The following is a 57,502-nucleotide window of genomic DNA, read 5'->3' on the forward strand; positions in this document are numbered from 1 at the left end:
ACAAGGTTTGATGAGTCGGGCTGTGGTGGTTGTGAATGAAGAGGGGAATGTGATTTATACAGAACAGGTTCCCGAAATCGTAAATGAACCAAATTATGGAGAAGCTTTGGCTAGTTTGAAATAATACAACCATGGTTTAAAAATAAGTTCCCGTTTTGAAAGAAACGGGAATTTTTAGTAAAGAAAAAGGCGGGAATTCCCGCCTTTTTTTGTTCTATAAAGTTGATTAATATCTTTCTAATACAACTACGCGTCGGTTACAAGCTCTGCCTTCCGGAGTCTCGTTTGGACATTTTGGATACTGTTCTCCAAATCCTCTTACTTCCAATCGATTTCCGTCTACACCTTCTTTTACCAAAGCATCTTTAACAGCTTGCGCACGGTTTTTAGATAAATTCATGTTATAAGATTCTGCACCAGTACTGTCTGCAAATCCATCTACGAAATAGTTTCCTTCTTGGCTATTGATGATCGTTGCAGCTTCTTTAACTTTTACGGCACCATCTGTAGTTAATGTATAACTGTCGAATTCAAATAATACATCTTCAAAAGAGATTTCCTTGATTGGTTCAGGTTGAACTATCTCAACAGGTTCCTCTTCTACTTTTTCTTTCATGACCTTACAACCGTTTACACAATCGTATTCGTCTGTACTTTCACCATTTGGACAAGGTTCCAAAGGACATTCGTCTTGACGATCCTCGATTTTATCACCGTCGGTATCAGGACAACCGTTGTATTCCTTCAGCCCCGGAACATCTGGACATTCGTCTTCCTCATCCACGATTCCATCTTTATCTCTGTCGTTTTTACCAAATCTAAATGCAATTCCGGCTTTGGCTTGAAAGAAATCGATGTAATCAGATTTTACAGCAGGAACTGCTACATATTGGGCTTCCAAATTTAAACCTACTTTTGGCCAAATCCAGAAGTTCATGCCCAATCCACCTGACAATGCAAAATGATCGTTCTCTACAATGGCGCCATTTTCCAAAACATCGCCGTCATTGTCAACGATTCCTGAAATCATGTTTCCATCTCCGTCGTAAACGGCAGGTGCAAATTCGAGACCGCGATAAGGCATACGATGGTAATTGGCTCCAAATCTTAAGTACGGATCAAACCAAGAAGTTTCTTTTAAAATGTATCCGTTTGCAAAACGGTAACGAAGTCCCATTCCAACTAAAACCATAAATTCATTATCAATCATCAATCGTTGATTGTCAATTTCGCCAATTGAAGCTTGTAAATCCACAGCAAATGATCGATTTAAGGTTCTGGCGACTGAAATTTGAGAAAGAGGTGGTACAAATGACCAATTGTCTCCCTCAAAAAGACCTTCTCCAAATCCTCTAGCACTTGGATGATTCACTGCATGAACACCGCCACTTATGTACCATTTTTTTAAAGTGTTTTGGGCAAATGAGTCTGTAGATAAAAGGAAAAGGAAGAGAGTGAAAAGGATAGAAATTTTTTTCATATAGAATGACTTAGTAAAATTTGACTCACTAATATATAAACAATTTTATTAAATCTTAAAATTATTAACAATATTATCCTTTATTGGAAACTTGCCGATACTTTTTCAGCTTTTTTAGAAGCGGAATAATCATAAAATCCTTCGCCTGACTTTATTCCTAATTTCCCTGCTGCAACCATATTGACAAGCAATGGACAAGGAGCGTATTTAGGATTTTTAAATCCTTCGTACATTACATTGAGGATGGATAAACAAACATCCAAACCGATAAAATCAGCCAATTGCAATGGTCCCATAGGATGGGCCATACCCAATTTCATTACTTGGTCGATTTCCTGAACACCTGCTTCACCATTGTAAAGGGTTTCGATGGACTCATTGATCATCGGCATCAAGATACGGTTGGCAACAAATCCGGGATAATCATTTACTTCAACTGGAATTTTCCCTAAAGTTTCAGATAAATCCATAATGGTTTTGGTCACTTCAATAGAAGTACTGTATCCGCGTATGATTTCTACCAATTTCATGATGGGAACCGGATTCATAAAATGCATACCGATGACTTTGTCAGCACGGTTGGTAGCGGCAGCAATTTTTGTGATGGAAATAGAAGAGGTATTGGTTGCCAAAATGGTTTCTGGCGCAGTCAATTCGTCCAATTCCTTGAAAATTTTGAGTTTTAAATCGATGTTTTCTGTTGCAGCTTCCACGACCAATTCTACATTTTTCACACCTTCAGCAGTTGCTGTAAATGTTGAAATATTGGATAGTGTTTTGGATTTATCTTCTTCCGCGATACTTCCTTTTGTGACCATTCGATCCAAATTGGAAGCGATAGTACCCATTCCTTTTTCCAATGATTTTTCGGAAATATCAATTAAGTTGACTTGAAATCCTGACTGTGCAAAAACATGAGCAATTCCATTTCCCATCGTTCCTGCGCCTATTACAGCAATATTTTTCATTTTATTTATTTGTTTGTTTTTTGATTTATTTTGAAAATGCTTCGATGATCTGATAGGCAATTCGAAGGGCATTTGTACCGTCTTCTAGTGTTACAAGAGTTTCCGTGTCGTTTTCAATTGCTTCGGCAAAGCTTTCCAATTCGTCTAAAATTGCATTATTGGTTTTCACATCTGGATTGTCAAAATAGATTTGTTTTTTGACGCCCTCCGCATTTTGTAAGATCATATCCCATTCGCCGGGAACTTCAGGCGCATCTTTCATTTTTACGACTTCACAAGATTTCTCTAAATAGTCGACAGAAATATAGGCATCACGCTGGAAAAATCTAGATTTCCGCATATTTTTAAGAGAAATACGACTTGAAGTTATGTTGGCAACACAGCCATTTTCAAAAACCAATCGGGCATTTGCAATGTCGGGCGAATCACTAATGACGGCAACTCCACTCGAATGAACTTCTTTTACTTTCGATTTCACAACGCTTAAAATCGCATCGATATCATGGATCATCAGATCCAAAACCACTGGAACATCAGTTCCTCTAGGATTGAATTCTGCTAAACGATGGGTTTCGATGAACATAGGATTTTCGATCAAATCTTTGACCGCTATAAAGGCAGGATTGAATCTTTCCACATGGCCAACTTGACCTTTGACATTGTGTTTTTTGGCTAATGAAATGATTTCTTCTGCTTCTGCTACCGAATTGGCAATGGGTTTTTCAAGAAAGATGTGTTTTCCCGCCTCTATAGCCAATTTTGCACATTCATAGTGCGAAAGAGTTGGTGTGACGATGTCTACAATATCTGAATTTTCAATTAATTCTTCGATGGTACCAAAAGCACGGTAGCCTAATTCTGCAGATAGTTTTTTTGCATTTTCAGGATTTGGATCGTAAAATCCTATTAAGTCTAACTTTTCTGATTGATGGGCGAGTTTTAAATGTATTTTTCCTAAGTGACCGGCGCCCAAAACACCAATTTTCAACATATGTAAAAATTTGAGTCTAAAATACAGAGATTCCCTTTAAAATTGCCCAATTTTGTGAAAAATTATATAAGAAGTGATAGATGGATTTAAGCACAAAGGGAAAAGAGAGCAATTGGTTCAATTATTAAGGGATAAAGGGATTGAAGATGAATTAGTTCTAAATGCGATCAATCAAGTTCCCAGACATTTATTTATGGACAGTGCATTTGAGGAATTTGCGTATAAAGACCAAGCCTTTCCTATAGCTGCGGGTCAAACGATTTCACATCCATTTACGGTAGCCAAACAATCTTCTTTATTGCATGTCATGAAAGGTGACAAGGTATTGGAAGTTGGGACTGGAAGTGGCTATCAAGCAGCTGTCTTGGTTGAGATGGGAGCAGAGGTGTATACGATAGAAAGACAAAAGGAATTGTTTGATTTTTCACAACGTATATTCAAAAAAATTAAAATTAGACCTAAATATTCAACCTACGGTGATGGTTATAAAGGATTGCCCTCATTTGCTCCATTTGATAGAATCATCGTTACAGCTGGTTCGTCAACTATTCCAAAAACGTTATTGAAACAATTAAAAATAGGTGGTATCATGGTCATTCCGATTGGGAATGAGAACCAGATGATGACGACTTTTATGAGAATAGGGGAGCGTGACTTTGAGAAAATGGAATTTGGAGATTGTCAGTTTGTGCCTATGTTGGAGAGAAGAGAAAAGTAATTGCTTGAATATATAAAACTAAAAATGACCTTAAACTAAGGTCATTTTTTATGGGTATAAAATAGAAAAGCCACTAAAGATAGTGGCTTTTCTGTTAAATATTTGAATACGAAATTATTGTTTTACAATTTCAATTCTTCTATTCTGAGCTCTTCCGTCTGCAGTTTTGTTGTCGTATTTCGGTTGTGCTTCACCGTAACCAACAGCTTTCAATCTGCTTCCGTTTACTCCTTTTGATACTAAATAATCAAATACAGTTTGAGCACGTTTTTGAGAAAGTGTCAAGTTGTTTGCATCAGTACCTACGTCATCAGTATGACCTTGGATTTCGTAGTTTCCTTCAGTTGCTTTCAAATACTGGGCGATTACATCCAAGCTTTGCGTTGAAGCAGGAACTAATTTGTCAGATCCAGTTTGGAAGTAAATCATTTTAGCCAAGTCAGTGATTTGTACGTTAGCACAATCTCCTGTTACTTCGATTGCAGCTGGTTGGAAATTAGCGTCAGCAAATTTCAATTCAACACGTCTGTTTCTAGCTCTACCTTCATCTGTATCATTTGTAGTGATTGGTAAAGATTCACCAAATCCAACTGATTTCAAGATTGAAGCAGGAACTCCTTTGCTAGTCAAATAAGCTTCAACAGATGCAGCACGTTTCTGAGAAAGTGTCATGTTGTATTTGTCGCTACCTTTAGAGTCAGTGTGTCCTTCAACTAACCAACGAGCATTTTTGATTTTATCTGAAGTCAAGATTGGAGCAATTTGATCCAATGTAGCCATAGAAGTTGCCGTTAATTTGTCAGAGTCATACTCGAACAATACGTTTTTCAATGCATCTTTAATCGCTTGGATATCTGTACAGTTATCTACGATTTCTGGACATCCGTTGTTTGCAACTGTTCCGAATTCGTTAGGACACTGATCTTTGCTATCACAAACACCATCTCCGTCAGAGTCAGGACATCCGTTACATCCTTCGATTGAAGAAGCAACACCTGGAGTGTCAGGACAATCGTCATCTACATCAAGGATACCATCACCATCTCTATCAAGGATAGGACATCCGTTGTTTTCAGCTGGACCAGCTTCTTCTGGACAAGCATCTACGTTGTCACATAGACCGTCGCCATCTGTGTCAGGACATCCATTACATCCAGCAACATCAGAAGGTACACCTGGAGTGTCTGGACAATCGTCAACATCATCCTCGATACCATCACCATCTCTATCTTTGTTTCCAAAACGGAAAGTAACACCTACTGTGTGTTGGAAGAAGTCAAAATAATCGGTTTTTGTAGCAGGAATCCAGTTGTAATCTGAAGCGATGTTCAAACCGAAGTTTTTAGTGAACCAGAAGTTGATTCCGGCACCACCAGAAAGACCGAAATGATCTTTTGTAGCTTCAGGTTGAGCCCATAATTCATCTACAACTTCTTCAGTAGCATCTCCACCATCATTTCCAAATACTTGGTAACCAGCTGGAATGTTTCCATCTGCGTCAGCAATACTTGTGAAATCGTAACGGTTGTAGTTTGCACCAATTCTCAAATATGGGTCAAACCAATGGTTTCCACCCAATATTTTGAAACGCAAACCTAAACCTGCATTTACAAAAAACTCATCAGAAATACGTAGTCTATCGTTGTCGATTTCACCAACTGAAGCGGTTAAGTCAACGTCGAAGAAACGACCTAAGTTTCTGATTACGGACAATTTAGACAAAGGTGGAACAATGCTGTAGTTGTTGTAGTTAAAAAACTCATTACCAACACCACGAACAGACGTATAGTCTACTGCATGTGCACCAACTGTAATAGCCCAAGGATCTCTTTGATTCTGGGCATTCAAAACAGTACTGCTTAAAAACAGCACCATCAGAGCGGTTAATAATAGATTAAACTTTTTCATTATCAAATATTTAGTGTTTTACTTTATTAATTTATAACACAATCCAAAGGCAAATTTAAGAATTCTTTATGATTCTATCCAAATCTCTTTTTAAATCTTTTCCTTTTATCGTTTCGCGTTTGTCATATAACTTCTTTCCTTTGGCTAAATAAATTTTCACTTTAGCCAGTCCTTTCTTGTTGATATACAGGTTTGTAGCTATAATTGTGTTTCCGGTTTCTTTTGTTTTTCGCTCTAATTTTTTGAGCTCATTTTTTTTTAATAATAGTTTTCTGTCTCTTCTTGTTTTATGGTTAAAGTGTGTTCCCCAATCATATTCGTCAATATACATATTGATAATGTAGAGTTCACTTTCTTTAAATTGACAAAAACTTTCGGTGATACTCGCCTTTCCCATACGTATGGATTTGATCTCTGTGCCAAATAATTGAATTCCCGCATCATAACTATCTAACAACTCATATTCAAATCTGGCTTTTTTGTTTTTAATGTTGATCTCTCCTTGCTGCATACATCGATTAAAATGATTACCTTTGCGCCGATTTTTAATTTAATACAGACTTATAAATGTTAACAGTATCAAACCTTTCGTTACAATTCGGAAAACGCGTTTTGTTCGACGAAGTTAATATAAAATTTACAAATGGCAACTGTTATGGAATAATTGGTGCAAATGGTGCCGGAAAATCCACTTTCTTGAAAATTCTTTCCGGTGATATCGATCCTACTTCAGGTCAGGTTTCACTTGAAAAAGGAAAGCGCATGTCCGTTTTGGAGCAAAATCACTTTAAATACGATGAGTTTACTGTTTTAGATACCGTTTTACGTGGTAATGAAACTTTATATAATATCAAAGAAGAAATGGATGCGCTTTATGCCAAACCTGATTTCTCTGAAGAAGATGGAATCAAAGCCGGCGAATTGGGCGTTCAATATGAAGAAATGGGTGGATGGAATGCTGAATCTGACGCATCTACTTTGTTGTCCAACGTAGGGATTGAGCCAGATATGCATTATACATTGATGGGTGATTTGGATAACAAAGCCAAAGTCAGAATCCTTTTGGCGCAGGCGCTTTTTGGTAATCCTGATGTATTGATTCTCGATGAGCCTACTAACGAATTGGACGTATATACTATCTCTTGGTTGGAAGATTTTTTGGCAGATTATGAAAATACCGTCATCGTCGTTTCCCACGACCGTCACTTCTTAGATGCGGTTTGTACGCATATTTGTGATTTGGATTTTGGGAAAATGAATATGTATTCCGGGAATTATAGTTTCTGGTACCAATCTTCCCAATTGGCAGCCAAACAACGTGCGCAACAAAACAAAAAAGCCGAAGAGAAAAAGAAAGAATTACAAGAGTTCATCGCTCGATTTAGTTCCAACGTAGCAAAAGCCAAACAAGCTACTGCACGTAAAAAGATGATTGACAAATTAAATATTGAAGAAATCAAACCATCATCACGCCGTTATCCAGCACTGATCTGGGAACAATCCAGAGAAGCAGGTGATCAAATCCTTGAAGTAAAAGATTTGTCTGCTTCTGTAGATGGTGAAGTTTTATTTAAAGATGCCAATTTGAATTTGAAAAAAGGGGATAAAATCGGTGTGTTTTCCAAAAACTCCAAAGCTGTTACCCAATTCTTCGAAATCCTTGCGGGGAATGCACAACCGGATTCCGGTAGTGTGAACTGGGGAATTACCACTACACAAGCATATTTACCGCTAGACAATACCAATTTCTTTCAGGAAGACATTAATTTGGTAGATTGGTTACGGCAATATACCGAATCGGATGAAGAACGTCACGAAGAATACATGCGCGGATTCCTTGGGAAAATGTTATTTTCCGGTGAAGAAGCTTTGAAGAAATCGTCGGTACTTTCCGGAGGAGAAAAAATGCGTTGCATGTTTTCGCGTATGATGTTGTTGAGAGCCAATGTGTTGTTGATGGATGAGCCGACCGGGCATTTGGATTTGGAGTCGATTACGGCATTGAACAACTCTTTGCAAAACTTCAAAGGAACGATTTTGATGGCTTCTCATGACCACGAATTAATTGAGACTGTTTGTAACCGAATCGTGGAATTGACCCCAAAAGGAATCATCGACCGCTATATGACCTACGATGAATTTTTGGACGATAAAAAAGTGAAAGAATTAAAAACGGAAATGTATTCCTAAATTAAAAGATTAACTCGCCGCGGCGAATACTCATAAAAGGGCACAATTTTGTGCCCTTTTTTATTTGGAACAATGGCATTTGAAGTTGCCTTGAATCAAAAAAGGGTGAATTAGCCCTTGAAAAAAAGAGGATTTAATCCTTCTATTTAGGGTTATAGGGAGTATAATAATGTGTCGGTCATGCTTGAATTTTGTCTTATCTAATTTGATTTAGAATAAGCGGAAACCGAAAAGCTTTAAACAGAGTAGGTAAAAAATTCAAACTATTAAGTCATGAAAACGATTTATTCCTTTAATTTCCCCTCTATGTTTTTGATTTTGAGCTTTTTTCTTTTTGGAGAAATAATGGCTCAAAAAGGCTATAATGCTCCCCCTGACCAGAATTGTGAAATATTTGATAACGGTATCGGAACTTGGCAACGAAGCAATGTTTTTGGAAGTATTAACACCATTTTTAATCCGACCAATACAACACCCGGACCTTCTGGGGCGCCGGGCGATTTAGCTTTGGATGGTTTTGACAGTTCAGGAAGCGATATCCTTTTTAATCAGGTTGATTATCGAGGTGATTTACGAAAAAAAGGGGATTGTCTTTGTTACGATTTTTTGGTAATTAACAACCAACAGACTCAAACTTCACAGCCCCGTGTTACATTTTACATAGGAGATATGACCACTATGCCGAGAACCTATGTCCTTTGGGCAACCTTTACATTTAATCAAGCCATCGATGAAAATGATGGTTGGGTGAGGATTTGTATGCCGATTGGCCCTACCCAAAATGGAAATTTACCCACAAGTCCAGAAGGGGTTTGGACAATGCCCGCCGGACAAACTGCAGCTGATTTTGATACCATTATGACCAGTGCGAGCGGATTGTATTTTAATTTGGATCTGAATAGTAGCCCGGTTGAACGATATGCGGTAGATAATATTTGTTTTGACGATTGCCCAATTAGTGACGAACCTACCAACGAAGGCGCCTTTTGTTGTGATGAATCTGAAAATTTGGTTCAAAATGGAAACTTCGAATTTGGAAATACTGGATTCAATAGCCAATACACCCAATCATCCTCTACCTTACCCGGACAATATGATGTAACCAATTCGGCTGCAAATTTTGGCGCAAACATTACCGACCATTCCTATTGTGTAGATCCCACAGCTTATGCCAATAATGATCAATATCTGTTGGTCAACGGTTTGACCAATCAACCCAGTGGTACATCATCCATTATTTATAGCCAAAATTTACCGTTGGAGAAGGAAAAAGAATACAAATTCTGTATCAACTTTAAAAATATGCCGCAATGTACATTTGATATAATTCCCGAAGTTCAAATCGAAGTCAACGGCCAAATTGTTATTCCTTACACCCAAATCAATACCGATTCAACGGATCCATGTGATTGGATGCTTCTTTCAGGTTGTTTCATAGGAAGTGGAGGAAAAAACCAAATCCGAATTCGTTTAAAAGAAGACGGTTTGGGCGACGGAAATGATTTGGCGATAGATGATATTTCCGTTCAGGAAAAAATTGATCCCGACTATAATTTGACGGTAACACATGACGGTGGAAATAATACCATTTCGGCAACCGTTAGTCCGTTTCCATTTATGAACGAAGCTTGTGAGTCTGACTATAATTACGCTTGGTTTGTGTATGAAACAACCAATCCGACGAGTCCATTATTTGGTTCAGTTGTTCCGGGGACATTTGCTTGGAGTGATAGTTCAGGTAGTTACGGTGCCGTTTCTTCCGGTACGCCTTGGGCAACGCCGACCACCAATTTCCCAAATTATACCAGCTTCCAAAACAATAAATTCTATGTTGTCGGAATGTATGTGCCAAGCTGTTGCGAAAGCTGTTATACAGATGGATGGACTTATCAAATCACTTACAATTGGTCAAACAAAGGTATTCAACAATTGGAAATGTCAAATGAATTAAAAGAAGAAATCAAATCCCTTTTTGTGAAAACAAAAATCCAAAACCAAGAACAACCAATTTCCGATTTGATTCAAATTTATCCCAACCCAAGCCAAGGTGTGTTTCAAATGAAAACCCAAAATATCACGGATGGAAAATTGGAAATATTTGATATGAATAGAAAGCCGGTTTATGCAGAAAACTTTAGCAACAAATCAAATTTCCAACTCAATATTTCCAATCAACCCAAAGGAATTTATGTGATGAAACTAACTTCAGCTGACAATCGAACCTTTACGGAAAACATTATTTTAAAGTAACATCCAATCTTAAAAATAAATTTTTCCTACTTCCTAAGGCGCAATTATTTGCGCCTTTTTTTATTATATTTCTGAAATGAAAATTAGCGTTATTATTTTACTATATGGACTTATTTTTTTGAATTGCAATTCTAAAGAAAAAACCATTTCTGAAAAGGAAGAAAATCCAACTTCAAGGATTTTGAATCAGGATTTAAAGGAATTTCTGCCAATTTTAATTCAAATTCATAACCAAACCTATCAAAATATTTCCCATCATGATTTGAATTTTAGATTTCTTATAAGTGAAAATTTTTTATATGCTTTTGTTTCAAAAATTGATTGTGAGAAATTTTCTTCGGTATATACATTTGATGAAAAAATCGGTAATTATGAAACCCGATTTTATGTATATGAAAATAGTTTTGAGTCAGAAAGATATTTTGATTTAAAAAATCTTCATGCTTTACAAAATGAATTTAAGGCCATAATTTGTGATGATTTCTACTATCTAAATGCAAAGTTCAGAAAAGCTAATGGTGAATTGAAATTGGAAAAAATCAATACAATTTATGCAAATGATATTGAGTTTTTAGATCAATCAGATTTAATTTTTTTAAAAGAAATAGGATTTATTATTGAAGAGCCAGAGCCAACTACCGAATAATTTTCCTCACCACCGGCAAAATCTCGTTTTTCTCCAAAACAGTGTTCTCACAAAAACTTCGGAATCGGGCTATGATTATTGGTAATATACGTAATCAAATAAGTATTTTGATTTCTTTCAAAGAAAATGTACCAAGTTGTTCTTTGGTTGGACTTATAAAACAGATAATTCGAACCTAATTTACGTAATAAGAAGGGAGTGGATTTATATGGAAAAGTAGAAATATTTTCTTCTATGAAATCAATGATTTTGTCTTAGTATTCAATCGCGGATTCGAGAAAACCAAAATATTCATCTAAATAAAGAAGGTAAACCAATTCGTTGATGAATTCTTCAACTTCAGGTTTGTAATATATTTTTATTTCGTCCAATCCAATTTTTTGAGAAATTCAGTTGTCCGTTTTTTCAATTCATTAGCAGTAATGGCATTTTGAATTTCATTTTCAAAATCAAAAGGCTCTTCCTTACTGAAACGTTCAATTTCTTCCAAAATCTTAGGATCGTTCACAGAATCAATCCATTGAATCAATTTCTTTTTTTGAGCAGTTAAGTTCATATAGAAGAATTTAGACAATCAAATTTATGAAATTTATTTGATTTTCCTCACCACCGGTAAAATCTCGTTTTTCTCCAATGCAAATCGACTAATTTCTTCGTTCGATAATTTTTCGGAAAGATTTACTTTTTCTACTTCAAATCCGGTGTTTTTCAGCGTTTCATAATAATCCATTCCGTACACTCGAACGTGGTCATATTGCCCGAATTTTTCGATGCGTTCTTTGCGATCTGTAATCGTTGGGTCTTCAAAGGTTTCGTTTAACTGGTAGCGAATTGGAACTTGGAAAATTCCCCAACCGCCGGGTTTCATCACACGAAATAATTCACTTAAAGCTTTTTTATCATCGTCCACGTGTTCCAAAACATGATTGCAAAATACCACATCAAAGGAATTGTCTTTAAAAGGTAGATTTTGAATATCCGCTTTTACATCGGCAATCGGCGAATCCAAATCACAAGTCGTATAATCAAGGTTTTCCAACTTCCGAAAACGTTTGTAAAAAGATTGTTCCGGTGCCATGTGCAGCACTTTTAAATTCGAAGTAAAAAAATCGGTTTCCTTTTGCAAATACAACCACATCAGCCGATGTCTTTCCAGTGATAAAGTCCCCGGAGAAAGTACATTTTCCCGTTGTTTTTCATAGCCATAAGGCAGAAATTTCCGATAAGATTTTCCGTCAATCGGATCAGTGAAATTTTCGCCTTTGAAATACCAAACCAAAAAAGGTCTTGCCCAAAGACTCATCCTGATGAGCCAAGGTCGGGGAATAAGGTTGATGATATTTTTTAAGAGTGAACTCAAAAGTTAAAAATTAAGCTAATTTCATAGTGTTTTTGCGTCCCGTATCTTCGGGACTTCGTGCCTATTGTGGTTATTTCCACCACAAAGTTCGCAAAGATTTGCACGAAGGGCACAAAGATACCTTTAATGAAAAAATCGTTCTAAAATTTTTGGAATAAAAATATACATACATGTCAGAAAAGCTCCGGTCGAACAAATAAACGTAGCACCTGCTGAAATATCTTTTACATTTTTGATTTGATCATCATGTTCGGTCGTAACTCGGTCTGCTAATTTTTCAATTGCCGTATTCAAATATTCGGAAGTCCCAATTCCGCACATCCAAATCGAAATGATCATAAATTCAAATTCCGAGATTTTTAATAAAAATCCAATTAGAAAAGTGATGAACATAACACCCAGCCAAATCTGTACATTTCGTTCGGTTTTCAGGGCATAAAAAATTCCGTCCAATGCATATTTCATCGATTTGAGAAATCGAAACATTTAGGCAAAAGTTTTATACAAAAAAGGTTCTTCTTCATCAGATTCAATTCCCAATGCTTCGTAAATAAATTTATACGTGGAAAGCAAAGTCGGTTTTCCATCGATAATTGCCGCATCATGTTCAAAGTGCGCCGAATATTGGTTGTCACGTGTCGTCACCGTCCAGCCGTCTTTATGGAAACGAACTTTATCGGTTCCCAAATTGATCATCGGTTCGATGGCCAAAGTGATTCCTTCTTTCAACACTTTTCCGGTTCCTTTTCTGCCGTAATTCGGTACTTGCGGATCTTCATGCATCGTTCTTCCTACACCGTGTCCGACCAATTCTTTTACCACGCCAAATCCTTCTTTCTCACAATAGGTTTGGATAGCGTTTGAAATATCACCGACACGATTTCCGGGCAACATTTGTTCGATGCCTTTATAGAGTGATTCTTTGGTAATTTTTAATAATTTTTTGACTTTCGGTGCAACTTCTCCGATTTCAAAAGTATAAGCATGGTCTCCAACAAAACCGTTCATGAAAACGCCACAATCCACCGAAAGAATATCGCCTTCTTCCAAATAATCTTCGTTTGGAAAACCGTGAACGACTTGTTCGTTTGGCGAAATACAAAGCGAATAAGGAAATCCGCCATAACCCAAAAAAGCAGGTTCGGCGCCATGGTCTTTAATGAAATCATGCGCCAATTTATCCAATGTAATGGTTTGGATCCCCGGTTTGATTTCCTTTGCGAGCATACCCAAGGTTTTGGAAACCAATTGGGCGCTTTGCCGCATTAATTCTAATTCTTCTTTGTTTTTATAATGAATCATAATCCAAAAAATCCTCTTTTTTTCTTTTTTCTTTCTTTTACTTTACCGTGTTCGCCGAGTGAAAATTCAATTCTTTTTTCGATGATTTGAACGACTTCACCCCATCCCGGAAATCCGCCTAAATTACGGTCGTCGATAAACATATCGGCATGAATTTTTCGGCTTTGGGTTGTTTTATCAAAATTTTCTTCTTCAAAACTGGAATTAACCGCATAGAATTCGATACCGTTTTCACGACAGAAAGTTACTGCTTCTTCCAAAGCTTTGCCATGTCTATAGGTCCAAAGCACCAATCGATGACCTTGGGCTTGTAGTTGTTTCAAGGAATCAAATGCAAAAAGCATCGGTTTCCCAATTTTTGGATAAGCGTCCTCTACAATGGTTCCGTCAAAATCCACGGCAATAATATAACTTTTCATTGTTTCAACTTCATTTGTCAAATGGGTTTGCAAAGGTATTAATTATTTCGAAGTAAAATATTTCCGGTCATTTCAACAGGGATTTTTACATCCATTAATTTTAAAATAGTAGGTGCAATATCACCTAATTTTCCATCGTTGATTTCGAATTCTTTTTCATTTTGAATTAAAATCACAGGAACTAAATTGGTGCTGTGTTGGGTGTTGGGAGATCCATCCGGATTGACCATCATATCTGCGTTCCCATGGTCTGCCAAAATGATAACCGTATATTCATTTTCCAATGCGGTTTTCACGATCGATTCCGTGCACTGGTCTACTGTTTCTGCAGCTTTTACGGCAGCTTGGAAAACACCTGTATGTCCCACCATATCTGTGTTGGCAAAATTCAAACAAATAAAATCGGCTGATTGATTTTTGATTTCAGGAAGGATATTTTTCGTGATTTCAAAGGCGGACATTTCCGGTTTCAAATCATAGGTCGGAACTTCTTTTGGACTAGGGCAGAGGATCCTTCTTTCTCCCTCAAATGGTTTCTCCCGCCCGCCTGAAAAGAAAAAGGTCACGTGCGGATATTTTTCAGTTTCAGCTATTCTGATTTGGGTTTTTCCTGCTTTTTCCAATACTTCTCCGAGCGTATTTGGAATTTCGTTTTCATCATAAACGACTTCGATTCCTTGAAAGGTTTTATCGTAATTTGTCAACGTAATATAACGTAATGATAACTTTTGCATTCCAAATTCAGGGAAATCATCTTGGGTCAAAACTTGCGTGATTTCGCGACCACGGTCTGTTCTGAAGTTGAAATTGATGACAATGTCTCCTTCTTCAATTAACCCGTTTTTATCAAGGATGATGGGTTTTAAAAATTCATCGGTAATTCCATCTTCATAAGATTCTTCTATTGTTTTTACAACGTTTTCAGCGTTTTTTCCAATTCCTTTGACCAATAAATCATACGCCAATTTTACTCTTTCCCAACGTTTGTCGCGGTCCATCGCATAATAACGTCCTATCACAGAAGCCAATTTCCCGGTGGTATGAGTCATTTGTTCTTCTAAATCCTCGAGGAATTTTTTTCCGCTTTGTGGATCACAATCCCTCCCGTCTGTAAAAGCATGAACATAAACATTGTCTGTCAATCCATACTCAGCAGCAGCTTCCAGCAATCCATACAGATGATTGATGTGCGAATGAACGCCGCCATTTGAGGTAAGACCGATGAAATGGACTTTTTTGTTGTTGTCTCTTGCGAATTGGAATTGCGAATTCAAAACATTTTCTTTTAAAAAAGATTTGTCTTGAACCGCCATATTGATTCTAACTAAATTCTGATAGACCACTCGTCCCGCACCTAGGTTCATGTGTCCAACTTCAGAGTTGCCCATTTGACCTTCCGGCAAACCAACATCCAAACCATAAGTAGTTAAAGTTGCATTTGGATATTTAGCAAAACAAGAATCAATAAAAGGTGTGTCGGCTGCAGCTATGGCTGAAACTTTGGGATTTGGATTGATGCCCCATCCGTCAAGGATCATCAGCATGACTTTGTTATTCATATTTTTTAATTTGAAAAGTGCAAATTTGAAAATGATTGATTGATGATTCAAACGTCATTATCCTTCTTCTCTCCATTTTTTTGTTTTGGAATTGTAAATCATAGAATCAAATCCTATTGCATACCAAATTTCAAACTCAGCATTCGTTTTTTTAAGATAAAATGCTTTTGAATTTTCATTTTCAGTGATTCCCAATTCAGAGGAATCATTTGGTAAACGATTATTTGTGTTTTTAAATTTTTCCACTTTTTGAATCAATTCATGAGCATAATTTTCTCTTTCGCCAAATGTATCACAACAAGATAGAATTGAAAAAGATAGAATTAGAAGAAAAATTAGTACGACAATTTTTTTCATTTTCAAATTCTCAAATTAACTCATTTCCAAATTAATTCGCAACATCATTGATGAATTTAATCCGCATCAATCTTAATTCTTCTTCTTCATAATCATCTCCAAATTCTTTCAACAAATTGGACATGGAGTCATTTTCTGCATCCATTAAAAAGTCATGGATTTCTTCCTGTTGGTCTTCATCAAGTATATCGTTGATATAGTAATTGATGTTCAATTTAGTGCCTTGGTAAACAATGCTTTCCATTTCTGACAAAAGTTCTTCCATGGAAAGATTTTTCCCTGAAGCCATGGCTTCCAAATCCAATTTTCTGTCTACGCTTTGGATGATGTAAACTTTAAAGTTGGATTTATCGGCCACAGATTTGATGACCATTTCGTCGGGACGTACGATATCGTTTTCTTCTACATATTTAGCAATAAAATCGACAAATGGTTGTCCAAATTTATTGGCTTTTCCTTCTCCAACCCCAAAAACATTGGTCAATGCTTTGATGGTTGTCGGATACTGCATGGTCATGTCATCCAAACTTGGGTCTTGAAAGACCGCAAATGGAGGAATTTCATGTTGTTTGGCAATTCTTTTACGTAAATCCTTTAAGTGCATCAAAAGCTTGTCGTCAAAAGCTGCAGGAGCTTGTTGTAATGTTTCTGAAGAGGACTCTGAAAGGAGTCGTTTGAAATCTACATCTTCGGCAATAAGGAATTCAGATGGTTTTTTGATGAATTCTTTTCCTTTTTCAGTTAATTTTAAAATTCCGTAAGATTCAATTTCTTTTTCCAGATAATCTCTGACGATCAATTGTCTCGCAATGCTTTTCCAATAATAATCCTCATGGTCTTTTCCTTTTCCAAAAAAGGATTCCGAACTCAAATTATAGGATTTGATGATGGAACTTTCCTTTCCGGTCAGCACATTTACCAGGTCATAGATTTTCAGGATTTCTTTGGTTTTTTGAACTATTTTTAAAGCCAAATGCGCATCATCTTTTGCGTCAATCATCTTTTTTGGATTTCGCATATTGTCATCCATATTGGCGCCCAAACCATTTATTTCATCAAATTCTTCCCCGAAATAATGTAATAAAAATTTCCTTCTGGACATGGAGGTTTCAGCATAAGAAACGACTTCGCTTAAAAGTTGTAAGCCAACTTCTCTTTCTGCCACCATTTTGTTGGCTAGAAATTTCTCCAATTTTTCGATGTCCTTATAATCATAAAAAGCCAAGCAATAACCTTCACCGCCGTCTCGTCCTGCACGACCGGTTTCTTGGTAATAGCTCTCCAAACTTTTTGGCATATCATAGTGGATCACAAATCGGACATCGGGTTTGTCGATTCCCATTCCAAAGGCGATAGTAGCAACAACGACATCGGCCTCTTCCATCAAAAACATATCCTGATGTTTAGAGCGCGTTTTTGAATCTAAACCAGCATGGTAAGGAATGGCTTTGATGCCATTGACCTGAAGGGTTTGCGCAAAATCTTCTACTTTTTTTCGACTCAAACAATAAACTACACCTGATTTTCCGGCGTATTGGGAAATGAATTTCACGATTTCTTTGTCCTGATTGATTTTTGGACGGATTTCATAAAATAAATTGGGTCTATTAAAAGAAGCCTTGTACACTTTAGCATTTTGCATGCCCAAAGTTTTTTGGATATCTTCTTGAACTTTTGGTGTGGCTGTAGCTGTTAAAGCAATGACTGGCGCATCTCCGATTTTATTGATGATGTTTTTTAAATTCCTGTATTCCGGACGAAAATCGTGTCCCCATTCAGAAATACAATGCGCTTCATCTATGGCGAAAAATGAAATAGGAACCGTTTTAAAAAAATCGGTATACTCTTCTTTTGTAAGAGATTCCGGAGCGACATATAGCATTTTGGTAGTGCCGTTACGTATGTCGTCCATTACTTTTTTCGTTTGGGTTTTATTTAATGATGAATTTAAAACATGGGCAACATCGTTATCGGAAGAAATCCCTCTAACGGCATCAACTTGGTTTTTCATCAAGGCAATCAGCGGTGAAACGATGATGGCGACACCATCAGAAATCAAGGCTGGTAACTGGTAGCAGAGTGACTTTCCTCCTCCAGTTGGCATAAGCACAAAAACATCTTCTTTATTCAGAAGACTGCTGATAATCTCTTCCTGTTGTCCTTTAAATTGGCTGAAGCCAAAATATTTTTTCAAATGGGAAGATAATTCTGTTGAACTACTCATCTTAACAAAAAGACTAATTTTAATTTTTTCTACTTTTCAAATTCCTATATTTGACCATTCAATTCTATGAGTTGAAAATCAAATTTTGGTCGAAAGACCTAAAGTACAAAATTAAACTTTATAGTCAAAATCTTTTGGATTTGAAAAATCAAGAAATTTGCGAATTTGGAAAAGTTGTTTTTCAGGACGAAATTACAGAACTTTTATCCATTGCTCAAAATTTAGGAGATGAATTTGCTCATGCAGTTACTTTATTGCATGAAATTACAGGAAAAGTAGTGGTAGTGGGTATTGGGAAAAGTGCGCATATCGCCAATAAAATGGTGGCAACTTTTAATTCTACAGGTACTAAGAGTCAATTTTTACATGCAGCTGAAGCCATCCATGGTGATTTGGGATTATTGGACAAAGAAGACGTGGTGATTTGTGTGTCAAAAAGTGGAAATAGCCAAGAAATTAAAGATTTGGCACCTATATTAAAAAAGAATGCATCTGCTCTGATTGCTATGACCGGAAATTTGGAATCAGATTTGGCCAAACATGCAGATGTGATTTTAAATATTTCAGTATCTAAAGAAGCCTGTCCCAATAATTTAGCGCCGACTTCCAGTACAACTGCGCAATTGGTCATGGGTGATGCGCTAGCAGTTGCTTTGATGAGATGGAACCATTTCGGCAGTGATGATTTTGCGAAATTTCATCCAGGAGGTGCACTTGGGAAAAGATTGCTCTGGAGTGTTGAAGATGTGATGGATACTTTCCAGCGTCCTTTTGTCAATCCTAATTCTACCGTTTTTGAAGTAATCGACTCCTTGACTTCCGGTCGAAATGGTATCACGGTCGTTCTAGAAGAGAGCGAAATCCTCGGTGTAATTACGGATGGAGATTTGCGAAGGATGCTCCAAAAGCATAAGGAATACCAGCACTTACTGGCCAAAGATATGTTGACGGCTCATCCAAAAATTGTGTATAAAGATGAAAAAGCAGTCGATGCTTTCCATAAGTTAAGGGATTTTAATATCGGTCAATTGGTGGTAGTGAACAGAGATGAACAATATTTTGGGATATTGGATTTACATGCATTGATCAAACACGGAATCGAAATATAATGGCAGAAAATACTGAAGAAAAAGAACTGACCTTTTTAGGCCATATTTATGAATTAAGAGGGCATTTGATTCGATGTTTCATAGCCATATTGGTTGGGGCAGTGTTGTGTGCTGTTTTTTGGAGTTACATCACGGATAACTTTATCATGGCGCCGCTGACATCGGATTTTTTCACTTATCAATTGTTGAATTCATTGGCAGAAAAAATTGGGATGGATCCCATTTATCCTGAAGCATTTAATTATACGAAAGAATTAAAAAATCTAGATCCTTCAGGTCAAATTACGTCCCAGATTTATACCATCTTACTTTGTGGATTGATTTTGGCAATCCCTTATGTGGTATGGGAAGTATGGCGCTTCATCAGGCCTGCCTTAACAGAAAGCGAACAAAGCCATGCCAACGGAACTGTGATCGCTGTCAGTTTTTTCTTTTTAATCGGTGTGCTTTTTAGCTATTTTTTTATGTTGCCTTTTTCCGTCCAATTTCTTTATTCGTACAATCCATTTGGGATTTCGAACGAATGGAGACTTTCAGGGTATACTTCGATGTTTGTGCAAACCTTATTGGGCATGGGATTGGTGTTTTTGTTTCCGGTATTTGCCTACTTTTTAGCAAAAATAGGTGTATTAACGCCCCATTTTTTAAGAACTTATCGCAAACATGCTTTGGTGGTTATATTCGTTTTGGCAGCGGTAATCACGCCTTCCGACATTATGAGTATGATGATCGCTGCAATTCCATTGCTATTCCTTTATGAATTCAGCATTTATATCACTCAATATGTTTTCAATAAACAAATTGAGAGAGACAAAAGAGAGTTGATGAAAAACTGATAAAAATCTTATATATACTATGCGTGCATAATATATTTTTTTCATTATATTTACGACTTATTAAATTTAATGGAAAGAAAATGAATTGCTTAATTTGGATTGGGCAATGAATTGAAACAAAAAAACTTAAATAACATATATAATGAAAATCTTAGTTTGTATCAGTAGTGTTCCCGATACTACTGCAAAAATAAATTTCACAGCTGACGGAAAAGAATTCGATAAAAATGGAGTTCAATTCGTCATCAATCCGCATGATGAATTTAGCTTAACAAAAGCAGTTCAGCTTCAAGAAACTCAAGGCGCAACTGTTACAGTTGTAACTGTTGGTGATGTTTCAGTAGAGCCGGTGATGAGAAAAGCTTTAGCGATCGGAGCAAATGATGCTATCCGTGTAAATGCTGATGCCCGAGACGGATTTTTTGTTGCGACGCAAATTGCAAAAGTAGCCAAAGAAGGTGGTTATGATATCGTTCTTACCGGAAAAGAGTCTATTGATTACAATGGTGGAGAAGTTCCCGGATTTGTAGCCGGAATTTTGGATTATGGATTTGTTAACGGCTGTGTAGGATTGAAAGTTGAAGGAAATGCTGTGGAAGCAATTCGTGAAATCGATGGAGGAAAAGAAACCGTTTCTGTTCAATTTCCTGTCGTAATTGCAGGTCAAAAAGGATTGGTTGAAGAAACAGAACTTCGGATCCCAAATATGCGTGGAATTATGGCAGCGCGTACCAAACCATTGAGTGTAGTAGAAGCTGAACAAACTTCTTCTAACTTAAAAGTAGTAGGTTATGAGAAGCCGGCTTCCAGAGGGAATGTAACGCTGATCGATAAAGACAATGTAGGTGAATTGGTGCGATTGTTACACGAAGAAGCAAAAGTAATTTAATGATTAACTGATTAACGTTTCAAGTTCACCCGCCACGGCGGACAAGGGTTTTTAAGTTCGAAGTTACCCAGCTTGATGAAAAAATAACGTTAAACTTTGAACCTTAAACTTTAAACAAATTTTAAAATGTCAATTTTAGTATACGCAGAATCCGCAGCAGACGGACACTTTAAAAAAGCCGCATTGGAAGCCGTTTCCTATGCAAAATCAATCGCCGATAAAGCAGGTGATACGGTTACAGCAGTAGCTATTAACGCAACCGAATCTTCAGATGCTTTGTACAAATACGGAGCTAATAAAGTATTGAAAATTACAAATGATGCTTTGAAAAACTTTTCACCCAATGCTTATGCTAAAGTTTTAAACGAATTAAAAGACGGTGATACCATCGTGCTGCCGGCAACCAATGATGCATCTAGTTTTGCACCATTGTTGGCGTTGAAATCTTCTTCTACATTGGTGACCAATTTGATTGCTGCACCGAGCAATGTTTCTCCGTTTACAGCTGAAAGAAAAGCTTTTTCCGGAAAAGGAATCGAAACCATCGAAGTTACGGAAGGAGCAAAAGTATTGACCGTTTTGCAAAACGCATTCGGACTAAAAGAAAATCCGGTTTCAGGAAGTGAAGAAGCGGTAAATGTTTCAGTAAGTGAAGCCGATGCAAAAGAAAAAGTAACACAAGTTCAACAAGCCTCTTCTGACAAAATCGATTTGAAAGAAGCAGAAATTGTGGTTTCAGGTGGTCGTGGGATGAAAGGACCTGAGAATTGGGGAATGATTGAAGAATTAGCCAAATTATTGGGCGCTGCAACGGCAAGTTCAAAACCGGTTGCCGACATCGGATGGAGACCGCATAGCGAACACGTAGGCCAAACCGGAAAAGCGATTTCACCGAAATTGTATATCGCCATCGGGATTTCTGGAGCGATCCAGCATTTGGCAGGAGTGAATTCATCCAAAACCATTGTCGTAATCAATTCTGACGCAGAAGCACCGTTCTTTAAATCAGCAGATTATGGAATCGTAGGCGATGCGTTTGAAGTCGTTCCGAAATTGATCGAAGAAGTAAAAAAATACAAAGGCGTTTAATTTTCTGTAGAAAGTTATCCGTGCGATATTGAATTTATCCAAACCTCTCTGGTTTTCAAAACCTGGGAGGTTTTTATTTTTTTCCCTTATAAAAATTTCCCTAAATTGTAGATTTTATTAGCTTTACAGACTGATGGAGAATTTAGTAAAACTAAACATAAAAGGCATTTCGTATAGTCAAACCCAAACCGGTGCTTATGCCCTGATTTTAGAGGAAGAATTGGGGATGAGGAAGTTGCCGATTATCATAGGAAGTTTTGAGGCGCAGTCCATTGCATTGGCTTTGGAAAAAGACATCCGAACGCCAAGACCCTTGACGCATGATTTATTTGTTTCGATGGGGCAGGCTTTTAATTTTTTCGTGAAAGGCGTCTTTATCCATAAACTCGAAGATGGCGTTTTTTATTCGAACATTTTGATGGAAGACAAAGACGGAAAGGAAGAGGAGATCGATTCCCGAACTTCAGATGCTATCGCGCTTGCGATCCGATTTGATGCGCCGATTTTCGCTTTGGAGAAGGTGATGGAAAAAGCCGGAATTCATCTGGAGGTACAAGAAAAAGAAGAAAAAAGCATCGCTAGCGCCATTCGTGAAATCGAAAAAGAAGTTGCCAAACAAGAAAAAAGATTTGATTTTTCTTCCAAATCCAAAGAGGAATTGGAAGCCGAAATGAAAGAAGCCGTGAAAAAAGAAGACTACGAACTAGCGGCACGTCTTCGCGACGAACTCGATAAACGCTAATTAACACAGATTTTTTATGTCAATAAAATTAAGATTGATCATCCTGAACTTTTTTCAATTTTTTGTTTGGGGTGCATGGTTGATAACGATTGCCAACTATTGGTTTGGAACCAAACAATGGGATGGGACACAGTTTGGGATCATCTTTTCTACCATGGGGATTGCTTCTTTATTTGTACCAACTCTAACGGGAATCATCGCTGACCGATGGGTAAATGCTGAAAAACTCTATGCGATTTTGCAAATCGGATACGCCATTTCGCTCTATTTTTTAACAACGGTTGATGATCCAACGACCTTTTTCTGGGTCATGCTTTTGGCGATGTGTTTTTATATGCCAACGATTGCTTTAAACAATTCGATTTCTTATTCCTTATTGAAACAAAATAGTTTTGAAGTAGTAAAAGACTTTCCACCCATTCGGGTTTGGGGAACGATTGGATTCATCGCTGCGATGTGGTTGACCAATTTGACCGGAAATAAAGCATCTGAATTTCAGTTTTACATCGCCGGCATTGCGGCGTTGGGAATCGGTTTATTTGCTTTTTTCTTGCCAGCGGTTCCGCCTCAAAATGTAGCCAAAGAAGAAAATTCGAGTTGGGTACAAGTTTGGGGATTGGATGCTTTTAAATTATTTAAGAATTATAAAATGGCATTGTTCTTTATTTTCTCCATGTTTTTAGGTGGAGCATTACAATTGACCAATGCCTATGGAGATGTATTTCTGGATGAATTCAAATTCTTTCCCAAATATGCCGATTCTTTTGTGGTGAAATATTCGACCATCATCATGTCCATTTCCCAAATTTCCGAAACCGTATTCATCCTGGCGATTCCTTTCTTTTTAAAACGATATGGTATCAAAAAAGTGATGCTGATGTCGATGATCGCATGGTTTTTACGATTTGGATTGTTTGCGTATGGAAATCCGATGGATGGACTTTGGATGATCATTCTTTCCTGTATCGTATATGGGATGGCGTTTGATTTTTTCAATATCTCAGGGTCATTATTTGTAGAAACCAATACCAATGCAAAAATTCGTTCTTCCGCTCAAGGTCTTTTTATGATGATGACCAATGGTGTAGGCGCCATATTTGGAAGTGTCGTTTCCGGTTGGCTTATCGATAAATTTTTCACGAAATCTTTTACGAATTCAACTGATTTGGCGAGTTTTTTAGAAACCAATCCGGAAGATGGTTTATTGGCCAAATTTATAACAGATCATGGATCAACTGTGGATGTAAATGGGATTTTGAGTCAAACCATCCAACTCAAAGACTGGCACCAAATCTGGTTGGTTTTTGCAATTTATGCCTTGGTCATCGCTGTGCTTTTTGCATTGTTGTTTAAACACAAACACAATCCGGAAGAAATAAATACCGTCCATTAATTTGATTTTAAAAATCATTACATTCGTATAAATTTAAACTTAAAAACTTTTCAATATGGAAAATCAAGACAATATCAGACCGGGTGATGTACAGTCTCCGCCGGACAATAATTTGGTTTGGGCAATCGTATCAACTATTTTGTGTTGCTGGCCGATCGGTATTTTTGCGATCATAAAATCTACGAGTGTCAACAAACTTTGGGCACAAGGTGATTATGCAGGGGCACAAAAAGCAGCAGATGATGCAAAGAAATATTCGATTTGGGGAGCAGCAGCTGGTTTAATTTTGGTTGTATTGTACCTTATTTTTGTCGTTGCATTAGGCGTTGGTGGAAGTGTTTTAGACGGTTCTGGATATTAAAATGAAATATGTAAAAATAGGCCTCATCATGCTATTTGGTGGGGCTTTTTTGTTTTATTATTACAACTTCAATCCATCTGATCATTCAGAGCCATTTCTTTCTTGTCCTTCCAAATCCATTTTTGGTCTGAATTGTCCGGGTTGTGGTTCTCAGCGGTTGATTCATAATTTATTGCATCTGAATTTTTCAGAAGCCTTTCGGTACAATCCTTTGCTTTTTATTCTTTTACCTTTTGTAGCTTATATTTCTTGGACGATGGTTTCCAATTTGTTTTTTGGAACCAAAATCCGTGTGAAAATCTTGTACCAGAATTGGTTTGTTTATCTGCTTTTTGGGACGATTATTTTGTACGGAATCTTAAGAAATCTCCCTTGGTATCCGTTTACTTTATTGGCACCGCCGGATTGAGTGGTTGAGTGGGAGAGTGATTGAGAAAAATCGTACTTTTGACTTCGTATATCAACTTTTAATTTCTTCTTTCGTAGCGCACAAACGAATAATCAAATTCATTTTTCTCATCCTTTTCAAATCTTTCTCTCGAAACTTCCTTCCAAATCTTTTCATCGATTTCAGGAAATCTTGTGTCGCCTTCAAATTCCTGATGAACTTCTGTAATTTCAAGAAAATCAGCGAATTTCATCGATTGTTTATAAATGTTTCCACCACCAAGGATAAAGATTTCATCGTCAAATTCTTTTGCTTTTTTGATGGCTTCTTCTAAAGAATTCGAAGTAAAAACACCTACTTCTTTCCATTCCTCGTTTCTGGTAATCACGATATTGGTTCTATTTGGAAGCGGTTTTCCAATCGATTCATAGGTTTTTCTTCCCATCAAAATCGGATGTCCGGAAGTGAGCGATTTGAACCGTTTTAAATCGGATGACAAATGCCAAATCAATTGATTTTCATTTCCGATGACGTTATTCTCTGCTTTGGCGACGATAATGGTAATCACGAATTTTAATATTTGAAAGTGAAGCCCCTCCAAAGGAGAGGCTTGAAAAGTTTATTTTAATGCATCTTTTGTGTCGGTCAACAATTGGATTTGCTCTTCCAAACCTTTTGATGGCGCAGTTTGATTGGCTTTGACTTTGAGTGAAATAGCTTGGTCCAATAAATTTCTGAACATCATCCCCAAACTTGGATTTTCTTTTCCATAATATTTATAAACCTGTTTGTAAAGCGAAGCTACTTTTTGTGTTGATTTCATATCGTCAGAACCCAAAACCCAAGCAAATCCAGGTTCCAATTTCGTGCCCAACGCTGGATCTTCATATTTCGTAAACAAATAAAAGGCAACGGATTCTGCCGCAACATTTAATTTGGAAGTATCATTGTTGGCCATCCAAATCGGTAAAAGTTCTGCAATCAATTCAGGATTGGTCGCCAAAACTTCATCTGAAAGTTTGGCCAATTCTTGCGTTTTTGTTGGGTCTAAACGTAAAACTCCAGATGCTGAAGCAGCTTGAACACTGAAAGATTGGCTTTTTAGTCCATTTTGGAAAACACCTAAATCCGATTCACCCATTTCGTTTAATTTGTTCAAAGCAGCTGCCTGCACTTTGGTTTTCGGATCAGCATTTGCCAATTTTTTTAAGATTGAATTCGCTTTGCTTTTCACTTTCGCATCTTTACCATCCAATTTGTTGATCGCAAAAATCCGAATGCCTTCATAAGAATCATTCAATGCTGAAACCAAAGTGTTCAATGCAGTTTCATTGGTTGCTTGTGCATTTGCCAAGTTCTCCAATGCCAAAAGTCTTGAGGTAAATTCATCTTTTGCAACTTTATATTGAGCGGCAAAAGCTTCAGTCGATTTGGTTTCCTTGATATCGCACAGAATGTCTTGGTTAGCATTTGGAATCACAACGTCCGGTGATTTGGAAGCATCAAATTCAAAACTATTTTCTTTCTTTTTGGCTACCCAAACGTTTTGACGACTTGCTTTTCCGTCAATCACAACATCGATTGCAAATGGGAATTCAAATAATTTGGATTGAGTTTGAACGAGCGTAACTTTTACCTTTTTGGTCGAAGCATTATAATCATAGGCAATGTTCAACTGCGGATGCCCGTTTCCGAAATACCATTGGTCAAAAAACCAATTCAAATCACGTCCACTCACAGCTTCCATCGCCAATCGGATTTGGACTGCTTCTGCTGTTCCGTATTCGTAATCATGTAAATATTTGCTCAATCCACCAAAAAATGCTTCGTCACCCAAATAACTTCTCAACATATGCAAAACGCCCTTTCCACCTTTGTTGTATGAAACGCCATCAAACATATCTTCTCTGGCTTCATAATGTACACGAACTAAATTTTTGTTGAAATTATTGGGATCCATTTTATAGCCTTGAAGGTCATCATATCGATCTTCTTCGGCTTTGTCTTTTCCGAATTTATGTTCAAACCAAAGGTATTCGGAGTAATTGGCAAGTGATTCATTTACAGTCAAATTTCCCCAACTTTCGGTCGTCACCAAATCTCCAAACCAATGGTGAAACAATTCGTGTGCAATGGTTCCTTCCCAAGTATTTTCATCGATGAGTTGTCCGGGTTTTTGTTGAACCCCTTCTGCAAAAATCACGGCAGTAGTGTTTTCCATCGCACCACTCACATAGTCTCTGGCAGAAATTTGATGGTATTTGTTCCATGGAAATTCATATTTCAACAAATCTGAAAAGAAACCGATCATTTCTGGCGTATTCCCAAAAATTTGTTTGGCATAAGGTTCATATTCGTGTTCTACATAATAATTTACTTCCAAATTTTTCCATTTGTCTTTTACGATCGCATAATCACCAATTCCTACAAAAAACAAATATGGCGCATGTTTTTGTTTGAAATTCCAATAGTCGGTTCTCGTTCCGTCGGAATTTTTGGTTTGTTTTTCCAATTTCCCGTTGGAAAGCGTGATGTATTTATCTGGAACGGTCAGGTACATTTCCTGCGAAGTTTTCTGGTTGGGTTTGTCTATGGTCGGAAACCAACAAGAAGAAGATTCGGTTTCGCCTTGTGTCCAAACTTGAGTTGGTTTGTCCGGATCGGTTCCTTGCGCATTGATGAAATACATTCCTTTTGCATCGGTAATCGCCGCACTTCCGGCTTGTTTCACTTCATTGGGACGAGCGGTATATTTGATGTAAAGGGTATATTCTTCGTTTCTTTTGTAGGTTTTATCGAGGTCGATGAATAGTTGTTGATCGTCGTTGGTAAATTTTAATTTGGATTTTGCATTTCCTTTTACCAATTCCACGTCGTGAATCAACATTGCTTTCGCGTCCAAAGTCAATTTATTGGTTGAATAAAAATGTGGTTTTAAGGTAATCCAGGCTTCGCCGTTTACTTGCTCTTTTTCCCAGTCAAATTTCAAATCCAATTTGGTGTGAACCAAATCATGAATTTTTTCCGCTTCCGCCCGGTAGACTTCCGATTTGTTGGATTGATTTTCTTTGTAACTCGGTGGCAAAGCGTCTTTGACTTGCGCTAATGAAATAGTTGAAATAAAAAGAAGGGAGGCAAGGCCGAATAATTGGTTTTTCATCGAATAAAAAATTGAATTGAAATAAATGGGTCGAAAGATAAAGAGAATTGTTACAATAAGAGGTTAAAGGAATATTAAAGCCATAACCTTGTCAAGGTTTGGAACCTTGACAAGGCTTATTGAAACAATTGAATTGTATAATCCAACAATTCCATTCCGCCGCGTTTTCCGTGTCCGGGAATGACGATTTTCAGATTGGGGTATTTGACCTTGATTTTTTGAACGGTTTCGGACCAAGCATTTTCATTGGCATCGCCGAGATAGCCTTTGGTGGCGTTCATTTCTTTTATCAAACATCCGCCAAACAAAACTTCCTCTTCCGGAAAATAAACCACAATGTTGTCTCGCGTATGACCTTCGCCGAAATAATTCAGATATACTTTTTTATTGCCGACTTTTAGCGTGAATTCTTTGTCAATGCCATTTTGAGGAATGTTTTTAGTTTCGTTTTTCAACAAATCAATCGTCATTTTGTTGGCATAAGACGGAACACCGATTTTATGAAATTCGTCCAATCCGCCGATGCAATCTTCATGGAAATGTGTCGCAGTCACAGATTTGATTTTGAAATTTAGAGCTTGCAAAAATTCAATCAATTCTTTGGAACTTTCTCTATCCGTCGGCGTATCGAAAACCGCCGCTTCGCCATTGTCCACGACAATCATTCCGTTGCAAGGAACTTTACCAAAATCATCGGTTTGCAAATAGGAAATGTGCTGGTAAACGTTTTCTGAAAGTTTGATGACGGTTAAATTTTTAGATTCATAAATCGTGTATTGTTTTGTGCTGGGTTGAATTTGTTTGGTGCAAGAAAAAATAGTAATCAGCAATAATATGAGTGAAATTGGTTTCATTTAAAACTCAAAATTTATAATTTAAAATAAAAGAAACTAAACCGCCACTTCTCCTTTGATATGCGGATGTGGATCATAGTCTTCTAACGTAAAATCTTCAAATTTAAAACTGAAAATATCCTTTACTTCCGGATTGATTTTCATCGTCGGTAATTTCCTTGGTTCGCGAGTCAACTGCAGATTAATCTGATCGAAGTGATTCGAATAAATATGCGCATCGCCAAACGTATGCACAAAATCACCTTCTTGTAAACCACAAACCTGCGCCATCATTTTCAGCAAAAGCGCATAGGAAGCGATGTTGAACGGAACGCCGAGAAAGATGTCCGCACTTCGTTGGTACAATTGCAAAGACAATTTTCCATCGGCTACATAAAATTGGAAAAAAGCATGACAAGGCGCCAAAGCCATTTGGTCGAGTTCACCTACATTCCAGGCTGAAACAATTATACGCCTTGAATCGGGGTTGCTTTTGATTTGTTCAACGGCTTGTTTGATTTGGTCAATGGTTTCGCCGTTTGGTTTCCCCCAGCTGCGCCATTGGTGCCCGTAAACCGGTCCGAGATTTCCGTTTTCATCGGCCCATTCGTTCCAAATGCGCACACCGTTTTCTTGCAAATATTGGACATTTGTATCGCCATTTAAAAACCAAAGCAATTCGTGAACGATGGATTTCAAATGCAATTTTTTGGTCGTCACCATCGGAAATCCTTCCTGCATATCGAAACGCATTTGGTATCCGAAAACACTCTTGGTTCCCGTTCCGGTGCGGTCTTCCTTAAAACTTCCGTGATCCATCACGTGACGACATAAATCCAAATATTGCTGCATATTTTATGAATTAAATAAGTTGTTTTTAATTTTTAATGAAGTTTTCAAAGTTCCGATTTTTCATTTGAACTGGCTAATTTAGATATTCACAAATGTTGAAAATTATAGATTTAGGAATTGGGATTCCGGTTGATGGTTGTTAATTATTTTTCTAACAACGAATTTATCTTGCTTGATTTCAAAAAATATTTACCAAGTTGTCGCTGTGTTTGCTTTGTAAAATGTGTAGAAACTTCCATGTTGGATTAAATTCTGAGGTGATTTCTTACGAGGGGTATCAGGTAAATCGTTTAGTATGAAATCTAAAATTCGCCCCACATAATCCAAAGAAAAATCTACAAAACTGAAATATTCTTCTTCAAAAAGTTTAAATATTAAATCATCAAAATAATCCATTACAGATTTTTCAATAATTACTTTTTCCATGGATAAGCTTTGATTCTGTTGAAAATTTCTTCTTTAAATTCAGCCACTGTATAACCTTCAGCAAAAGCTTTATCAAAATCAAATTCAACATTATCTTCTTGATTCAGGATTTTTTCGATTTCATCCAAAACAATTTCGTTTTCTACATTAGAAAGCCTTTCAATTAACTTTGATCTTTTTTCTTGAAATTCCATAACGATTTGTTTTGAACAAATTTAAGGATTTAATATTTAGATTTTTGGAACATTTTATAACATCAATCATCCCAACACCCTACATCCAACCATTTCCTTACCTTTGCCCCATGGAAAGAGAAAAAGAATCAGGGATTTTCGGATTGCGTCCGGTGATCGAAGCCATCGAAGCCGGAAAAACAATCGACAAATTATTTGTTCAAAAAGGATTACAAGGTGAAATTTTTTCCGAACTCCGGAAATTGATTTCACTGTACGAAATCCCGACACAATACGTTCCGGTGGAAAAGTTAAACCGCCTGACCCGCAAAAACCACCAAGGCGTTTTTGCTTTTCTTTCTCCTATAGAATTTGATTCGATCGAAAACGTTTTGCCGCAAATTTACGAACAAGGAAAAACGCCTTTTCTTTTGATTCTCGACCGCGTGAGTGATGTTCGGAACTTCGGAGCGATTGCCCGAACGGCAGAATGTGTAGGCGTGGACGCGATTATTATTCCACAAAAAGGTTCGGCTTCCGTAAATGCTGATGCGGTGAAAACTTCAACCGGTGCTTTGTACAACATTCCGGTTTGTAAAGAACCCAATCTTCGGAAGGTTTTTCAGTATTTAAAACAATCGGGAATTCAAATCGTGAGTGCAACAGAAAAAGCAAGTGATTTCATTTACGATGCCGATTATACGGTTCCTACAGCCATTGTGATGGGAAGTGAAGAAGACGGAATCTCAGATGATTTAATCAAAATTTCCGATCACATTGTCAAATTACCAATGTTCGGAAAAACTTCTTCTTTGAATGTCTCAGTTGCCTGTGGCGTGTTTTTGTATGAAGTCGTGAGGCAAAGAACGGAATTCAAATAAAATAACTAATTTTGCCATTGTGAAAAAATCATTTCAGATACTCACTATTTTGTTGGCGATGCTCGTTTTTCTGTCGCCGATGCTTTCATTTGCATCGGTTTTGACTGTGGAAGAGCATCCGTCTGAAATGAGTTGCTGTATGGTGGACGATTCAAAAAACAGTGAACAGGATTGTTGTCATGCTGATCAACCCATTTCTACAAAAAATAAATGCGGTGACAATGGTTGTCCTTCTAATGATTGTCATTTTCATCAGGTAACGGTTTTTCATATTTATTTCCCTGATAATTTAGAGGAAAAAGAATCTCATTTAATTTCTTCCGAAAAATTAAAATCTGAAAACAATAAATCTTTGTTGATTGAAGATTTAAGTTATTCTTTTTGGAATCCTCCGAAATACATTTCTTGATTTTGCGAATCTCGAACTTCGATTCCGACGATTCGGAACGTAGTTCGAAAAATTTAGTTTAAATTTTAATCAAATGAAATGTATAAATTCAAAATATTTACATTCTTGTTGCTTTTGGGAATCAGTCTTTCAGCACAAGAAATAACAGAAGAAATCAAAGTCAGAGGGAATTGTGGGATGTGTAAAGACCGGATAGAGTCTACGGTGAACACTTTTCCATCTGCAAATGGAAGTTGGAATATCAATTCTAAAATCTTAACGTTAAGTTTTGATCCAAAGAAAACTTCTAAAGACCAAATCATGAAAAAAGTGGCGGAAGTAGGGCACGATAATGAACTGTATTTGGCAGATGATAAGGTTTATCAATCGCTTCCGGGATGTTGTCAATTTGACAGAGAAATCTCTTGGGATCAAGTCGCAAACAGTGAAGGGACTCATGGAGGAGAAGAAGTAGTAGTAGAGGAAACGGTAGATGAACACGGACATGTTCATGATGGAGAAACTCAAGCGCATGAAACAACCGAAGATTTGACACAAGAAGAGGATTGGTCAGACGAAGCGGTAGACTTAACAGCCTTAACCATCACGGGAAGCAAAGCGGCGCATGCTTTTGATAAAAATGCAGCCGGATTGGTGGAGAACATCAGTGATCAAGAATTGTTGAAGGCCGCTTGTTGTAATTTGTCTGAGAGTTTTGAAACCAACGCTACGGTGGATGTTTCTTATGCCAATGCCGTTTCCGGCACCAAACAATTGAAAATGCTCGGTCTGGATCAGAAATATATATTGCTGACCAAAGAACTTCTGCCAGAAATCAGAGGGATTTCTTCGGCTTATGGGATGAATTTCATTCCCGGAAGATGGATCCAGGGCATCCAGTTGGCAAAAGGTGGAGGTTCAGTTACGAACGGTTATGAAGCCATCGCCGGACATATCAATACCGAATTGTACAAATCACACGATAAAGCCAAAACTTCTTTGAATTTCTTTGGTGATATCAATACGCGATTTGAAGGGAATTTCGTTCATAATGATGCCATAACAGATAAATGGACGCAGTCTATTTTGTTGCACGGAAATGCTACGACCAGTCGCCAAGATCATAATGATGATGGATTTATGGATCAACCGATCGGGCGAAACATCAATGTTGCTTATTTGTTGAATTTTGCCGATTTGGAAAATTCGGGATTCATGACGCATTTCGGAGTGAATTATGTGAATGACCATCGTTTGGGCGGTCAAACGCATTTCCGAGAGGATTCCGATAAAGGAACGACCAATGCGTATGGAATTGGGCTCGATATCCAAAGATTTCAAGTTTGGAATAAAACGGGTTATATTTTTCCCGGAAAACCGTATCAAAGCATCGGTTGGATGAACCAATTCAATTACAATGAACAGAAAAGTTATTTCGGATTGAGAACTTATGATGCCGAACAGCGAACTTATTATTCGAATTTAATTTTTGAAAGCATTTTAGGCAATACCGCTCATAAATACAAAGCAGGATTGAGTTTTTTATTTGATCACTATGATGAAATTTATAACCTAATGAATTTCAAACGCGATGAAACCGTTCCGGGAGCATTTGCCGAATATACCTATTCGGGTGATAAACTAACTGTTGTAGCAGGAGCGAGATTGGATATGCATAATTTGGCAGGAACTCAGTTTACGCCGAGATTGAATGTGAAATATGACATCGCACCGAAAACCATTTTGCGCGCTTCGGCAGGAAAAGGATTTAGGACAGCCAATGTTTTTGCGGAAAGCCAAGCTTATTTGGCTTCCAATCGTATGATTGAAATTATTCCAAATGAAAACGGTGAAATCTATGGTTTGGAGCCGGAAATTGCATGGAATTATGGTGTCAGTTTGCAACAAGAATTCAAATTATTTGGAAGAAAAAGTACGGTTGTAGCAGATTTGTTCCGAACAGATTTTGAGAATCAAGTCGTGTTGGATTTGGACAATTCTCCTCAAACTTTGTTGTTCTATAATTTAGACGGTAAATCTTATGCCAATAGTTTGCAGATCCAATGGGATTTCGAGCCGGTTAGACGTTTAGAAGCCCGATTGGCGTATAAATATTATGATACAAAATCTGATTATTTATCCGGAGAAAAAGAATTGCCTTTTACACCGAAACACAGAGGATTTGTCAATTTAGCATACGGAACCATGAAGAAATTTAATGGTGCGCAATGGAATTTTGATACGACTTTACAATGGGTAGGTGAGCAGCGTATTCCTTCCACAGCTAGCAATCCGGTGGAATTTCAAAAACCGGAATATGGTGAATCTTACTTTTTGTTGAATGCGCAGATTTCGAGAAATTTCAACAAAGTATTGCGCGTTTATGTCGGTGCGGAAAATTTGTTGAGCTATACACAAGATGATGCGATAATCGACGCGGAAAATCCATTTGGAAATTATTTTGATGGCGGAATGGTCTATGCGCCTGTAATGCCTGCGAATTTCTACATCGGAATCGATATTGATTTTTAAAATTAATTTCAAATATTTATTTCAAACCTGACGAGTTTTGAAACCTGTCAGGTTTTTTTATGATTTATTTCGAAATGACTAATTTTGATTGAAATTAAATCCAAAATCTATTCGTATGAAATACACAACGATTATCGGAATTTTGCTCATCGCCATCGGTTTGGTGGCTTCATTTGTAGGGAAAATCAATTTTAGCGAATTGATCACAGAGCCTGAATTTTCTTTGGGAATTCTTTTCGGCGGCGGAATCGGCATTCTGTTTGGTGGATTTATAGGTTGGTTGTATAAAAAGCCTTATGCACCTAAATCTACCAAGTCAGACTCAAATACGCCTACTGAAACAGCTTCGAAATAAAGAATTTCTTGAAACAAACTATCCCCGTCGCAGAGTGTCGAGGAATTCTTTTTGATTAAATTTCCTTTGTTTTCTGTTGATGGTAAAAAAAAGCCGGAATCAAAAGCAGAAGCAGAACCGGTTGAATCAGAAATCTTCTGACATAAAACCCATAATTTACACCTAAACTAAATTGGGTTTCAAGGAAAAATAGATACAATGGAAGAAAGATGATCAGAAATCCTACGCCAATAAGGATCGTATATTTTACATAATCTTTGCGCCAAAAAATCAAACCTACGATCCATACGGAAAGCAAAAGATTTAGAAAATAACGAAAAAGATGGTTTAAAATCAATTTTCCTAAATCGTAATCTGGAAATTTTCCGGAATAGAAATCAGTTTTAAAATAAAGAAGAAAAGGATCATAAAACAATTCCGTCTCATATTTCCGAACCAAAATTAATCCGAAAATGAGTACAGCAGCCAGAAAATACCTAAGCCATTTGTTCATCTGAATTTTGAATTGGTTTTTTCAATGCAAAGTATTTCACCCAAATGATCCAAAGCAAAACGATCGTTCCGTATAAAATTGCCGGAAATAGATAGTCATGCGCCATTTTTCCGTATTCGTGGTGATAAGCAAATATATAATTGAGCAAGACGATTCTGGCGACATTCATGATTTGGATGATGATGAGTCCACCCAAAATGTACAAAATGGTTTGTTTCCATGTGGTTGAAAAAGCAACAATAAAAGCAACGAAAATCAACATGATCGAAATGGCATTACAGCCTTCGTTGATGTAAGATGGCCATTTTTCATTGACCCCAATCCAAATCCAAGGACGTGTTTTATCAACCAGTTGTCTGGATTCAATTCCGAGCGAATTGAGTGATGAAACCGTGCAATCTGCAATGAATCCGCTGTATGGATCCGGTTTGTTTTCACTGTGGTATTGATCGAGATAAAGATTGTAAAGAATTAAAAGTATTCCCCAAACGACTATGAATTTCAAAACAAAAATCAAAATGGGTTTAAAATCTTTCATTTATCTAGGATGAAAGGCAAAGTTATCCAAAATTGACAAATAAATCTTTTAAATTTGCCGGTACAATTACAAGAATATGGAACCATTTAAACTGAGAATCGATACAATTTTTAATTCCAATCACTCTACTGAGGAAAAGCTTCAAAAAGTTTGTCAATTATTACATGACGAAGTTGAGCATTATAATTGGGTAGGATTTTATTTTAAAAATGGAGACAAAGACGAATTGAAATTGAGTTCTTATGTAGGAGCAGAAACAGATCATACGATCATTCCGTTTGGGAAAGGAATTTGTGGTCAAGTTGCTGTTTCAAACGAAACTTTTGTTGTTCCTGACGTTTCAGCGCAAGATAATTATCTATCATGCAGCATCGAAACGAAATCTGAAATCGTCGTGCCGATTTTTAAAAACGGTGAAAATATAGGTCAAATTGACATCGATAGTCACGTTATCAATCCTTTTACAAAAAAAGATGAAGAATTATTGAATTATGTTTGTGAAAAAGTTTCGGATATAATTTAAAAATTCACGTTGCTAAAAAATAAATTCAAATACCAAATTTTCGCTTCCATCTTTTTATTGTTGGCGATTACATTTGCATTTTATTGGGAAATGTGGATTGGAAAATGGTTTTTCATCGTAATGCCAATTCTGATTTTGAATTACCTGATTTTGATATTTGTATTTTTTTATCAATTAATAAAATCTATCCAAAATAAATTTCAAGAGAAAAGCAGAAATATTCAAATTATCGTTTTAGTTTTTGTTTTAACCATTGTGACAATCAAGCCATTCGGGGTGATTAATTTCGATAAATTTTATGGAAATGATGTTTTAGTTTCTAATTCAGAGGGAGTCGCGGGTTGTGGTGGTACATTCAAAATAAAAGATAAAAATTGGTTTATCTACAGGAGTGTTTGTTTCAGTATAGAAAAATATATGGGTAAATATGAAATAAAAAATGACACTATTTTTTTCTTGGAAAAGAATAGAAAATTCAAGTATAATTATGCAATTATTAAAGGGAAAAATATAATGCTAATAAGTAATGAGTTTTACGTGAAACCAAAAACGTTTGAAGTTACTTCAAACAAGATTAAGTGATTTTTTATGAACGAAATCCTCAAATATTTTCCCGATTTATCTTCCGAGCAAATTGAACAATTTTCCGCTTTAGGAGAATTGTACAAAGAATGGAATGAAAAAATCAATGTGATTTCGCGGAAAGACATCGAAGATTTGTACATCAAACATGTTTTGCATTCGTTAGCGATAGCCAAAGTCATGGAATTCAAATCAGGCTCAAAAGTGCTGGATGTGGGGACAGGAGGAGGTTTTCCGGGAATTCCATTGGCGATTTTATTTCCTGATGTTGAATTTCATTTGGTGGATTCGATTGCTAAAAAAATTCTAGTGGTTAACGAAGTAACTTCAGCTTTGGGTTTGAAAAATGTAAAAGCAGAAACCCAAAGAGTCGAAAAGTTAAAATCCAAATATGATTTTGTCATAAGTCGAGCTGTCACGCAAATGCCGAAATTTGTGAATTGGATTAAAAATAAATTCGAAAAAGAAAATAAAAATCCGCTTCCAAACGGGATTTTGTATTTGAAAGGTGGTGATTTATCGGAAGAGTTAAGTGAATTTCCGACAGTGATCATTCATCCAATTCCTAAATATTTTTCCGAAGACTTTTTTGAAACCAAAAAAGTGGTCTATCTCGCTGCAAAACAACTCTAAATATTGTTGAAAACTATCGGTCTTTGTTGATTGTTCATACCTAAAAAACGGGTATTTTATTGTATCTTTGTTAGGTTTTAAAAGAAGTAAGAGAAATATGAGTCAGAATACATATACGGCTGACAGCATTCAGGCGTTAGAGGGAATAGAGCACGTAAGGATGCGTCCGTCGATGTACATCGGTGACGTAGGAGCGCGTGGTTTACATCATTTGGTTTACGAAGTTGTAGATAACTCCATTGACGAAGCACTTGCAGGGCATTGTGATACGATTTCAGTTACCATTCACGAAGGGAATTCGATTACCGTTAGAGACAATGGTCGTGGTATTCCGGTCGATATGCACAAAAAAGAAGGAAAATCGGCTTTGGAAGTCGTGATGACCAAAATCGGTGCCGGTGGTAAATTTGATAAAGACAGTTATAAAGTTTCCGGTGGTCTTCATGGTGTGGGTGTTTCTTGTGTGAATGCGCTTTCAACCGATATGATCACCAAAGTGTATAGAAACGGGAAGGTTTACAAACAGCATTACCAAAAAGGTCATGCGCTTGCAGATGTCGAAATCATTGGCGAGAGTGAAGAAAGAGGAACCGAACAGTTTTTCCAACCAGATGAAACGATTTTCAATGAATTGGTTTATAACTACAATACATTGGCTTTGCGTTTGCGCGAATTGTCCTTTCTAAACAGAGGGCTTACCATCATCATTACAGACGAAAGACAGAAAAATGAAGATGGAAGTTTTCTTTCAGAAACTTTTTATTCAGAAAGAGGATTAAAAGAATTTGTAGAGTTCGTAGATGGAAACCGTGAGGCACTCATGCAGGAAATCATCTATATGGAAGGTGAGCGCGATGACATTCCTGTTGAAGTGGCGATGCGATACAATACTTCTTACAATGAGAATTTACATTCGTATGTCAACAATATCAACACGCATGAAGGAGGAACGCATTTGGCAGGATTCCGTCGTGCGTTGACGCGGACTTTGAAAAAATATGCCGATGAGAATTTCAATTTGGCGAAAGAAAAAGTAGAAATCGTAGGAGATGACTTCCGTGAGGGATTGACTGCGATTATTTCCGTTAAAGTAATGGAGCCTCAATTTGAAGGGCAGACCAAGACGAAATTAGGAAACTCTGAAGTCAGTGGTGCGGTAGATAAAATCGTAGGAGAAATGTTGTCCAATTATTTGGAAGAACATCCGAATGAAGCCAAAACCATCGTGGAAAAAGTAATTCTTGCGGCAAAAGCAAGACAGGCAGCTAAAAAAGCCCGTGAAATGGTGCAGCGCAAAAACCCAATGGGTGGAAGCGGATTGCCCGGGAAATTGGCAGACTGTTCTTCAAAAGATCCGGCAGAAAGCGAAATCTATTTGGTGGAGGGAGATTCCGCAGGTGGAACTGCCAAACAAGGACGTGACCGTCATTTCCAGGCGATTCTTCCTTTGCGTGGTAAAATCCTCAATGTGGAAAAAGCCATGGCTCATAAAGTATTTGAAAACGAAGAAATCCGAAATATTTTTACAGCTCTAGGTGTTTCCATCGGTACAGAGGAAGACAGTAAAGCATTGAACATGGAGAAATTACGATACCATAAAATCGTCATCATGACCGATGCCGATGTGGATGGTAGCCATATTTCTACGTTGATTTTGACTTTCTTTTTCCGTTACATGAAAGAATTGATCGAGAACGGATACATCTACATCGCTGCGCCACCTTTGTATTTGGTGAAAAAAGGAGCGAAACAAGAATATGCTTGGGGAGAAGCAGATCGTGAGCGATTGGTCAGAGAATGGTCAGATGGAACCGGAAAAGGTGTTTCTATCCAGCGATATAAAGGTTTGGGAGAGATGAATGCGGAACAGTTATGGGAAACAACATTGAATCCTGAACACCGTACTTTCCGTCAAGTTACGATCGATAATGCTGCGGAAGCAGACCGGATTTTCTCTATGTTGATGGGAGATGATGTTCCGCCACGTAGAGAATTCATTGAGAGAAATGCAGTTTATGCAAAAATTGATGTGTAACAAACATCCAATTAAAATATAAAGCCCGGAATTGATTTCGGGCTTTTTTTGTGCAATGAGATTTTATTAAAACTCGATCAATTCTCTGTATAATTTCCTTAACGGTAACCCCATGACATTATAATAACAACCGTTGATGTTTGAGATTTTGGCATAACCTAACCAATCCTGAATTCCATAAGCTCCGGCTTTGTCAAAAGGTTTGAAATTCTGGATATAATAGCGAATTTCTTCATGAGTAAATTCGTCCAAATGAACTTGGGTGGTTTCAGAAAAGGTGATGTTTTTTTCAGTGGATTTTAAAGTGACAGAAGTGAAAACTTCATGGGTTTTTCCCGCCATTCGCTGGATCATCTGAAATGCATCTTCTTCATCTACCGGTTTACCCAAAACCAAATTGTCCAACCAAACTAGAGTGTCTGCCGTAATTAAAACTTCGTTTGGTTGCAGATTAATATAGGCTTCTGCTTTGTTTTTGGATATATGTTCCGTGATTTCTTCACGAACCAAATCATGTGGATAAGTTTCGTCCGATTCTATTTTGACAACGGAAAATTCCAATCCCAATCCTTTGAGTAATTCCAGTCTTCGAGGAGATTGAGAACCCAAAAGAATGTTTTTGTTTTTGAATTTTTCGTGAAGCATTTGTTAAATTCTAAATTGAAAAAATTGATCAAATTTATATCAGAAATCAAATGGCTTGTGTGCGATCCGTTTCATCATGCCATTTTCCTTGGACTTTCAAGGCTTGTTCGATGATGTCTCGGACACAACCTTTACCGCCATCAATTAATGAAATGTATTCTGAAATAGCGCGAACGTCAGTAACAGCGTCATTTGGACAACAGGCGATCCCTACATCTTTCATGATTTGAATGTCGGGTATGTCATCTCCCATGTATAGGATTTCTTCGGGTTTCAGCGCATAGCTGAAAAGCAAATCCTGATAGGCGTCCCATTTATCATGAACCCCAAGGTAAATATCGATTAATCCTAAATATTTTAAACGTTCTTCCACCATTTTGTCTCGACCTCCTGTGATGACAGCGATTTTGAGTCCTTTTTTGATGGCGAGTTGCATGGCATATCCGTCTTTTGTATGCATGGTTCTGGTCATTTCGCCGCTTGGCATTAAAATAACAGTTCCATCGGTGAGAACGCCGTCTACATCAAGTATAATCGTCGTGATATTTTTTAGTTTTTGTTTGTAACTAATCATGGGAATAGGTTCTTTTGATCGAATCTGATAATAATTGATAAAGTTGTTGTTGTCTCGAATCAATTAATAATTCCAAATGTTTTTGAATGATGAGGTCATCACCTCTTTTAGCTGGACCGGTTTGTGCCTCAAAAGGTTCTAAATCTTGTACTTTTAATGCAGTTTCTTCAATTAATGGGCGAAGTACATCAAAAGGCACGTCAGCTTCTTTACAGATAGACTGAGCGATATAATACATGTGGTTGACAAAATTACTGGCCCAAACACCTGACATATGGATTTTCCTTCTTTTTTCACTGTTCACACGATGAACTTCATTGGATATTTTATCGGCCAATTTAAACAAAGCATCTTCATCTTCTTTGTTTTCTGCTTCCACAAAAAAAGGAACTTCTTCGTACCTTAGAGTTTTTCTTTTTGTAAAAGTTTGGAACGGATAAAAAACACCTTTTCTGTAATCTCCCTTTAAAACTTCAGTGCCTAGTGAACCGGAAGTGTGCACGACCAATGTGTCATCATAAGGAATATAATGAGATAATTCTTCAACCGCAGAGTCAGAGGCTGCGATGATATACAGTTCCGCTTTTTCTACTTCAGAAATTTTGTCGGTGTAATTGATATGGTTGGCTTCGCCTAATTCTTGGGCTTTTGAAAGCGTTCGGTTAAAGACTTGGCGGACGTTTACGGTGTTTTGAATCAAGGCACGCGTCAAATGAAACGCTACATTTCCGGCACCTATAATGACAACTGATCTCATAGGAAACAAATATAAAGGAATTCGGTAAATACTTTATTTAGAATATTAGAATAAATGCGAATCATCTATTTTTTCAATTTTTTTTAATTTGAAGTGTAACATTCCAAAAAATACATCGTCTTATATGTAAAAATGCGGTGAATTGCATTTATGAATTATGTATAACAAAGTAGCATGTATAACAATTTAAAATTAATCAATATGAAAACGAAAGCATTCTTTACGGTAGTTGTCTTATTAATCGCTTCATTATTTATGGTGGCAGGCAACAAGTCAGATCTAAAAGGAAAAATCCAAGACTATTCAGGAGTTGGGATTTTATTCAGCACTTTGGAAGTGTACAAACTAGGTGGAGTGGAAGGGCAATTGATCTGTAAAGCGATAACCAATATCAACGGAGAATTTGAGTTGCCAGATTTAGGTGCCGGCGAATACAAATTGGTCATCAAAGCAGAAGGGTTTGAAGACAAAGTTCAGTTTGTGAAACTAAGCGGAAAGGATGAAAATATCGGTTCTATACGACTGGAAGGAGATGTAATCACGTTGAATCCTGCGATAATATATGGAAAAGAAGCCTAAGAATTAGGTCATTAAAATTGAAAAGTACAAATATGAAAAGTTTACGAAATGTGTTGGCTGTTGTGTTTTTATTGACAACAGCATGGGTTTGGGCAAATAACGATCGAAACGGTCAAATAGCAGGAACAGTTCAGGACGCTGCGGGGCATGGACTTCCATTTGTGTCCATCGAAATTTATTCAAAAGGAGAAGTTCAAGATTTGATTTCAGGCGGAATGACTGACGAAAGTGGAAATTTCTTGATAGATCAAATTCCTTATGGTCAGTACGAATTGGTATTGATGGCGGTTGGTTTTGCAGACAAGGTTCAAGACATCACTATAGATAAATCAAAAGTAGATTTAGGAAAAATCATTTTGGGAACTGAAGTGATTGCGCTTGAAGGAGTAAATATCGTAGGAGAAGTCTCCCAGTACCGCACAGAAATCGACAAACGCGTCGTAGATGTCGGAAAGGATTTGATCAGCGCGGGAGCCGATGCTGCTGCGGTTTTGAACAATATTCCTTCAGTAAGCGTAGACCAACAAACCGGCGAACTTTCCTTACGCGGAAACGAAAATGTAAAAGTCATGGTCGACGGAAAACCTTCAAATGTTCCTGCTTCACAATTATTGAAACAATTGCCTTCTAACTCCATTGCAAAAGTGGAGATCATTACCAATCCATCTGCGAAATACGATCCAGAAGGAAATTCAGGAATCATCAACATCATCACCCATAAAAACAAAAGACAAGGCTATAACATAGGACTAGATTTAGGATTTACGCAAGGCGATAATTCCCGTCACAACGGTTCTGTAAATGCCAATGTGAACACCGGTAGTTTTAACTTTTTTGGGAATTACAATGCCAATTTAGGAGAAAATAGATTTCATGGCAAAGTAGAGAACTTTGAAACCGGTCTCGACCAAGCTTTTGATGTGCTGAATGACAATACATCTCAAGTTTTTAAAGTCGGATTTGACTGGTTTATCAGCGATAAAACCGCATTGACTTTGTATACCAACCAATTCTTTTATAAAGGAGATGGCTATGCGACGGCCAATGTTTTTGATCATTCGACCGACACATTATATGAAAATTTTAACGACTCAAAAGGCGATTACCAAAACGGAGATTATAGTTTGAACTTTAAACAAGATTTTGCAAAAGAAGACCACAACATCGTTTTGGATGCGATTTATTCCAAATCCAATTCATCTGATACACGAAATTATTGGAACAACTTTCCGGTAGATGTTTATGATGAATTCAGAGATGGAGGAAATGAAAACACAAGGCTCAATTTGGATTATACCAACCAATTGGTAAACGCAGGAAAAATAGAAGCCGGAATCCAATTCCGTCAGGAAGAAAGCCAAAGCGAAATCGCATCCACACAATCCTTACAAACATTTGACGACCCACCTATCGCTTATTCACCAAATGCTGATTTTGATTATACCCGAAACATCTATTCGGCCTATGGAAATTATGGGCAGAAATTTGGCAAATTTGCGATGCAATTAGGTGTTCGGGTAGAACAAGTGGACGAGAAAGCCGATTATTTTGTAGAACCAACTGGAAACGGAATTTATGAAACCGACTATGTCGAATTCTATCCTTCTGCTTTTTTTACTTACGAAATCACAGAAAAAGGCCAAATCTCCTTGAATTACAGCAGACGAGTGGATCGACCAAGCATCGGTCAAATCACTCCAGTACCAGAATGGCGAACTTCCACGATGTTGAGCATAGGAAACCCTGAGTTGAAACCTCAATTTACCAATTCCTACGAAATGGGTTATCTACAGAGATTCAAAGGCGGAAGTTTAAACGCGACCGTTTTTTATAGACGCGTAAATGACATGATTTTCCGTTATTTAGAACGAGATGAAAATGACCCCAATTTGATCAACCAACGTTACATCAATTATGACGGGTCTGATAGTTATGGACTAGAATTAAGTGCCAATTATAAACCGGTGAAATGGTGGAGTTTCAATGCGAGTTTTGATGTGTTTTCAAACAAATTTTATTTGAACAACACAGATTTGGAAGTAAAAGAAGTCACCGGAACGCCTTGGAATTTCCGAATCAACAACAATATTACTTTGCTGAAAAATTTGAGCCTACAAAACTTCTTTATGTACCGCGGGAAATTCAAATTTGTACAAGGCGAAATGCAGCCGATGTGGCGATTTGATCTCGGTGCACGCTATAGTTTTATGGATGGCAAAGCCACTTTAAGCGCAAGAGTAAGCGATATTTTCAAAACCTTTAACGCAGAAGCGCACATCGACAATCCGACTCCGGGAATCGGAAAATTTTATTGGGAATCTCAAACCTTATATGTTGGATTTTCATACAATTTCGGTGGAGATGTCCGCAAACGAAACATACAACAAGAATCCAATCAATCTGCACCTAGCGGCTCCATTGGGTTTTAATCCTTTTTTCATTTTTTATAATTTTTTATCAAGCAAAAATCCTTTTGAAATTCAAAGGATTTTTGGTTTTTTTTAGAAAATTCAAAAAATTCTTATGCCAAGAATCATAGGCCAATAAGGTGGAAATAAGTATATTTACAACCCTAAAAATTATTCTTTTAACAATAAAACAAATAGAGATGAAAGTAACTGTCGTAGGAGCAGGAGCAGTAGGTGCAAGTTGTGCCGAATATATCGCAATGAAAAATTTCGCTTCAGAAGTGGTTTTGGTTGATATCAAAGAAGGATTTGCAGAAGGTAAAGCCATGGATTTGATGCAATGTGCCTCTTTAAATGCGTTTGACACCAAAATTACGGGTACCACTGGAGATTACAGCAAAACCGCAGGTTCAAAAGTAGCAGTCATCACATCTGGGATTCCAAGAAAACCGGGCATGACACGCGAAGAATTAATCGGGATCAATGCCGGAATCGTTAAAGAAGTTACCGCCAATTTGGTGAAACATTCGCCAGATGTCATCATCATTGTGGTTTCCAATCCGATGGATACGATGGCGTATTTGGTGCATAAAACTTCCGGTTTACCAAAAGAAAGAATTATAGGGATGGGTGGAGCACTTGACTCGGCTCGTTTTAAATACCGTTTGGCTGAAGCACTTGAATGTCCGATTTCTGACGTAGACGGAATGGTCGTTGCTGCTCACTCAGACACCGGAATGTTGCCTTTGATTACCAAAGCAACAAGAAACGGTGTTCCGGTTTCGGAATTTTTAAGTGAAGAAAAACAAAATTATGTCGTAGAAGAAACCAAAGTTGGAGGTGCAACCCTGACCAAACTTTTAGGAACCTCAGCGTGGTATGCACCTGGTGCTGCGGTTTCGGTTTTGGTTCAATCCATTTTGTGTGACCAGAAAAAAATGATTCCTTGTTCTTTGATGTTGGATGGTGAATATGGTCAAAGCGATATTTGTTTAGGAGTTCCGGCAATCATCGGGAAAAACGGTGTGGAGAAAATCGTTGACATTTCTTTAACCGATGCCGAAAAAGAAAAATTTGCGACCGCTGCAGCTGCAGTTCGTGAAGTAAACGGCGATTTGAAATTCTAAATTGAATTAAAAACAATACATTTGAAGGTGGCTTTTTTAGGTCACCTTTTTTAATTTGAAAAAAAATGAAAAGACCAGAATATGTTAGCAATGAGCGATTGAAGCATTTTATTTCCGAAGCTTTTAAAGAAGATGTTGGCGATGGAGACCATTCCACATTGGGAAGCGTACCGGAAGATTTACAGGATGATGCGCAATTGATTGTGAAAGAGGACTGTGTGCTTGCAGGAGTCGAATTGGCCAAAGAAATTTTTCATTTTTATGATACCAAATTGGAAATGGAAATTTTAATGAAAGATGGAGACCAAGCAAAAGTGGGTGACATCGCTTTTCGGGTGAAAGGTTCTGCCCGATCGATTTTGACTTCGGAGCGATTGGTGTTGAATTGTATGCAACGCATGAGTGGAATTGCAACTTTGGCAAGAGAAATGGTCAAAAAAGTGGAAGGAACAAATGTCAAAATTCTCGATACCCGCAAAACGACACCCAATTTCCGCATTTGTGAAAAATGGGCAGTGGCCATAGGGGGCGCTGAAAATCACCGATATGGACTTTATGATATGGTGATGTTGAAAGACAACCACAATGATTATGCAGGCGGAATAACGAAATCGGTTCAATCGGTTAAAAATTATCTAAATCAAATCGGTGAAAATTTAAAAATAGAAGTTGAAACAAGGAATTTGGATGAAGTCAAAGAAGCTTTATCCACAAATTTGGTGGATGTGATCATGCTAGACAATATGTCTTTGGAAGAAATGAAAGAAGCGGTGAAAATCATCGGAAATAGATGCAAAACGGAAGCATCAGGTGGAATTACGCTGGAAACCATCCGTTCAGTTGCCGAAACCGGAGTAGATTTTATTTCATCTGGAGCGATCATTCATTCCGCTCCCAATAAGGATTTAAGCTTAAAAGCTACCTAAAAACCTGATTTAATTCATGTAATTGGTTGATAAAGGTGTTAAAAAAATTAACGTCAAGATAACAATTAGATTTAATAGAGTTTGCACCTTTGCAGCGTAATTATAAAAAGTATTGTTATGAGGCTAAACTCTACACTATTAAAAGCTACATTCTTCGTTGCGATGGGTGGTGCTACTTTCACTTATGCGCAAGTGGATCCGGAGGTTCAGGATTCGGTTGCGATAGATTCTGCTGATTATGAGCAGGATATTTTACTATCAGAAACGGTAATCATCGGTAAAGGGATTATCGACTTGGAAGAAAATCGTAAAACTCCGGTTGCTGTGTCAACTATCAGAAGAGAAGAAATCCAAGATAAAGCTGTAGGTAATGTTGAATTTCCAGAGATTTTAAAAAACACACCATCTGTTTATGTAGCAGGGCAGTCAGGTGGTTTTGGGGATTCTAAAATGTTTTTGCGTGGATTTGACCAATCCAACACCGCTTTCTTATTGAACGGTCAGCCGATCAATGGTATGGAAGACGGAAATATGTATTGGTCCAACTGGAGTTCCATGACTGATGTTGCCAATGCTATTCAGGTACAACGTGGTTTAGGTGCTTCCAAATTGGCGATTTCTTCCGTAGGAGGAACAGTTAACATCGTAACCAAAGCAACTGAGCGAAACCAAGGAGGTATGGCACGATTCGTTATGGGTAACGATAGTTATTTCAAAGGAACAGTTGCTTATGATACCGGTTTGAAAGGAAAATGGGGATTCTCCATGTTGTTGGATTACTGGCAAGGTCATAGAAAATATGCACGTGGTACAGCTGGTCAAGGTCAGAGTTACTTTTTCTCTGTTGGTTATAAACCAAACGACCACCACAACTTCAATTTGATGATCTTTGGTGCGCCTCAGTGGCATGATCAAAATTATTCAAAAGGAATGGATGAGTATGCCATGTATGGTGATAAATACAACGACAACTATGGTTTTTACAATGGAGAAGGAACAACTTGGAGAAAAAATTATTACCATAAACCGGTAATGAACTTGAACTGGGATTGGAACATAAACAGCCAAGCCTCGCTTTCCACTGTATTGTATGCATCACTCGGTAGAGGAGGAGGAACCGGGAATTTTGGTAGTAGCTCACAATCTACCAATGTTTTGACCGATTCAGGGTATGCCAATTTTGATTTGGTAGCAGCCAACAACATGGCGAATTCCATGTCCATAGGTGGAATTGATAACGTAGGATCTTACGGTTCTACTGGGGCCATCCGTGCATCTGTAAACAACCATTTCTGGTACGGTGCCGTTTCCAACTTTAACTACGATCTAAACGATTACTGGTCTTTCAATTTAGGAGCTGATTTGCGTTTCTATAAAGGAGATCACTTCAGACAATTCAGCGATTTGTTGGGTCTTAACGGATGGAATGAAACCAATATCAACCGGTCAGAAGACTATGTTGTAACCGAAACTTTTGATGCAAATCCTTGGGCTTCTTTGTTCAATTTTGCGGACGAAGACCAAAGAATTGGATATGACAATTCAGAAAAAATCAATTACCAAGGTGGTTTTGGTCAAATCGAATTCACAAAAGGAGGTTTCTCTGCATTTGTTCAAGGAGCTGTTTCCAATCAGTCTTATCAGAAATTTGACCGTTGGAACTATCAAGGTGAAGCCGAGTCTGATAAAGTAAACAAATTGGGTTACAACATCAAAGGAGGTTTGGGATATAACTTCGTAGATGCGCACACCGTATTTGCAAACGCTGGTTTCTATTCTCGTCAACCTTTCTTGGACAACATCTTTGTAGCCAACACCGTAGATCTTTATGTTCCAGAAGTAGACAATGAGGAAATTACAGGATTTGAAGTAGGATACCGTTACGATACCCGAAAGTTGAAAGTAAACGTAAACCTTTACCATACAGAATGGGCAAACCGTTTCGTTTCTATCTCAGGAGAAGACATCTCAACCTTGTTGACAGACATTACCCAAATTCACAAAGGAATCGAATTGGATTTCTTCGCAAAACTATCCCGCAAGTGGTCATTGAGAGGTTATACGTCATTGGGTGACTGGAAATATGATGGAACCACACCAACACGAACACGTGACGACGAAACTTTCGAAACCATAGACGGTGAAGATCTGGATCTTACCGGAACCTATGTTGGAGATGCTGCTCAGTTTACATTTGGTTTGGGAACGCAATTTGAGGTTGCTAGAGGTCTATCATTTGACTTTGACATGAACTATTTTGCACGTCTATACGGTACAGTAGACGTAGATGACGTTATCGAATCTGCACAAGCAGGTGAAGTATACCAAGCAGAAGAATTAGCTCCGTATGCACTTGTAGACGGTGGTATGACGTATGAATTCCGATTGGGTGCACAGAAAATTCGTTTCAGAGCCAACGTGAAAAACCTTTTCAATACGCGTCACGTAGCACAATTTGATGGATACGGATATGTATTGGGACTTGGAAGAACCTACAACGCAGGACTTCAAATCAACTTCTAATTTAGTATCAGTATAAAATACAGAAAGCCCTTCAGAGATGAAGGGCTTTTTCTATTTTTGTATTTTAAAATCAAATTATGTACAAAATTTTACAACATTTCCATAGCGGTTGGGCTTATTTGACGCTTACCATGGGCGTTTTGTTTTTTGTTTTGGTAGGTTATTACGCCATCAACAAAAAAGCCCGAAACAATTTCATCAGTAAAATCAGTTTCTTTACGACTTTGACTTTTCATCTTCAATTGGTGATAGGCGTGGTCCTCTATTTTGTCTCTCCTTATGCCAAATGGACAGAAAACACCATGAAGGACGAAACCAATCGTTTGTATGCCATGGAGCATCCTTTGATGATGTTTGCCGCAGTGGTTTTGATTACAATTGCCAATTCGAAATTAAAAAAATCGGAAGTCGTAAAAATGACACCGGCTATTTTGGGTCTTTTGGCGCTGGCTTGTGTGGTTTCGAGAATTCCTTGGGACGCTTGGTTGTCATAAATTCAAAGACAATTAAAAAATATAGCTTCAAATTCATGGAATCTGAAGCTTTTTTTATGAGAATTCATTGTGAACTTACTTCGTAAAATGAAGCGTGTATTTGGTGTTTTTATAACTATGCAAATCCGCTTTTAATGAACCAACGGTCAACTCAGCTTTGATCTGAATCGGCACATGGTTTTTATCATCTGTCACCCACATCGTGACGCTTTCAGATTCTTTAAAAATTCGTCCCGACTGTACATAAGGACGGATCTTGATGGTTTTGATTTTTCCAAATTTAGTATTCATCGTTTCGCGTCCTAGAATCTTCAATTTGAATTTATAGGTTTCATCGGCCATCAAGATGTTGACATTGATAAAGTCTCCCGTAGCCAATTTATCGGTGTCATAATTTCGTAGATAATAAAATGCAGAAAGTAAATCCTGAACACTTCCTTCAAAATCACGGTAGGTTACTTTCTGATTTCTTTTATCATTGATTTTAACGATTTTTTTGCCGTGGTCAAAAGTAAAAACTTGATCCCTTTCATATCCGCCTTCACTTATTTTACGCACAAATTTGGATGGTTTGTCCGTTTCTTGGTTGATGTAACTCTCATAGCGGTCATCGACTTTATAAAAAGCCCTTACAGCACCTGAAGAAGAGCCCTCACCGATTACATGAAAATGAGGTTTACCGTCCAAAGTCGTGTTTTTCACTTCCAAAGTCGCAAATCCGGCATTTAAAAGACCATAATGAATCCTGTACTTTAAGAATTCACCATCTTTATAGTTTTGTGATTCACTTCCTACAAATGAAAGTAGCAATAGGGAGGCAAAAGCAATTAAGAAAGTTTTTTTCATCGAGTCGGTTTAGAGAGAATTAAAACAAACAGTTTGCCAAAATTTAAATTGAGGTTTTATCTGTTTGTAAATTAACCCATTATAGGTTTTGTGGAGTCTAGGTTGACTACTTTACTTATTTCCGGTGCATATTTTTTTATGGTCATTTCTACGCCTGATTTTAGCGTCATTTGATTGATCGTACATTCTGTACAAGTTCCTAACAAACGCACATTGACCACATCATTTTCTACCGATACCAATTCGATATCTCCACCATCATTGTTCAAAAAAGGCCGAATCTCCGAAAGTGCTTTTTCAATTCTTTGAATTAAAGTCTGATTTTCCATAATGACAAATTTAATTATTTTTTAACCGCAGCACAACCTGCCATATTTGTAATTCTTACAGCTTCAGTTGGAGGCAAAGTATCGTTTCGCTCCACCAAACTAACTACTATGTTTTGGGTGATTTTTTCATAAACAGCTGAAACAGCAGAGTTTTCTTGTAAAGCTGCCGGTCTTCCGACATCTGCTGCTTCTCTTATGCTCTGAACCAAAGGGATTTCTCCTAAGAAAGGTACGTCCAGTTTCTCTGACAATTCTTTAGCACCGTTTTGTCCAAAAATATAATATTTATTTTCCGGTAATTCAGCCGGAGTGAAATACGCCATGTTTTCGATGATACCCAAAACCGGAACATTGATCGCGTCCATTTTAAACATGGACACACCTTTACGTGCATCAGCCAGAGCGATGTGTTGAGGCGTACTTACGATTACTGCGCCTGTGATTGGAATTTGTTGTACGATGGATAAATGAATATCACCTGTTCCCGGAGGTAAATCGACCAATAAAAAATCCAATTCGCCCCAGTGCGCATCTCGGATCATTTGTTGCAAAGCTTTTGAAGCCATCGGACCACGCCAAACCACGGCTTGATCTGTTCCTGCAAAAAATCCGATGGACAATAGTTTCACACCATAACTTTCGATGGGTTTCATTTTTGATTTTCCATCCACCTGAACTGAGTGTGGCTGTGCACCTTCCACATCAAACATCGTCGGCATAGACGGGCCGTAAATATCGGCATCCAAAAGTCCGACTTTGAAGCCCATTTTTTGTAAACTGATCGCCAAATTAGCCGAAACAGTAGATTTTCCTACACCTCCTTTTCCGGAAGAAATTGCGATGATATTTTTTACACCCGGAATATCATTTCCACGTATTTGGTTTGGATCTTGAGGTTTTGGTGCTTCTGCAGAAATATTTAGTTTCAAATTTACCTGGGGAAGTTGTTCCGCAAATGCAGCTTTTAAAGCTTGTTCCAGCCTTTTTCTTTCATGCATAGCCGGCGAATGCGAAACGATATCCAGAATCACTTCGTCTCCCATGACTTGGATGTTTTTCATCCATTTCTCTATTCCTAGTTCTTCTAATAAAGCGATTGCTTGATTTTTTAACGTGCTCATTTCATTTAAATAAGCTACAAATTTAAGGATTAAACATGGGTTGTGGAAATGGAACCAACTGATTTTCCTTATGAACTGCTTGATTCTGATTATCGTTTTTATATTTTTGTGAAACAAGGATTTGAACCTATGGAAAAACATTTTGAAGATTTAGCCACCATCCGAAAACATTTCGTCAATTATCTGCATGCGTATGATTTGAAGCGATTGACTTTTATTCCCATGGGATTTAAAAATCATGTTTTTTGGAATTGTGCTCACGCACTCGTTACCCAACAATTGATGACGTATTATCTGTCGGACAACGAAATGTTGGTCGAAACAGACTGGGTTCATCGGTTTAAAAAAGGAACCTTTGGCGACCAAAATGTAACAGAAGAAGACGTAAGAACTTTAATTAAATTATTACAAACCACACAAGTTCGTCTACGCAAAGATTATTTCGCAGAAGATCTTTCTTATTTCCGTCCTTATGAAACGAGTTTTGGTATTAAATTGGAAACCATAGAAGATGCCATCCGGTTCAATAATCTTCATGAATCCCTTCATTTGGGATATGTGATGGCTTTGAGCAAAAATATTCTATAAAAAAAAATCCTGATAAATCAGGATTCTCAATGTAATTATAAAAGAGTTAGAGAGTGCTGTATTCAAATTTCGGATATCCACGCATATTGTTTTCGTCCAACATGCTGATGAATCGCAATTTATACAGAATTCCGTCGGGGTCTTTTACGACATAAAATCGGTCAGCATATACCACGGGTGTAGAGGTGGTTCCGGAAACTGTGGAACGCCAGGTCGCACCTATGGCGCGTTGATCGTTATAGACAAATAGTGTTTCGTTCACATCGTCGATGGTGAAATTGACGTAATCGGTTTCAACCGTTAAAGGATCGGTGGTGATTTGGTAACTTCCTACGCCATCCATCGTATTATTTAGGATGAAATCGGAATAAGTATAGGTTCCAAATCCTTCAATTTCATTGTTCCAAATCGTAAAACAAATGTCCCAATTCTTTTTTTCCGGCTGGATTTCCACTACATTTTCCGTATCAAAACTGAAAAAAGTAAAATGATGGGAATTGTTTTTTTCCACGATAAATTCCTCATGGGTGGTTGCGTTTAATTCGGCATATTGGATTTTATACGAATTCTCGTCGTTTCGTAAAATTCTAATTTTCAAATAACCTCTTGAATCACCAATTGTATAAGCGGAATAAGGAGGGATGTCTGTTCCTTGATAGGTTTCATAACCCAATTTTACTAAATACACTTTGTTTTCCAAATCGTTGGAACTAATTTCAGCAATTGCGGTACCACCTTCTTCCAAATAATTTCCGGCAACATCATCGATATATTCCACCGGAAATCCGGCCGAAGGCATCAAGTTGTTAATCAGATTGGTGAAATCCGATTCAGAAACAGCATCGATATTATCGGAATCAATTGCGTCAGCTGCCATCAAGATAGAATTATTGAGGATTACTTTAAATTGATCTCCCGTATAAAATCCCAAATCCCAAGCCGTTCTATGTGTAGTGATCGATCCATTTTCAGGATTGGACAAATCGATCCAAACTTGATTGGGTTGGCTTGCGCCGCCGACTTCCGGAGTCAATGTCGCTCCTGTTAAGGGTGGAATCGTATAGGAATCCTCATCTTCCTTTAAACAACTTGTCGTAAGAATTAGCAAAAATAAAACGCTTAATTTGAGTATATTTTTCATCTGTAATGAATTAGAATTCTAATTTGTAGTTTAATTTTAAGAAATAGGAACGTCCATAAAAAAGATTCATCGTTCCGTCTGAACCTCCATGTCCATCGCTGGTGTTGGAAAATGCAGTGTTTCGGAGGTTGGTAACATCCAAAATATTTCTTGCACCAACAGTAACCTCAAATCTGTTTTTATAAAAACCTTTGCGTATGGAAGCATCCAGCATGCTAAACCCTTCTCTCTCCGCCAAACGAAATACGGTTTGATCTGTATTGCTGTTTTCGGTGTCCAATACATATTCGGTTGTTTTTCCGGTTTGTTTGTAATACATGGAAACTGTGGTTGCCCATTTGGGAATGGTATAATTTATCGACATATTGGATTGGAAAGTATAACGGAATTCATCTTCGATCCTATCATCTACCTCGTAACTGTAACTGTAAAGGGATTTGGATACGCCAAATAAAGAGGCGCCAATCCTAAAGTTCAGTTGTTTCCATTTAAATTGGTGATCGGTGGAAAGACCCCAGGACTGAAATTCATCAATGTTCAAATATTTAAATGTAGCATTGGTGGGGTTTAAATTTACCAGCTCAATTCGGTCATCTACATTCATATAAATGGTTGAAATATTTGCCTCCCATTTTATTTGCCCCAATTTGAAACGAGAATTCCATTGAATAGAGGAGGAATATCCGTTTTCCGGATTTAAATTTTCATCTCCGCGTATGTCGTGATTGCTGTCCACGACGTGAGTGTAAAGTTCCGTGAAATTTGGATAGCGGTTTGCGGTTCCAATTACGGCACGCAGATTTGAATTTCGATTCAAGTCAAATTTAGAATTTAAGGAAAAACTGTATTGTGGATTAAAACGGTTGTTAAAACTCGCCCTGAACCCGGGTCTAAGTGATAAACCTGCATGGGTGTTTATTTCTGCCGAAGCAAATCCGGCGTAAGTGCCCAATTCTCTGTCGATATTTCCTTGATTTTCAAAACCAAATTCGGTTGCAGCATTATTGGCAAATCCATTGGCATGATCCAATTCATAACCTACTTGGAAATCAAATAGTTTTCGGTTTAGAAAATTACTAAACGTTCCTCTCGAATAATAAGTTTTGGTGGACAAATACACATTTTCATCATCCCGTGAAATTTCATTACGTGCCGGAACATCATAGACATAACTTTCAAATTTACGCTCCTGCGTTTGGTAGGAAAAGTCTCCGTTATAGCGGATTTTATCAAATAATTTGGCGTCGATATTTAGATGGTGACTCCACCGGGAAGTATAATAATCGACATCAGAAGCATAAAGAGTTCGCTCTCCGCCCGGGAAGAGCTGTGGATTTAGCAAAGGATTATAATAATGGATTTCCTCAAATAAATAGCTCGCTTTGTAAAAAATACTGAAATTTTTTGAATGATAACGAAGGATTGCGTTTGCATTCCATTGTTCTTTTGGTAACCATTCATATCCTCTTAAACCATCCTGTTCAAAATGTTTTCTTCCTTTTTTCTCGCCCCAAAATCCTTGAAAATCATTTCGGTTCAGACCTACGGAAGCATACCAATTATCGTTTATTTTTTTACCAACTTCCAAAGCTTGAATATGTCTTCCCTTTCCTTTTGAAACACCACTGTTCTCGTACCAATCGTATTCATTCCCCACAGTTTCTTCCTGTACCATCATGCTGATTTTCCAATCGGTTTTGATGTTCTTTTTTGTGACGATGTTGATGACTCCTGCCAGAGCATTATCGCCATAATCTACGCCCATTGCACCTTTCACGATTTCGATTCGCTCTACATTATCCAAATTTATTTTGGTCAAATCGATGTTGTTTCCCATTCCGGAATCCCCAACCAACGGAATATTGTCGACCAATACTTTTACATAAGCACCATCTAAACCAATCATTTCGACGGTCGAATCCCCCGAATCGGCACTTGGCGTAATCTGGATATTGAGATTTTGATTCAAAACGTCGGCAACGGTATTTCCAGCTTGATTTTTTATGTCTTCTGCCGAAATCACTTCCACATGATACAGCGATTTATTTACGGATTGAGCCGAGTATTGACCCGTAATCACCACATCCGTTAAATCTACCACTTGGGTCGTATCAATCACTTCTGCTTCCTGTGCCAATCCAAATTGGGTAAACGAAATTATGAAGATTAAACACCATCCGAACTTTTTCATCGCTTTGAAATTTATTTTAAAAATCGGACGGAAATGCTTCTGTCCCGAAATATGATTTTTATTAGAAATCGATGCAAAAATAAAAATTAATTTAGACTTAATCCAAATTAAAATTATATTTGCAGCGTGATTTATATCAAGTGTTTAATTAATAAAATAAAATAATGAAAAAAGGTTTATTGTCTCTGGTAATGATTTTTGTAGCGGTTTTTGCATCGGCACAATGCGATCCTGTATCGGCTATCAACGAAAATTTTGACACATGGGAAGGAGATCCGTTTAGTGGAGTGATGGGAATTGGTGAGTGTTGGTCGACGATTGGAAATGGTGGAATGATCTATGGTGATCATAACGTAACTTTTTATAGTTTCAGCAGCCCAAACATCAATATGTTTTTGATTTCTCCAGAAGTCGTAGCAGGTGATTGCAACTTAACCTTTGATGCGATGACAATTTCTATGGACGGTTCGCAAACAGAAGGTGTTGCGGTAGAAGTCGGAACCTTGACGTCTGCAACTGATGCCTCTACATATGTTGCGATTAGCGAGCCGGTTGCATTGACAAATGATGCGCAATCGATTCAATTGCCTATTTCGTTAACTGCTGATGCTAAATTTATCGCTGTAAAAATTTCAACCACTGCTCCTCATAGCGCAGCCGGAATTGATAATTTTGTTTTGGTACCGGAAACTGCAGGCGTAAACGATTTGAATCAGGTGAAAGTTCAAGTTTATCCAAATCCGATTGTCAACCAAATGCATATTTCGGCTGATGCAAACATCCAAGAAGTGAAAATCTTTAGTGTTTCCGGACAATTGGTTCAAAATATTAAATTGAATTCAAAATCAACAACCCTAAATGTGTCGGCATTAAAAGCTGGAGTTTATATCGCACAAATTAAAACAGAAAAAGGGATGCAAACCGTGAAAGTGGTGAAGAAATAATCTCTTTTGTTTAATAATTATAAAATTTCAACTCCTCGTTTATAGAACGAGGAGTTTTTTTGAAAAATGGAATTTGGATTAATCTTCTAAAAAAATCAAATGTTTTCTTTTTACTTCCAATTCATTTTCCAATAATTGGATTCGTTTCATCAGATTAAAAATCACATCAATTCCTTCCATATTCACATTCAAATCCTGGTGCAGATGGATAATTTTCTCCCAATTTTTTAACTGTTTTGGATGCACGTATTTTTCATTTGAAATAATCACAATCTTTATAAGTCCATAACTTTCGACTTGCTCAAAAAAAGAGCTTTCTACCTCATAGAATTTACAAAGATCATGTATGTGTATTAATTTTTCGATTTTCATTTGTTACGGAGTTTTGAGAGTTCTTTAATCAATTCTTTTTCTTTTTCACTAAGGTTTTTTGGCATTTTAACATTTAATGTCAAAATCAAATTCCCAAATTCACCTTCCTTTTTATAAACAGGGAAACCTTTCCCTTTTAGTCTGACTTTTGTTCCATTTTCCGATTCCGGTTTTATCGGTAGTTTGGCTTTTCCATCAAATGTATCGATGATCAGTTCACCACCAAGTAAGGCTGTATACAAATCGACATCTACCGTTTTATACAAATCATCTCCCAAACGTTTAAAATCTGTTGAATTTATTATAGAGAATTTAATATACAAATCCCCATTTGGCCCACCGTTTACACCTTGA

Annotated in this window: 60 protein-coding genes (2 of these 60 running past the window's edge); 29 read left to right on the forward strand and 31 right to left on the reverse strand. The window is 37.4% G+C overall.

The features are described 5' to 3' along the window. Positions 1-124 carry the 3' portion of a thiol peroxidase gene (tpx, locus tag HU137_RS06125; protein WP_182042905.1) on the forward strand. It extends 377 nt beyond the left edge of the window, so the window shows 124 of its 501 coding nt (coding positions 378-501); its start codon lies off the left edge, out of view; the stop codon is at positions 122-124. Positions 125-226: 102 nt separating this feature from the next. Here tpx and HU137_RS06130 read toward each other — a convergent pair whose 3' ends face one another. The 3 genes from HU137_RS06130 to HU137_RS06140 all read right to left on the reverse strand — a co-directional run bounded on the left by HU137_RS06130 (position 227) and on the right by HU137_RS06140 (position 3,439). Then, positions 227-1,480, reverse strand: coding sequence for an OmpA family protein (locus HU137_RS06130; protein ID WP_182042906.1), 1,254 nt, complete (start codon positions 1,478-1,480; stop codon positions 227-229). An 80-nt stretch (positions 1,481-1,560) separates the two neighbouring features. Further along, positions 1,561-2,448, reverse strand: coding sequence for a 3-hydroxyacyl-CoA dehydrogenase family protein (locus HU137_RS06135; RefSeq protein WP_182042907.1), 888 nt, complete (start codon positions 2,446-2,448; stop codon positions 1,561-1,563). Between the two features lie 25 nt (positions 2,449-2,473). Then, entirely contained in the window at positions 2,474-3,439 is a 966-nt protein-coding gene (locus HU137_RS06140) for a Gfo/Idh/MocA family protein (RefSeq protein WP_182042908.1), read from the reverse strand. Between the two features lie 73 nt (positions 3,440-3,512). On the opposite strand from HU137_RS06140, the gene HU137_RS06145 reads away from it, so the two are divergent. Then, entirely contained in the window at positions 3,513-4,157 is a 645-nt protein-coding gene (locus HU137_RS06145; protein WP_182042909.1) for a protein-L-isoaspartate(D-aspartate) O-methyltransferase, read from the forward strand. Between the two features lie 114 nt (positions 4,158-4,271). Here HU137_RS06145 and HU137_RS13045 read toward each other — a convergent pair whose 3' ends face one another. After that, on the reverse strand, positions 4,272-6,065 hold the full coding sequence (locus HU137_RS13045) for an OmpA family protein (protein WP_317169901.1): 1,794 nt from the start codon (positions 6,063-6,065) through the stop codon (positions 4,272-4,274). Between the two features lie 55 nt (positions 6,066-6,120). Beyond that, positions 6,121-6,576 carry an SsrA-binding protein SmpB gene (gene smpB, locus HU137_RS06160; protein ID WP_182042910.1) on the reverse strand — a complete coding sequence of 152 codons (456 nt, stop codon included), beginning with the start codon at positions 6,574-6,576 and terminating at the stop codon, positions 6,121-6,123. Between the two features lie 56 nt (positions 6,577-6,632). Between smpB and HU137_RS06165 the strand changes: the two genes are divergently transcribed. From HU137_RS06165 to HU137_RS06175, 3 genes are all read left to right on the forward strand, one after another. After that, a complete protein-coding gene (locus HU137_RS06165) occupies positions 6,633-8,255 on the forward strand; it encodes an ABC-F family ATP-binding cassette domain-containing protein (protein WP_182042911.1) in 1,623 nt (540 codons plus the stop codon). Between the two features lie 273 nt (positions 8,256-8,528). After that, positions 8,529-10,505, forward strand: a complete 1,977-nt coding sequence (locus HU137_RS06170; RefSeq protein WP_182042912.1) for a T9SS type A sorting domain-containing protein — start codon at positions 8,529-8,531, stop codon at positions 10,503-10,505. Between the two features lie 181 nt (positions 10,506-10,686). After that, positions 10,687-11,151 carry a hypothetical protein gene (locus tag HU137_RS06175; protein ID WP_182042913.1) on the forward strand — a complete coding sequence of 155 codons (465 nt, stop codon included), beginning with the start codon at positions 10,687-10,689 and terminating at the stop codon, positions 11,149-11,151. Between the two features lie 358 nt (positions 11,152-11,509). Here HU137_RS06175 and HU137_RS06180 read toward each other — a convergent pair whose 3' ends face one another. From HU137_RS06180 to recQ, 8 genes are all read right to left on the reverse strand, one after another. Further along, positions 11,510-11,707 carry a hypothetical protein gene (locus HU137_RS06180; RefSeq protein ID WP_182042914.1) on the reverse strand — a complete coding sequence of 66 codons (198 nt, stop codon included), beginning with the start codon at positions 11,705-11,707 and terminating at the stop codon, positions 11,510-11,512. A 33-nt stretch (positions 11,708-11,740) separates the two neighbouring features. Next, entirely contained in the window at positions 11,741-12,511 is a 771-nt protein-coding gene (locus HU137_RS06185) for a class I SAM-dependent methyltransferase (protein ID WP_182042915.1), read from the reverse strand. A 123-nt stretch (positions 12,512-12,634) separates the two neighbouring features. Continuing rightward, complete coding sequence (locus HU137_RS06190) at positions 12,635-12,997, reverse strand: diacylglycerol kinase (protein ID WP_182042916.1); 363 nt, start codon at positions 12,995-12,997, stop codon at positions 12,635-12,637. Continuing rightward, complete coding sequence (map, locus tag HU137_RS06195) at positions 12,998-13,813, reverse strand: type I methionyl aminopeptidase (RefSeq protein ID WP_182042917.1); 816 nt, start codon at positions 13,811-13,813, stop codon at positions 12,998-13,000. Further along, the gene (locus HU137_RS06200; RefSeq protein ID WP_182042918.1) at positions 13,810-14,232 is read right to left on the reverse strand and encodes a BT0820 family HAD-type phosphatase; all 423 of its coding nucleotides are present in this window, start codon (positions 14,230-14,232) and stop codon (positions 13,810-13,812) included. Before HU137_RS06200 ends, map begins: the two co-directional genes overlap by 4 nt. Before the next feature lie 38 nt (positions 14,233-14,270). Beyond that, the gene (gpmI, locus tag HU137_RS06205; protein WP_182042919.1) at positions 14,271-15,791 is read right to left on the reverse strand and encodes a 2,3-bisphosphoglycerate-independent phosphoglycerate mutase; all 1,521 of its coding nucleotides are present in this window, start codon (positions 15,789-15,791) and stop codon (positions 14,271-14,273) included. 57 nt (positions 15,792-15,848) lie between these two features. Further along, positions 15,849-16,148: a hypothetical protein gene (locus HU137_RS06210; protein ID WP_182042920.1), complete on the reverse strand. Its 300-nt coding sequence runs from the start codon at positions 16,146-16,148 to the stop codon at positions 15,849-15,851. 31 nt (positions 16,149-16,179) lie between these two features. Then, the gene (gene recQ, locus HU137_RS06215; protein WP_182042921.1) at positions 16,180-18,372 is read right to left on the reverse strand and encodes a DNA helicase RecQ; all 2,193 of its coding nucleotides are present in this window, start codon (positions 18,370-18,372) and stop codon (positions 16,180-16,182) included. Positions 18,373-18,512: 140 nt separating this feature from the next. Between recQ and HU137_RS06220 the strand changes: the two genes are divergently transcribed. The 8 genes from HU137_RS06220 (at position 18,513) to HU137_RS06255 (ending at position 25,200) form a co-directional block, all read left to right on the forward strand. Then, a complete protein-coding gene (locus HU137_RS06220) occupies positions 18,513-19,481 on the forward strand; it encodes a KpsF/GutQ family sugar-phosphate isomerase (protein WP_182042922.1) in 969 nt (322 codons plus the stop codon). Continuing rightward, the gene (tatC, locus tag HU137_RS06225; RefSeq protein ID WP_182042923.1) at positions 19,481-20,317 is read left to right on the forward strand and encodes a twin-arginine translocase subunit TatC; all 837 of its coding nucleotides are present in this window, start codon (positions 19,481-19,483) and stop codon (positions 20,315-20,317) included. Before HU137_RS06220 ends, tatC begins: the two co-directional genes overlap by 1 nt. A gap of 142 nt (positions 20,318-20,459) precedes the next feature. After that, positions 20,460-21,206, forward strand: coding sequence for an electron transfer flavoprotein subunit beta/FixA family protein (locus HU137_RS06230; RefSeq protein WP_182042924.1), 747 nt, complete (start codon positions 20,460-20,462; stop codon positions 21,204-21,206). A 126-nt stretch (positions 21,207-21,332) separates the two neighbouring features. After that, positions 21,333-22,295, forward strand: a complete 963-nt coding sequence (locus HU137_RS06235; RefSeq protein WP_182042925.1) for an electron transfer flavoprotein subunit alpha/FixB family protein — start codon at positions 21,333-21,335, stop codon at positions 22,293-22,295. Between the two features lie 133 nt (positions 22,296-22,428). Next, complete coding sequence (locus tag HU137_RS06240) at positions 22,429-23,037, forward strand: bifunctional nuclease family protein (protein WP_182042926.1); 609 nt, start codon at positions 22,429-22,431, stop codon at positions 23,035-23,037. Between the two features lie 16 nt (positions 23,038-23,053). Continuing rightward, a complete protein-coding gene (locus HU137_RS06245) occupies positions 23,054-24,430 on the forward strand; it encodes a nucleoside permease (protein WP_182042927.1) in 1,377 nt (458 codons plus the stop codon). 55 nt (positions 24,431-24,485) lie between these two features. Next, entirely contained in the window at positions 24,486-24,791 is a 306-nt protein-coding gene (locus HU137_RS06250; RefSeq protein ID WP_182042928.1) for a CD225/dispanin family protein, read from the forward strand. 1 nt (position 24,792) lies between these two features. Beyond that, positions 24,793-25,200, forward strand: coding sequence for a DUF2752 domain-containing protein (locus tag HU137_RS06255; RefSeq protein WP_182042929.1), 408 nt, complete (start codon positions 24,793-24,795; stop codon positions 25,198-25,200). A gap of 58 nt (positions 25,201-25,258) precedes the next feature. On the opposite strand, the gene HU137_RS06260 is transcribed toward HU137_RS06255, so the two are convergent. The 6 genes from HU137_RS06260 to HU137_RS06285 all read right to left on the reverse strand — a co-directional run bounded on the left by HU137_RS06260 (position 25,259) and on the right by HU137_RS06285 (position 30,644). After that, positions 25,259-25,747 carry a dihydrofolate reductase gene (locus HU137_RS06260; RefSeq protein ID WP_182042930.1) on the reverse strand — a complete coding sequence of 163 codons (489 nt, stop codon included), beginning with the start codon at positions 25,745-25,747 and terminating at the stop codon, positions 25,259-25,261. Positions 25,748-25,798: 51 nt separating this feature from the next. Beyond that, entirely contained in the window at positions 25,799-28,339 is a 2,541-nt protein-coding gene (locus tag HU137_RS06265) for a M1 family metallopeptidase (RefSeq protein ID WP_182042931.1), read from the reverse strand. 116 nt (positions 28,340-28,455) lie between these two features. Then, positions 28,456-29,193 (reverse strand): subclass B1 metallo-beta-lactamase, encoded by a 738-nt coding sequence (gene bla / locus HU137_RS06270; RefSeq protein ID WP_182042932.1) that lies wholly within the window; start codon positions 29,191-29,193, stop codon positions 28,456-28,458. 36 nt (positions 29,194-29,229) lie between these two features. Further along, positions 29,230-30,024 carry a thymidylate synthase gene (locus HU137_RS06275; RefSeq protein WP_182042933.1) on the reverse strand — a complete coding sequence of 265 codons (795 nt, stop codon included), beginning with the start codon at positions 30,022-30,024 and terminating at the stop codon, positions 29,230-29,232. Positions 30,025-30,213: 189 nt separating this feature from the next. Beyond that, entirely contained in the window at positions 30,214-30,450 is a 237-nt protein-coding gene (locus HU137_RS06280; protein ID WP_182042934.1) for a hypothetical protein, read from the reverse strand. Continuing rightward, positions 30,438-30,644: a hypothetical protein gene (locus HU137_RS06285; RefSeq protein WP_182042935.1), complete on the reverse strand. Its 207-nt coding sequence runs from the start codon at positions 30,642-30,644 to the stop codon at positions 30,438-30,440. Before HU137_RS06285 ends, HU137_RS06280 begins: the two co-directional genes overlap by 13 nt. 110 nt (positions 30,645-30,754) lie before the next feature. Between HU137_RS06285 and rlmB the strand changes: the two genes are divergently transcribed. From rlmB to HU137_RS06305, 4 genes are all read left to right on the forward strand, one after another. After that, positions 30,755-31,504, forward strand: a complete 750-nt coding sequence (gene rlmB / locus HU137_RS06290; protein ID WP_182042936.1) for a 23S rRNA (guanosine(2251)-2'-O)-methyltransferase RlmB — start codon at positions 30,755-30,757, stop codon at positions 31,502-31,504. A 19-nt stretch (positions 31,505-31,523) separates the two neighbouring features. After that, the gene (locus HU137_RS06295; RefSeq protein ID WP_182042937.1) at positions 31,524-31,913 is read left to right on the forward strand and encodes a hypothetical protein; all 390 of its coding nucleotides are present in this window, start codon (positions 31,524-31,526) and stop codon (positions 31,911-31,913) included. A gap of 78 nt (positions 31,914-31,991) precedes the next feature. Beyond that, on the forward strand, positions 31,992-34,424 hold the full coding sequence (locus tag HU137_RS06300) for a TonB-dependent receptor domain-containing protein (RefSeq protein WP_182042938.1): 2,433 nt from the start codon (positions 31,992-31,994) through the stop codon (positions 34,422-34,424). Between the two features lie 115 nt (positions 34,425-34,539). Next, positions 34,540-34,779 carry a hypothetical protein gene (locus HU137_RS06305; RefSeq protein ID WP_182042939.1) on the forward strand — a complete coding sequence of 80 codons (240 nt, stop codon included), beginning with the start codon at positions 34,540-34,542 and terminating at the stop codon, positions 34,777-34,779. A gap of 55 nt (positions 34,780-34,834) precedes the next feature. Here the strand turns inward: HU137_RS06305 and HU137_RS06310 are convergent, their stop codons facing one another. Both HU137_RS06310 and xrtF read right to left on the reverse strand, forming a co-directional pair. Further along, positions 34,835-35,272: an exosortase F system-associated membrane protein gene (locus HU137_RS06310; protein WP_182042940.1), complete on the reverse strand. Its 438-nt coding sequence runs from the start codon at positions 35,270-35,272 to the stop codon at positions 34,835-34,837. Continuing rightward, complete coding sequence (gene xrtF, locus HU137_RS06315; RefSeq protein ID WP_182042941.1) at positions 35,256-35,810, reverse strand: exosortase family protein XrtF; 555 nt, start codon at positions 35,808-35,810, stop codon at positions 35,256-35,258. The genes HU137_RS06310 and xrtF overlap by 17 nt, the downstream gene beginning before the upstream one ends. A gap of 76 nt (positions 35,811-35,886) precedes the next feature. On the opposite strand from xrtF, the gene HU137_RS06320 reads away from it, so the two are divergent. From HU137_RS06320 to gyrB, 4 genes are all read left to right on the forward strand, one after another. After that, a complete protein-coding gene (locus tag HU137_RS06320; protein WP_182042942.1) occupies positions 35,887-36,333 on the forward strand; it encodes a GAF domain-containing protein in 447 nt (148 codons plus the stop codon). 9 nt (positions 36,334-36,342) lie between these two features. Beyond that, entirely contained in the window at positions 36,343-36,915 is a 573-nt protein-coding gene (locus tag HU137_RS06325) for a hypothetical protein (protein ID WP_182042943.1), read from the forward strand. A 6-nt stretch (positions 36,916-36,921) separates the two neighbouring features. Beyond that, on the forward strand, positions 36,922-37,548 hold the full coding sequence (rsmG, locus tag HU137_RS06330; RefSeq protein WP_182042944.1) for a 16S rRNA (guanine(527)-N(7))-methyltransferase RsmG: 627 nt from the start codon (positions 36,922-36,924) through the stop codon (positions 37,546-37,548). A gap of 97 nt (positions 37,549-37,645) precedes the next feature. Then, positions 37,646-39,583, forward strand: a complete 1,938-nt coding sequence (gene gyrB / locus HU137_RS06335) for a DNA topoisomerase (ATP-hydrolyzing) subunit B (RefSeq protein WP_182042945.1) — start codon at positions 37,646-37,648, stop codon at positions 39,581-39,583. Between the two features lie 66 nt (positions 39,584-39,649). On the opposite strand, the gene HU137_RS06340 is transcribed toward gyrB, so the two are convergent. Genes HU137_RS06340 through HU137_RS06350 form a run of 3 tightly spaced genes read right to left on the reverse strand, consistent with a single transcriptional unit; the run spans position 39,650 to position 41,559 of the window. Next, positions 39,650-40,228, reverse strand: coding sequence for a Maf family nucleotide pyrophosphatase (locus HU137_RS06340; RefSeq protein ID WP_182042946.1), 579 nt, complete (start codon positions 40,226-40,228; stop codon positions 39,650-39,652). A gap of 46 nt (positions 40,229-40,274) precedes the next feature. Beyond that, the gene (locus HU137_RS06345) at positions 40,275-40,802 is read right to left on the reverse strand and encodes a KdsC family phosphatase (protein ID WP_182042947.1); all 528 of its coding nucleotides are present in this window, start codon (positions 40,800-40,802) and stop codon (positions 40,275-40,277) included. Continuing rightward, complete coding sequence (locus HU137_RS06350; protein WP_182042948.1) at positions 40,795-41,559, reverse strand: Rossmann-like and DUF2520 domain-containing protein; 765 nt, start codon at positions 41,557-41,559, stop codon at positions 40,795-40,797. Before HU137_RS06350 ends, HU137_RS06345 begins: the two co-directional genes overlap by 8 nt. Positions 41,560-41,760: 201 nt before the next feature. Between HU137_RS06350 and HU137_RS06355 the strand changes: the two genes are divergently transcribed. The 6 genes from HU137_RS06355 to HU137_RS06380 all read left to right on the forward strand — a co-directional run bounded on the left by HU137_RS06355 (position 41,761) and on the right by HU137_RS06380 (position 49,616). Then, a complete protein-coding gene (locus HU137_RS06355) occupies positions 41,761-42,138 on the forward strand; it encodes a carboxypeptidase-like regulatory domain-containing protein (RefSeq protein ID WP_182042949.1) in 378 nt (125 codons plus the stop codon). A 32-nt stretch (positions 42,139-42,170) separates the two neighbouring features. Beyond that, a complete protein-coding gene (locus HU137_RS06360) occupies positions 42,171-44,567 on the forward strand; it encodes an outer membrane beta-barrel family protein (protein ID WP_182042950.1) in 2,397 nt (798 codons plus the stop codon). A gap of 179 nt (positions 44,568-44,746) precedes the next feature. Further along, a complete protein-coding gene (locus HU137_RS06365) occupies positions 44,747-45,673 on the forward strand; it encodes a malate dehydrogenase (protein ID WP_182042951.1) in 927 nt (308 codons plus the stop codon). A 65-nt stretch (positions 45,674-45,738) separates the two neighbouring features. Further along, positions 45,739-46,599: a carboxylating nicotinate-nucleotide diphosphorylase gene (nadC, locus tag HU137_RS06370; RefSeq protein WP_182042952.1), complete on the forward strand. Its 861-nt coding sequence runs from the start codon at positions 45,739-45,741 to the stop codon at positions 46,597-46,599. Between the two features lie 117 nt (positions 46,600-46,716). Further along, complete coding sequence (locus tag HU137_RS06375; RefSeq protein WP_182042953.1) at positions 46,717-49,122, forward strand: TonB-dependent receptor; 2,406 nt, start codon at positions 46,717-46,719, stop codon at positions 49,120-49,122. 77 nt (positions 49,123-49,199) lie between these two features. Next, positions 49,200-49,616: a hypothetical protein gene (locus HU137_RS06380; protein WP_182042954.1), complete on the forward strand. Its 417-nt coding sequence runs from the start codon at positions 49,200-49,202 to the stop codon at positions 49,614-49,616. 75 nt (positions 49,617-49,691) lie between these two features. On the opposite strand, the gene HU137_RS06385 is transcribed toward HU137_RS06380, so the two are convergent. From HU137_RS06385 to HU137_RS06395, 3 genes are all read right to left on the reverse strand, one after another. Continuing rightward, positions 49,692-50,462, reverse strand: a complete 771-nt coding sequence (locus HU137_RS06385) for a DUF3108 domain-containing protein (protein ID WP_182042955.1) — start codon at positions 50,460-50,462, stop codon at positions 49,692-49,694. 71 nt (positions 50,463-50,533) lie between these two features. Continuing rightward, a complete protein-coding gene (locus HU137_RS06390; protein ID WP_182042956.1) occupies positions 50,534-50,791 on the reverse strand; it encodes a NifU family protein in 258 nt (85 codons plus the stop codon). A gap of 14 nt (positions 50,792-50,805) precedes the next feature. Then, entirely contained in the window at positions 50,806-51,912 is a 1,107-nt protein-coding gene (locus HU137_RS06395) for an Mrp/NBP35 family ATP-binding protein (RefSeq protein ID WP_182042957.1), read from the reverse strand. Between the two features lie 48 nt (positions 51,913-51,960). Between HU137_RS06395 and HU137_RS06400 the strand changes: the two genes are divergently transcribed. Continuing rightward, positions 51,961-52,500 carry a DinB family protein gene (locus tag HU137_RS06400; RefSeq protein WP_246361486.1) on the forward strand — a complete coding sequence of 180 codons (540 nt, stop codon included), beginning with the start codon at positions 51,961-51,963 and terminating at the stop codon, positions 52,498-52,500. 46 nt (positions 52,501-52,546) lie between these two features. On the opposite strand, the gene HU137_RS06405 is transcribed toward HU137_RS06400, so the two are convergent. Together HU137_RS06405 and HU137_RS06410 are read right to left on the reverse strand one after the other, a co-directional pair. Beyond that, on the reverse strand, positions 52,547-53,641 hold the full coding sequence (locus HU137_RS06405) for an HmuY family protein (RefSeq protein WP_182042958.1): 1,095 nt from the start codon (positions 53,639-53,641) through the stop codon (positions 52,547-52,549). A gap of 10 nt (positions 53,642-53,651) precedes the next feature. Continuing rightward, entirely contained in the window at positions 53,652-55,832 is a 2,181-nt protein-coding gene (locus HU137_RS06410; protein WP_182042959.1) for a TonB-dependent receptor plug domain-containing protein, read from the reverse strand. 164 nt (positions 55,833-55,996) lie between these two features. Between HU137_RS06410 and HU137_RS06415 the strand changes: the two genes are divergently transcribed. Beyond that, complete coding sequence (locus HU137_RS06415; RefSeq protein WP_182042960.1) at positions 55,997-56,776, forward strand: T9SS type A sorting domain-containing protein; 780 nt, start codon at positions 55,997-55,999, stop codon at positions 56,774-56,776. 78 nt (positions 56,777-56,854) lie between these two features. Here the strand turns inward: HU137_RS06415 and HU137_RS06420 are convergent, their stop codons facing one another. Together HU137_RS06420 and HU137_RS06425 are read right to left on the reverse strand one after the other, a co-directional pair. Next, positions 56,855-57,148, reverse strand: a complete 294-nt coding sequence (locus HU137_RS06420; RefSeq protein WP_182042961.1) for a chaperone modulator CbpM — start codon at positions 57,146-57,148, stop codon at positions 56,855-56,857. Continuing rightward, on the reverse strand, positions 57,145-57,502 hold the 3' end of the coding sequence (locus HU137_RS06425) for a DnaJ C-terminal domain-containing protein (protein ID WP_182042962.1). The gene runs 557 nt beyond the window's last position; only the last 358 of its 915 coding nucleotides appear in the window; the start codon falls outside the window, past its right edge; it ends in the stop codon at positions 57,145-57,147. Before HU137_RS06425 ends, HU137_RS06420 begins: the two co-directional genes overlap by 4 nt.

The organism is Moheibacter lacus, assembly GCF_014042165.1.
Lineage (GTDB): Bacteria > Bacteroidota > Bacteroidia > Flavobacteriales > Weeksellaceae > Moheibacter > Moheibacter lacus.

Bases quoted from the DNA above. Each gene is read 5' to 3' on its own strand.
- HU137_RS06135 (WP_182042907.1), bottom strand. From the start codon at position 2,448: ATGAAAAATATTGCTGTAATAGGCGCAGGAACGATGGGAAATGGAATT.
- HU137_RS06405 (WP_182042958.1), bottom strand. From the start codon at position 53,641: ATGAAAAATATACTCAAATTAAGCGTTTTATTTTTGCTAATTCTTACG.
- gyrB (WP_182042945.1), top strand. From the start codon at position 37,646: ATGAGTCAGAATACATATACGGCTGACAGCATTCAGGCGTTAGAGGGA.
- HU137_RS06385 (WP_182042955.1), bottom strand. From the start codon at position 50,462: ATGAAAAAAACTTTCTTAATTGCTTTTGCCTCCCTATTGCTACTTTCA.
- HU137_RS13045 (WP_317169901.1), bottom strand. From the start codon at position 6,065: ATGAAAAAGTTTAATCTATTATTAACCGCTCTGATGGTGCTGTTTTTA.
- bla (WP_182042932.1), bottom strand. From the start codon at position 29,193: ATGAAACCAATTTCACTCATATTATTGCTGATTACTATTTTTTCTTGC.
- HU137_RS06140 (WP_182042908.1), bottom strand. From the start codon at position 3,439: ATGTTGAAAATTGGTGTTTTGGGCGCCGGTCACTTAGGAAAAATACAT.
- HU137_RS06390 (WP_182042956.1), bottom strand. From the start codon at position 50,791: ATGGAAAATCAGACTTTAATTCAAAGAATTGAAAAAGCACTTTCGGAG.
- HU137_RS06130 (WP_182042906.1), bottom strand. From the start codon at position 1,480: ATGAAAAAAATTTCTATCCTTTTCACTCTCTTCCTTTTCCTTTTATCT.
- HU137_RS06320 (WP_182042942.1), top strand. From the start codon at position 35,887: ATGGAACCATTTAAACTGAGAATCGATACAATTTTTAATTCCAATCAC.
- HU137_RS06180 (WP_182042914.1), bottom strand. From the start codon at position 11,707: ATGAACTTAACTGCTCAAAAAAAGAAATTGATTCAATGGATTGATTCT.
- HU137_RS06310 (WP_182042940.1), bottom strand. From the start codon at position 35,272: ATGAACAAATGGCTTAGGTATTTTCTGGCTGCTGTACTCATTTTCGGA.
- HU137_RS06345 (WP_182042947.1), bottom strand. From the start codon at position 40,802: ATGATTAGTTACAAACAAAAACTAAAAAATATCACGACGATTATACTT.
- HU137_RS06285 (WP_182042935.1), bottom strand. From the start codon at position 30,644: ATGGAATTTCAAGAAAAAAGATCAAAGTTAATTGAAAGGCTTTCTAAT.
- HU137_RS06275 (WP_182042933.1), bottom strand. From the start codon at position 30,024: ATGCAGCAATATTTGGATTTATGTCGTCACGTGATGGATCACGGAAGT.
- HU137_RS06365 (WP_182042951.1), top strand. From the start codon at position 44,747: ATGAAAGTAACTGTCGTAGGAGCAGGAGCAGTAGGTGCAAGTTGTGCC.
- rsmG (WP_182042944.1), top strand. From the start codon at position 36,922: ATGAACGAAATCCTCAAATATTTTCCCGATTTATCTTCCGAGCAAATT.
- HU137_RS06355 (WP_182042949.1), top strand. From the start codon at position 41,761: ATGAAAACGAAAGCATTCTTTACGGTAGTTGTCTTATTAATCGCTTCA.
- HU137_RS06210 (WP_182042920.1), bottom strand. From the start codon at position 16,148: ATGAAAAAAATTGTCGTACTAATTTTTCTTCTAATTCTATCTTTTTCA.
- HU137_RS06250 (WP_182042928.1), top strand. From the start codon at position 24,486: ATGGAAAATCAAGACAATATCAGACCGGGTGATGTACAGTCTCCGCCG.
- HU137_RS06395 (WP_182042957.1), bottom strand. From the start codon at position 51,912: ATGAGCACGTTAAAAAATCAAGCAATCGCTTTATTAGAAGAACTAGGA.
- HU137_RS06380 (WP_182042954.1), top strand. From the start codon at position 49,200: ATGTACAAAATTTTACAACATTTCCATAGCGGTTGGGCTTATTTGACG.
- HU137_RS06375 (WP_182042953.1), top strand. From the start codon at position 46,717: ATGAGGCTAAACTCTACACTATTAAAAGCTACATTCTTCGTTGCGATG.
- HU137_RS06400 (WP_246361486.1), top strand. From the start codon at position 51,961: ATGGAACCAACTGATTTTCCTTATGAACTGCTTGATTCTGATTATCGT.
- rlmB (WP_182042936.1), top strand. From the start codon at position 30,755: ATGGAAAGAGAAAAAGAATCAGGGATTTTCGGATTGCGTCCGGTGATC.
- HU137_RS06415 (WP_182042960.1), top strand. From the start codon at position 55,997: ATGAAAAAAGGTTTATTGTCTCTGGTAATGATTTTTGTAGCGGTTTTT.
- HU137_RS06410 (WP_182042959.1), bottom strand. From the start codon at position 55,832: ATGAAAAAGTTCGGATGGTGTTTAATCTTCATAATTTCGTTTACCCAA.
- HU137_RS06300 (WP_182042938.1), top strand. From the start codon at position 31,992: ATGTATAAATTCAAAATATTTACATTCTTGTTGCTTTTGGGAATCAGT.
- tatC (WP_182042923.1), top strand. From the start codon at position 19,481: ATGGCAGAAAATACTGAAGAAAAAGAACTGACCTTTTTAGGCCATATT.
- HU137_RS06265 (WP_182042931.1), bottom strand. From the start codon at position 28,339: ATGAAAAACCAATTATTCGGCCTTGCCTCCCTTCTTTTTATTTCAACT.
- HU137_RS06350 (WP_182042948.1), bottom strand. From the start codon at position 41,559: ATGAGATCAGTTGTCATTATAGGTGCCGGAAATGTAGCGTTTCATTTG.
- recQ (WP_182042921.1), bottom strand. From the start codon at position 18,372: ATGAGTAGTTCAACAGAATTATCTTCCCATTTGAAAAAATATTTTGGC.
- HU137_RS06245 (WP_182042927.1), top strand. From the start codon at position 23,054: ATGTCAATAAAATTAAGATTGATCATCCTGAACTTTTTTCAATTTTTT.
- HU137_RS06280 (WP_182042934.1), bottom strand. From the start codon at position 30,450: ATGGAAAAAGTAATTATTGAAAAATCTGTAATGGATTATTTTGATGAT.
- HU137_RS06305 (WP_182042939.1), top strand. From the start codon at position 34,540: ATGAAATACACAACGATTATCGGAATTTTGCTCATCGCCATCGGTTTG.
- map (WP_182042917.1), bottom strand. From the start codon at position 13,813: ATGATTCATTATAAAAACAAAGAAGAATTAGAATTAATGCGGCAAAGC.
- HU137_RS06240 (WP_182042926.1), top strand. From the start codon at position 22,429: ATGGAGAATTTAGTAAAACTAAACATAAAAGGCATTTCGTATAGTCAA.
- HU137_RS06170 (WP_182042912.1), top strand. From the start codon at position 8,529: ATGAAAACGATTTATTCCTTTAATTTCCCCTCTATGTTTTTGATTTTG.
- smpB (WP_182042910.1), bottom strand. From the start codon at position 6,576: ATGCAGCAAGGAGAGATCAACATTAAAAACAAAAAAGCCAGATTTGAA.
- HU137_RS06235 (WP_182042925.1), top strand. From the start codon at position 21,333: ATGTCAATTTTAGTATACGCAGAATCCGCAGCAGACGGACACTTTAAA.
- gpmI (WP_182042919.1), bottom strand. From the start codon at position 15,791: ATGAATAACAAAGTCATGCTGATGATCCTTGACGGATGGGGCATCAAT.
- xrtF (WP_182042941.1), bottom strand. From the start codon at position 35,810: ATGAAAGATTTTAAACCCATTTTGATTTTTGTTTTGAAATTCATAGTC.
- HU137_RS06360 (WP_182042950.1), top strand. From the start codon at position 42,171: ATGAAAAGTTTACGAAATGTGTTGGCTGTTGTGTTTTTATTGACAACA.
- HU137_RS06165 (WP_182042911.1), top strand. From the start codon at position 6,633: ATGTTAACAGTATCAAACCTTTCGTTACAATTCGGAAAACGCGTTTTG.
- nadC (WP_182042952.1), top strand. From the start codon at position 45,739: ATGAAAAGACCAGAATATGTTAGCAATGAGCGATTGAAGCATTTTATT.
- HU137_RS06230 (WP_182042924.1), top strand. From the start codon at position 20,460: ATGAAAATCTTAGTTTGTATCAGTAGTGTTCCCGATACTACTGCAAAA.
- HU137_RS06420 (WP_182042961.1), bottom strand. From the start codon at position 57,148: ATGAAAATCGAAAAATTAATACACATACATGATCTTTGTAAATTCTAT.
- HU137_RS06200 (WP_182042918.1), bottom strand. From the start codon at position 14,232: ATGAAAAGTTATATTATTGCCGTGGATTTTGACGGAACCATTGTAGAG.
- HU137_RS06340 (WP_182042946.1), bottom strand. From the start codon at position 40,228: ATGCTTCACGAAAAATTCAAAAACAAAAACATTCTTTTGGGTTCTCAA.
- HU137_RS06190 (WP_182042916.1), bottom strand. From the start codon at position 12,997: ATGTTTCGATTTCTCAAATCGATGAAATATGCATTGGACGGAATTTTT.
- HU137_RS06255 (WP_182042929.1), top strand. From the start codon at position 24,793: ATGAAATATGTAAAAATAGGCCTCATCATGCTATTTGGTGGGGCTTTT.